The sequence below is a fragment of the Bifidobacterium asteroides genome, from assembly GCF_048001765.1.
GTDB classification, from domain to species: domain Bacteria; phylum Actinomycetota; class Actinomycetes; order Actinomycetales; family Bifidobacteriaceae; genus Bombiscardovia; species Bombiscardovia asteroides_K.
Map to the genome: position 1 here is coordinate 576,715 of NZ_CP181447.1, position 57,671 is coordinate 634,385.

The 57,671-nt window shown below is 57.5% G+C and carries 40 protein-coding genes, 1 tRNA gene and 5 pseudogenes (2 of these 46 only partly in view); 24 read left to right on the forward strand and 22 right to left on the reverse strand.

Annotation, left to right across the window (positions count from 1 at the left end):
• The 11 genes and pseudogenes from ACNAOV_RS02115 to ACNAOV_RS02165 all read right to left on the reverse strand — a co-directional run.
• Positions 1 to 1,597, reverse strand: partial view of an InlB B-repeat-containing protein gene (locus tag ACNAOV_RS02115; RefSeq protein ID WP_416517771.1) — the 5' end (the start) only. The gene continues 2,231 nt to the left of window position 1, outside the view; 1,597 of the gene's 3,828 nt are visible here — the first part of the coding sequence; its start codon is at positions 1,595 to 1,597; the stop codon falls past the left edge of the window.
• 291 nt (positions 1,598 to 1,888) lie between these two features.
• Complete coding sequence (locus tag ACNAOV_RS02120; protein WP_232342915.1) at positions 1,889 to 3,727, reverse strand: InlB B-repeat-containing protein; 1,839 nt, start codon at positions 3,725 to 3,727, stop codon at positions 1,889 to 1,891.
• A gap of 108 nt (positions 3,728 to 3,835) precedes the next feature.
• Positions 3,836 to 4,159, reverse strand: a pseudogene (locus ACNAOV_RS02125) (hypothetical protein); the annotation flags it as partial.
• Between the two features lie 66 nt (positions 4,160 to 4,225).
• Complete coding sequence (locus tag ACNAOV_RS02130) at positions 4,226 to 5,092, reverse strand: RCC1 domain-containing protein (protein WP_416518121.1); 867 nt, start codon at positions 5,090 to 5,092, stop codon at positions 4,226 to 4,228.
• 21 nt (positions 5,093 to 5,113) lie between these two features.
• Positions 5,114 to 5,557, reverse strand: a pseudogene (locus ACNAOV_RS02135) (InlB B-repeat-containing protein); the annotation flags it as partial.
• Positions 5,484 to 5,696 carry a hypothetical protein gene (locus tag ACNAOV_RS02140; protein ID WP_198183892.1) on the reverse strand — a complete coding sequence of 71 codons (213 nt, stop codon included), beginning with the start codon at positions 5,694 to 5,696 and terminating at the stop codon, positions 5,484 to 5,486. The pseudogene ACNAOV_RS02135 and the gene ACNAOV_RS02140, both read right to left, overlap by 74 nt.
• A gap of 1,138 nt (positions 5,697 to 6,834) precedes the next feature.
• Complete coding sequence (locus tag ACNAOV_RS02145) at positions 6,835 to 7,908, reverse strand: hypothetical protein (RefSeq protein WP_416517772.1); 1,074 nt, start codon at positions 7,906 to 7,908, stop codon at positions 6,835 to 6,837.
• Positions 7,909 to 8,278: 370 nt separating this feature from the next.
• Positions 8,279 to 8,602: a hypothetical protein gene (locus tag ACNAOV_RS02150; protein ID WP_416517773.1), complete on the reverse strand. Its 324-nt coding sequence runs from the start codon at positions 8,600 to 8,602 to the stop codon at positions 8,279 to 8,281.
• Complete coding sequence (locus ACNAOV_RS02155) at positions 8,599 to 9,336, reverse strand: hypothetical protein (RefSeq protein ID WP_416517774.1); 738 nt, start codon at positions 9,334 to 9,336, stop codon at positions 8,599 to 8,601. The genes ACNAOV_RS02150 and ACNAOV_RS02155 overlap by 4 nt, the downstream gene beginning before the upstream one ends.
• A 399-nt stretch (positions 9,337 to 9,735) precedes the next feature.
• A complete protein-coding gene (locus ACNAOV_RS02160; protein ID WP_416517775.1) occupies positions 9,736 to 10,629 on the reverse strand; it encodes a hypothetical protein in 894 nt (297 codons plus the stop codon).
• Positions 10,630 to 11,307: 678 nt separating this feature from the next.
• Complete coding sequence (locus ACNAOV_RS02165) at positions 11,308 to 12,351, reverse strand: hypothetical protein (RefSeq protein WP_416517776.1); 1,044 nt, start codon at positions 12,349 to 12,351, stop codon at positions 11,308 to 11,310.
• A gap of 875 nt (positions 12,352 to 13,226) precedes the next feature.
• Here ACNAOV_RS02165 and ACNAOV_RS02170 point away from each other — a divergent pair.
• The 4 genes from ACNAOV_RS02170 to ACNAOV_RS02185 all read left to right on the forward strand — a co-directional run bounded on the left by ACNAOV_RS02170 (position 13,227) and on the right by ACNAOV_RS02185 (position 18,464).
• The gene (locus ACNAOV_RS02170; protein ID WP_416517777.1) at positions 13,227 to 14,282 is read left to right on the forward strand and encodes a hypothetical protein; all 1,056 of its coding nucleotides are present in this window, start codon (positions 13,227 to 13,229) and stop codon (positions 14,280 to 14,282) included.
• A gap of 538 nt (positions 14,283 to 14,820) precedes the next feature.
• Positions 14,821 to 15,891, forward strand: coding sequence for a hypothetical protein (locus ACNAOV_RS02175; RefSeq protein ID WP_416517778.1), 1,071 nt, complete (start codon positions 14,821 to 14,823; stop codon positions 15,889 to 15,891).
• Between the two features lie 457 nt (positions 15,892 to 16,348).
• Positions 16,349 to 17,389 (forward strand): hypothetical protein, encoded by a 1,041-nt coding sequence (locus ACNAOV_RS02180; RefSeq protein ID WP_416517779.1) that lies wholly within the window; start codon positions 16,349 to 16,351, stop codon positions 17,387 to 17,389.
• Between the two features lie 7 nt (positions 17,390 to 17,396).
• On the forward strand, positions 17,397 to 18,464 hold the full coding sequence (locus ACNAOV_RS02185) for a hypothetical protein (protein WP_416517780.1): 1,068 nt from the start codon (positions 17,397 to 17,399) through the stop codon (positions 18,462 to 18,464).
• A gap of 452 nt (positions 18,465 to 18,916) precedes the next feature.
• Here the strand turns inward: ACNAOV_RS02185 and ACNAOV_RS02190 are convergent, their stop codons facing one another.
• The 3 genes from ACNAOV_RS02190 to ACNAOV_RS02200 all read right to left on the reverse strand — a co-directional run bounded on the left by ACNAOV_RS02190 (position 18,917) and on the right by ACNAOV_RS02200 (position 20,757).
• Positions 18,917 to 19,495: a hypothetical protein gene (locus tag ACNAOV_RS02190; protein ID WP_416517781.1), complete on the reverse strand. Its 579-nt coding sequence runs from the start codon at positions 19,493 to 19,495 to the stop codon at positions 18,917 to 18,919.
• 528 nt (positions 19,496 to 20,023) lie between these two features.
• On the reverse strand, positions 20,024 to 20,560 hold the full coding sequence (locus tag ACNAOV_RS02195; protein ID WP_416517782.1) for a Panacea domain-containing protein: 537 nt from the start codon (positions 20,558 to 20,560) through the stop codon (positions 20,024 to 20,026).
• A 35-nt stretch (positions 20,561 to 20,595) separates the two neighbouring features.
• Positions 20,596 to 20,757, reverse strand: coding sequence for a hypothetical protein (locus ACNAOV_RS02200; RefSeq protein WP_416517783.1), 162 nt, complete (start codon positions 20,755 to 20,757; stop codon positions 20,596 to 20,598).
• Between the two features lie 70 nt (positions 20,758 to 20,827).
• Here ACNAOV_RS02200 and ACNAOV_RS02205 point away from each other — a divergent pair.
• Positions 20,828 to 20,890: pseudogene (locus ACNAOV_RS02205) on the forward strand (hypothetical protein); the annotation flags it as partial.
• A 13-nt stretch (positions 20,891 to 20,903) separates the two neighbouring features.
• Here ACNAOV_RS02205 and ACNAOV_RS02210 read toward each other — a convergent pair.
• Together ACNAOV_RS02210 and ACNAOV_RS02215 are read right to left on the reverse strand one after the other, a co-directional pair.
• Positions 20,904 to 22,331: an MFS transporter gene (locus ACNAOV_RS02210; RefSeq protein WP_416517784.1), complete on the reverse strand. Its 1,428-nt coding sequence runs from the start codon at positions 22,329 to 22,331 to the stop codon at positions 20,904 to 20,906.
• Positions 22,328 to 22,777, reverse strand: coding sequence for a MarR family winged helix-turn-helix transcriptional regulator (locus tag ACNAOV_RS02215; protein WP_416517785.1), 450 nt, complete (start codon positions 22,775 to 22,777; stop codon positions 22,328 to 22,330). The genes ACNAOV_RS02210 and ACNAOV_RS02215 overlap by 4 nt, the downstream gene beginning before the upstream one ends.
• 241 nt (positions 22,778 to 23,018) lie before the next feature.
• Here ACNAOV_RS02215 and ACNAOV_RS02220 point away from each other — a divergent pair, with 241 nt between their 5' ends.
• The 3 genes from ACNAOV_RS02220 to ACNAOV_RS02230 all read left to right on the forward strand — a co-directional run bounded on the left by ACNAOV_RS02220 (position 23,019) and on the right by ACNAOV_RS02230 (position 26,464).
• Positions 23,019 to 24,617 (forward strand): terminase large subunit, encoded by a 1,599-nt coding sequence (locus tag ACNAOV_RS02220; protein WP_416517786.1) that lies wholly within the window; start codon positions 23,019 to 23,021, stop codon positions 24,615 to 24,617.
• A gap of 712 nt (positions 24,618 to 25,329) precedes the next feature.
• A complete protein-coding gene (locus ACNAOV_RS02225; RefSeq protein WP_416517787.1) occupies positions 25,330 to 25,953 on the forward strand; it encodes a hypothetical protein in 624 nt (207 codons plus the stop codon).
• Positions 25,954 to 26,068: 115 nt separating this feature from the next.
• Positions 26,069 to 26,464: a hypothetical protein gene (locus ACNAOV_RS02230; RefSeq protein ID WP_416517788.1), complete on the forward strand. Its 396-nt coding sequence runs from the start codon at positions 26,069 to 26,071 to the stop codon at positions 26,462 to 26,464.
• Between the two features lie 62 nt (positions 26,465 to 26,526).
• Here the strand turns inward: ACNAOV_RS02230 and ACNAOV_RS02235 are convergent, their stop codons facing one another.
• Positions 26,527 to 26,979 carry a hypothetical protein gene (locus ACNAOV_RS02235; protein WP_416517789.1) on the reverse strand — a complete coding sequence of 151 codons (453 nt, stop codon included), beginning with the start codon at positions 26,977 to 26,979 and terminating at the stop codon, positions 26,527 to 26,529.
• Between the two features lie 89 nt (positions 26,980 to 27,068).
• Here ACNAOV_RS02235 and ACNAOV_RS02240 point away from each other — a divergent pair, with 89 nt between their 5' ends.
• The 5 genes and pseudogenes from ACNAOV_RS02240 to ACNAOV_RS02260 all read left to right on the forward strand — a co-directional run bounded on the left by ACNAOV_RS02240 (position 27,069) and on the right by ACNAOV_RS02260 (position 32,239).
• On the forward strand, positions 27,069 to 28,292 hold the full coding sequence (locus ACNAOV_RS02240; protein ID WP_416517790.1) for a phage portal protein: 1,224 nt from the start codon (positions 27,069 to 27,071) through the stop codon (positions 28,290 to 28,292).
• A pseudogene (locus ACNAOV_RS02245) lies at positions 28,286 to 28,729 on the forward strand (head maturation protease, ClpP-related); the annotation flags it as partial. The gene ACNAOV_RS02240 and the pseudogene ACNAOV_RS02245, both read left to right, overlap by 7 nt.
• Positions 28,730 to 29,171: 442 nt before the next feature.
• A pseudogene (locus ACNAOV_RS02250) lies at positions 29,172 to 29,720 on the forward strand (carbohydrate ABC transporter permease); the annotation flags it as partial.
• Positions 29,721 to 29,855: 135 nt separating this feature from the next.
• Positions 29,856 to 31,193 (forward strand): ABC transporter substrate-binding protein, encoded by a 1,338-nt coding sequence (locus tag ACNAOV_RS02255; RefSeq protein ID WP_416517791.1) that lies wholly within the window; start codon positions 29,856 to 29,858, stop codon positions 31,191 to 31,193.
• Between the two features lie 191 nt (positions 31,194 to 31,384).
• The gene (locus ACNAOV_RS02260) at positions 31,385 to 32,239 is read left to right on the forward strand and encodes a helix-turn-helix domain-containing protein (RefSeq protein WP_154313319.1); all 855 of its coding nucleotides are present in this window, start codon (positions 31,385 to 31,387) and stop codon (positions 32,237 to 32,239) included.
• A 293-nt stretch (positions 32,240 to 32,532) separates the two neighbouring features.
• On the opposite strand, the gene ACNAOV_RS02265 is transcribed toward ACNAOV_RS02260, so the two are convergent.
• Positions 32,533 to 33,414 (reverse strand): class I SAM-dependent methyltransferase, encoded by an 882-nt coding sequence (locus ACNAOV_RS02265; RefSeq protein ID WP_416517792.1) that lies wholly within the window; start codon positions 33,412 to 33,414, stop codon positions 32,533 to 32,535.
• A gap of 855 nt (positions 33,415 to 34,269) precedes the next feature.
• Here ACNAOV_RS02265 and ACNAOV_RS02270 point away from each other — a divergent pair.
• A complete protein-coding gene (locus ACNAOV_RS02270; protein ID WP_416517793.1) occupies positions 34,270 to 35,541 on the forward strand; it encodes an AbiH family protein in 1,272 nt (423 codons plus the stop codon).
• Between the two features lie 1,047 nt (positions 35,542 to 36,588).
• Positions 36,589 to 37,341: a Fic family protein gene (locus ACNAOV_RS02275; RefSeq protein ID WP_253269642.1), complete on the forward strand. Its 753-nt coding sequence runs from the start codon at positions 36,589 to 36,591 to the stop codon at positions 37,339 to 37,341.
• 317 nt (positions 37,342 to 37,658) lie between these two features.
• Here ACNAOV_RS02275 and ACNAOV_RS02280 read toward each other — a convergent pair.
• Positions 37,659 to 37,731, reverse strand: a tRNA-Arg gene (locus ACNAOV_RS02280).
• A 209-nt stretch (positions 37,732 to 37,940) separates the two neighbouring features.
• Between ACNAOV_RS02280 and ACNAOV_RS02285 the strand changes: the two genes are divergently transcribed.
• Complete coding sequence (locus ACNAOV_RS02285) at positions 37,941 to 38,966, forward strand: endonuclease/exonuclease/phosphatase family protein (protein ID WP_416517794.1); 1,026 nt, start codon at positions 37,941 to 37,943, stop codon at positions 38,964 to 38,966.
• Positions 38,967 to 38,973: 7 nt separating this feature from the next.
• Here the strand turns inward: ACNAOV_RS02285 and ACNAOV_RS02290 are convergent, their stop codons facing one another.
• Both ACNAOV_RS02290 and xseA read right to left on the reverse strand, forming a co-directional pair.
• Positions 38,974 to 39,297: an exodeoxyribonuclease VII small subunit gene (locus ACNAOV_RS02290; protein WP_416517795.1), complete on the reverse strand. Its 324-nt coding sequence runs from the start codon at positions 39,295 to 39,297 to the stop codon at positions 38,974 to 38,976.
• Positions 39,298 to 39,402: 105 nt separating this feature from the next.
• Positions 39,403 to 40,692 carry an exodeoxyribonuclease VII large subunit gene (gene xseA, locus ACNAOV_RS02295; protein WP_416518122.1) on the reverse strand — a complete coding sequence of 430 codons (1,290 nt, stop codon included), beginning with the start codon at positions 40,690 to 40,692 and terminating at the stop codon, positions 39,403 to 39,405.
• A 507-nt stretch (positions 40,693 to 41,199) separates the two neighbouring features.
• Between xseA and ACNAOV_RS02300 the strand changes: the two genes are divergently transcribed.
• Positions 41,200 to 46,641, forward strand: coding sequence for an acyl-CoA dehydratase activase-related protein (locus ACNAOV_RS02300; protein ID WP_416517796.1), 5,442 nt, complete (start codon positions 41,200 to 41,202; stop codon positions 46,639 to 46,641).
• A gap of 85 nt (positions 46,642 to 46,726) precedes the next feature.
• Positions 46,727 to 47,371 carry a sugar O-acetyltransferase gene (locus ACNAOV_RS02305; RefSeq protein WP_416517797.1) on the forward strand — a complete coding sequence of 215 codons (645 nt, stop codon included), beginning with the start codon at positions 46,727 to 46,729 and terminating at the stop codon, positions 47,369 to 47,371.
• A gap of 121 nt (positions 47,372 to 47,492) precedes the next feature.
• Here the strand turns inward: ACNAOV_RS02305 and ACNAOV_RS02310 are convergent, their stop codons facing one another.
• Positions 47,493 to 48,110, reverse strand: coding sequence for a TetR/AcrR family transcriptional regulator (locus tag ACNAOV_RS02310; RefSeq protein WP_416517798.1), 618 nt, complete (start codon positions 48,108 to 48,110; stop codon positions 47,493 to 47,495).
• Positions 48,111 to 48,409: 299 nt separating this feature from the next.
• Between ACNAOV_RS02310 and ACNAOV_RS02315 the strand changes: the two genes are divergently transcribed.
• The 6 genes from ACNAOV_RS02315 to ileS all read left to right on the forward strand — a co-directional run.
• Complete coding sequence (locus ACNAOV_RS02315) at positions 48,410 to 49,744, forward strand: MFS transporter (protein WP_416517799.1); 1,335 nt, start codon at positions 48,410 to 48,412, stop codon at positions 49,742 to 49,744.
• Positions 49,745 to 49,795: 51 nt separating this feature from the next.
• The gene (locus ACNAOV_RS02320) at positions 49,796 to 51,151 is read left to right on the forward strand and encodes a glycoside hydrolase family 30 protein (protein WP_416517800.1); all 1,356 of its coding nucleotides are present in this window, start codon (positions 49,796 to 49,798) and stop codon (positions 51,149 to 51,151) included.
• Positions 51,152 to 51,184: 33 nt separating this feature from the next.
• Positions 51,185 to 53,269, forward strand: coding sequence for a beta-galactosidase (locus ACNAOV_RS02325; protein WP_416517801.1), 2,085 nt, complete (start codon positions 51,185 to 51,187; stop codon positions 53,267 to 53,269).
• Positions 53,270 to 53,352: 83 nt separating this feature from the next.
• On the forward strand, positions 53,353 to 55,653 hold the full coding sequence (locus ACNAOV_RS02330) for a glycoside hydrolase family 3 N-terminal domain-containing protein (RefSeq protein WP_416517802.1): 2,301 nt from the start codon (positions 53,353 to 53,355) through the stop codon (positions 55,651 to 55,653).
• A gap of 70 nt (positions 55,654 to 55,723) precedes the next feature.
• Positions 55,724 to 56,998, forward strand: a complete 1,275-nt coding sequence (locus ACNAOV_RS02335) for a glutamate-cysteine ligase family protein (RefSeq protein ID WP_416517803.1) — start codon at positions 55,724 to 55,726, stop codon at positions 56,996 to 56,998.
• 275 nt (positions 56,999 to 57,273) lie between these two features.
• A protein-coding gene (gene ileS, locus ACNAOV_RS02340; RefSeq protein WP_416517804.1) for a mupirocin-resistant isoleucine--tRNA ligase crosses the window boundary here: on the forward strand, positions 57,274 to 57,671 show its 5' end (the start). 2,947 nt of this gene lie beyond the right edge of the window; 398 of the gene's 3,345 nt are visible here — the first part of the coding sequence; its start codon is at positions 57,274 to 57,276; its stop codon lies beyond the right edge, outside the window.

Consider the following 57,671-nt stretch of genomic DNA (forward strand, 5'->3'; position numbering starts at 1 on the left):
AGAGGTTCCCGTCTGAGCCAATGGCCAGTGATGCAACAGATAGGAGGCTTACTTGTTTCCAAGAGAAATTAGGTAGCACTCCATTCGGTTTATGCGCTTGAGTTGGGCCGTACACATCAACGGTGGACCCATTGCCAATATTGCCACTTCCGCCGTAACCCCATGCGTATGCGTTGCCGTCGGATCCGATAGCCTGCGAGTAGTAGTCACCCATTTGGAACTGTCCCCAGGTGAAATTGGAGGGAACCCCTTGCGGTGTGGCAACTCGAACAGCGGTGAGTATCTCTTCAGACGTTGATCCTGTACCCACTTCACCACGGCCATTTGTGCCCCAGCTGTAGAGCAAGTTATCCGACCCCAGCGCTAGGGAGTGCCAGCCCCATCCGTTCATTTGCTTCCAAGTGAATCCGGAAGGCACTCCTTCTGGCAATGTCACTTTGACGGGGGTATGCTTTTCGGTCATGGTGCCGTCTCCCAGTTGGCCATGATCGTTGCTGCCCCAGCTGTAGAGATTGCCGTCAGATCCTATGCCAAGAGCATGCAGGCTGCCCGATGCTTCCTGCTTCCATGTGAAGCCAGCTGGAGCATTTTGCGGCATATTAACAGGTTCGGGGGTTCTATGTGGGATTGTAGAGTTGTTCCCCAGCTGGCCGTAGGTGTTGTCGCCCCAGCTGTAGATCTTGCCGTCCGACCCCAGGCCCAAGGAGAACTTGTATCCGGCTGAGGCCTGGACCCAGGTGAAATCCTGGGATACGCCCTGGGGTTTCTTCACCCGGACCGGCTCGTGACGTTCAGTGATGGTCCCGTCGCCGAGCTGGCCCTGCTCATTGCTTCCCCAGGCGTAGAGGTTGCCGTCCGAGGCGACTGCAAGAACGTGCCCCCTCCCAGCGCTGACCTGGCTGAAGCGTATTCCTGGTGATCCGGGCGGGATCAGGGTGACTTTCGTGCCGCCGGCGACCGGCCCCTGCACAGGGCTCATGCTCCAATCCTTGGTCCAGTGGGCGGTGAGCTTCAGATCGTTGGTGACGGGCTGGTTGAAATCATAGGCGACGGGTGTCGAGCCGATGAACCAGCCGTCGAACAGGTAGCCGTCTCGGGTTGGATCCGTTGGACGTTTCACACGCTCTCCGTCAGCTATGGTTTGTGTCGTGTCGGTGCCTTGGGGATTGCTGAAGGTGACGGTGTGCGATGTGGAGGCGCGCGCCTCCAGTCCGGCGCCGTCCTCCTCGTCGAGAGTGCTGGTCTTGTCCGGCGTGGGGGAAATGGATGGGGTCGGGTGTGTGGGATTCGTTGGGGAGGATGTGGCCAGGGGAGAGGGGGAAATAGGAGAAATAGGAGTTGTTGCTGTTTCTGTCGGCTCGGTGGTGATGTCAGAAGCATTGCTGGACTGTTGCTCGGCTTCACGACCCACCTCTTCCCCACTATTTGCATGTGTGGTCGGCGTGACCGCGTCGGCGACGCTGTACTCGGTTGCAGCGTTATCCGCCGTGGCATAGGTGCAGACCAGGAGGCTTGCAGGGAGGATGATGGCCAGCAGGAGGCTGACCAACAAGGCCGGTCGAGCGGATATAGGTATATCAGAGTGCTGACGAGGCATAGTGTAATCCCCTTCCCCAGGAATCGCAGTCATATTGTCAAGAATCCCCAACCTCCGGCGAATCACGTGCCGAAGACAACTTTGGTCACTGATGACACATTAGCATAAGCGCTGGTGATCTCGAACAAACAAAATGAGGGAATGGCAGTTTCGTTCATGATGAAGCTTATTTTTGGACGAACAAAAATATGGGGTGGCTTCATTGTCTTGGGGGATTGTGGGGCCACCCCGATGACTCGGGCTGGTTTAGGCTAAGTCCCGGCCGCTTACTCGGGAAAAGTTTTACCTTGTTTACTGCCTGCGATTCTCACGTTGGTGGGAGGCTGCCGCTGTGGCGCCTGCGGTGGCGAGCAGTCCTGCGGCGAGCAGGACCAGGAGGCCGGTGCTGCCGGCCCTGGGCAGGATGCCCTCGTAGGTGTAGCCCAGGTGGGCGGTCGCCTGCGCGGCTTGGTCGATGGTCCAGTCGACGGCCACGTCGACGGGTCCTGCGTCATGGGGCGGGTTGGTGATGCTCCAGGTGCCGTCCGTGTTCCGGTACAGGCTGGTCCCGTCGATGCCGCCGAACTTGACCCCGGTGAGAACCGCAGGCGTCGGGTCGAAGGCGACCGCCACGGGGATGGTGCTTTTGGCTGCCGTTTGGTTGTTGCCCAACTGCCCGTACTGGTTGTCTCCCCAGGTCCAGAGGTTGCCATCCGATTCTACTGCCAAGGAATGAGAGTCTCCTGCACCGATAATGTTTGCCGGGAACTTTTGGCTGGCATCGCCAGGCTTGGAGGGGTTCCGGACCGGGGTAGGTGCTGAGGCGTTGCTCGTGCTATTGATTCCTAACTGGCCATAACCGTTTCGTCCCCATGCCCATGTGCGACCATCGTTATCAATGGCTATGGCGTGAAACACTCCTGCGCTAATACTTTTTGCTTTGAATCCTTGATCGCCTCCCGCCGGATTCTGCACGCGTACTGGTGTTGCTTGAGGACTGGTGCCGCTGGTGGTTCCGTTGCCGAGCTGGCCATACTGGTTGTATCCCCAGGCCCAGGTGTTGCTATCTGTATCGACGGCCAAGGCATGCCAGCCTCCAGCGCTGATCTGGGTCGCCTCGAAAGATTGGTTAGGCAAGGGAGTGGGATTCGGCGCATAATCAGCGCTGTTGCCGGATCGACTGAAGCTGTCGTAACCCCAGGTATAGATTGTTCCGTCATTATCGAGAGCCATGACAAAGGCCCATTTGACGCTGACTTGAGTTGCGATCAATGTTTGCTCGGAGCCGTTGATGCTGGCAGCCTGTGTTGGTACCAGTTTGGCTGGACTGTATGTGTTTTGGTCGTTGCTTTCGCTGCCCCAGGTGTAGACGTGCCCTTTGTCGTCGATGGCGGCCGAGTCTGCCACGCCGGCGCTGACCTGGACGGCTTTGAATGGCTGTCCGCTGGTGTCCTTGACGGGCTGGGGCTTGTACCGGTCCGTGGCGGTGCCGTCGCCCAGCTGCCCGTGGTCGTTGCGTCCCCAGCTATATACGATTCCATCGGATCCGATGGCCAGGACGTGCGAGTCGCCGGCTGCAACCTGCGTGTAGGTAAAGCCGGAATCCGCGCCGTCGGGCAGGGGGATTCTGACAGGGGTCTTCTGCATGCTGGCATCGGCCGGTTTCTGAGCGAGTTGTCCGTATTGGTTGTTTCCCCATGCGTAGGCGTTTCCGTCGCTGGCGACGCCGATGGAGAAGGAGCCTCCGGCGCTGGCCTGGCTGAAGCGGATGCCCCGGTTGATCGCGGGCGGGGTGATGGTCACGTGCTGGCCGCCGAGCACGTTGCCCTTGTCGGGGTTCAGGGCCCAGCGGGTGTCCATTCTGGTCCAGTGGGCGACCAGGGTGATGTTGCCGGTGACGGGCTGGCTGAAGTCGTAGGCGATCTTGGAGTCGTTGCCGGCGTCCTTGGTGAACCATCCGTCGAACAGGCAGCCGTCCGCTTTCGGATCGGGGGAGGGGCGTTTGGCCTGTCTGCCTTCGGTGACCGTCTGGCTTTTGGGCATGCCCGAGGGTGTCGGGCAGGAGCTATCCGCACTAGTGAAAACGACGGTAAGATTGGCGCCGATGTATGTATAGGCCAGGTACACGTCAGGTTGCTGCCCGTTCATCATCCAAGAGACAGTCACATTGACCCAGCCCGCTTTGTGCTGAGGGGTTATGACCTGCCAGGTGCCATCATTATTGCGGCTTAGACCGGTGCCGAGTCTCCTGCCAAAATGGACGGATGTAGTTGTGACTACATCAGACAGGCTCACTCGTCCAGGAGTGTGTCGCTCGTTGGTGGTGCCATCGCCCAGCTGGCCGTTGGAATTGTTTCCCCAAGAGTACAGGTTTCCATCCGAGGCCAGACCGAAGGAGGTGTTGTCCCAACCGGCGCTTACCTGTAGCCAGGTCAGTCCGGAGGGTGTGTTGGGCGGCGAGGCAACCCGGACAGGAGTGTTTCGCTGGGTGGTGGTGTTATCTCCAACTTGTCCTTGTCCGTTAGAGCCCCAGGAGTACAAGTTGTTGTCAGATCCTATGGCTAAGGCAGTGCTGCCTACGAGGCTGACTTGCTTCCAAAAGAACCCTGGGAGCGCTCCATTGGGTTTGTTCGTTACCGTTGGACTGTATTAGTCTTTCACAAGCCCGTTGCCGAGAATGCCGTTGTCGCCAGTTCCCCAGCCATATATGTTGCCATCGGAGCCTATTGCCAAAGAAGACCAGTCACCCATTTTGGACTGTTTCCACGCAAACCCTGATGGTGCCCCTTGCGGTGTATTCACCCGGACAGGGGTGGGTTTGTAACCGGTGATTGCTCCGATACCCAGTTCGCCACGATTGTTCCAGCCCCAAGAATAAAGTTGGTTATCCGAACCTAGAGCTAGGGAGTGCCAGCCCCAGCAGCTTGCTTGTTTCCAGGTAAATCCACTTGGTGCATTCAAAGGGGTGACTACTGGGGTGGGAGTATGTCTGTCATTGGTGGTTCCGTCACCTAGAAATCCGTACAGGTTGTTGCCCCAACTGTATAGTTTGCCATCGGATCCTATGCCCAGAGAGTGTAGACTGCCTGCCGCTTCCTGCTGCCAGGTGAATCCGGTGGGGACATTTTCAGGCATGACTACTTGTGCGGGAGTGTAATGGTCATTCGTTGTGCCGTCGCCCAGCTGACCGTAAGTGTTGCTGCCCCAGCTGTATATCTTGCCATCAGATCCTAGGCCCATAGAAAACATGTGTCCTGCAGAGGCATGGATCCAGGCAAAATTTTGGGGTGTGCCTTGGGGCTTTTCTACTCTTACTGGTTCGTGACGGTCGGTTTTGGTGCCGTCTCCTAGCTGGCCATGATCATTGCTTCCCCAGGCATAAAGGTTGCCGTCCGATGCGACCGCGACGGTGTGACCTTTTCCAGCACTTACTTGGCTGAAGCGTATTCCTCGGGGTCCGGGTGGAGTGAGGCTGACTTTCGTATTGCCGGCAGAGGGGCCTTGCACTGGGCTCATGCTCCAACCTTTAGTCCAACGCGCGGTGAGATTCAGATCATTGGTGACTGGTTTGCTGAAATCGTAGGCTACGGACGTATTGTCGATAAACCAGCCATCGAACAGGTAGCCTTCACTAGTCGGATTCTCTGGTCGTTTTACGCGGTTCCCATCAGGTATCGTTTTTGTCGTGGTGGTGCCTCTGGGATTGCTGAAGGTGACGGTGTGCGGTGTGGAGGCGCGTGCTTGGACCTGATCGCTGGCAACCCCAGTGGTCGTGTTGGACGTGTCCGGCGTGGGAGAGAGGGAGGGGGTCGGCTGTGCGGGATTCGTTGGGGAGGATGTAGCCAGGGGAGAGGAGGGAATAGGAGAAATAGGAGTTGTTACTGTTTCTGTCGGCTCGGTGGTGATGTCAGGAGTATTGACGGACTGTTGCTCGGCTACGTGAGGAGTCTGACGACCCCCCCCCCCCCCCGCTATTTCCATGTGTGGTCGGCGTGACCGCGTCGGCCACGCTGGACTCGGTTGCAGCGTTGTCTGCCGTGGCATAGGTGCAGACCAGAAGGCTTGCAGGGAGGATAATGGCCAGCAGGAGGCTGGCCAACAAGGCCGGTCGAACCGTCATATTCGAGTGCTGACGAGGCATACGCAAATCCCCTTCCCCAGGAATCGCAGCCACATTGTCACAGATATATCCCCAATATCCGACGAGTCACGCGCCGAAGACAACTTTGGCCACTAATGAAACAGTAGCATAAACTCTGATGGTCTAGAACAAACAAAATTGAGAAACTACTATTTACTTTCTGACGATTAAATAGGGTCCGTCGGTTTTCATTCGTGGCCGACCTTTCGTTCCCTGGGGGCTCATTACGGATTTGGTAAGCGAAACAGAAGGAATACCAGGAAAATAGATATGGTCATCAATGCAACGGCGAAGAGAGCAAACTCAAAACAGTGTTATGCATGCCAGGAGTTCAGCAGGGGAAACCGATAGCTATGGGACCATATAGCACTATGTAGGACGGCCACTGAGAGATTCGTGGCGGATGATATGGGTTCGCCAATGTGTTAAGTATGCGGCGTTGGCAGTAATACAGGACATGGTTGATGTATCACTCAAGTTTTCTATTCGTGTGCTAGTACATACGTTCTGATCGCAGTTGATCTTTCGCTAGATGGCCATAGTTGATTACTTGATCAAACCTGGTTTCCGCGTCAGCAATTTATCGAGGTAGTGGCAAATACCGATACAAAGTGCAGCGACTCGGTATGCTTTCGTGCCAAAGCTTACTGGGCAAATGCCGACTCTTTCTGCCGTTATACGCCAGGCAGCCTAACAGTATGGCAGCATCGCCCGAGCGACGTTCAGGGTACCGATTTGGGTGTGAGGCCTCATGAGCAGACTTTCGGTCTGGGCTATCTCGATACGTCCAGATGGGACTGCACCGAGATCTTCTTGAGACGAGACTCCAACGGCGGTAGTTCGTCTCAAGCCTGAAGGTCTGCGGCAAGATGTCATAGAGACAGGCAAAGGGGCAGCGAGATGGCACTGAATACGTCGACTCACTTGCCTTCTATTTCCATGGTCGTCCCATGTGGTCGCTGATATTTGGCCGAGTGCAGCAAAAGGGCGAGGCTGGCGTTGGGCGTCAACGAGATGGAGCACCAACAGATGGATGGGATGGTCTTGTAGTGCAGGCCGAGCGGGAAGGTGGTCTTTAGCATTAGCCACTCCAGCAAGCCACCTGGCTCCGTAAAGCCTAATTGGAACCTGTCCATCCATAACAATCGGCGATACAGTTCCCCTGGTTGTCGATGGCCGGCCCTTCATGGCCTTGCTGCAATTGGTTCCACAGATTGGGGTAATCCTGAAGATTGAATCCACCGCTGTGTTGAGTAGATGGGGCGGATCCGCCTCCTCCGCCGCCATGTTGACCGGTGGTTGGACGGGATTGTGTGTAGCCTCTCCATCCATTGCCGGAGGAGGCCTGCCGGCGTCGGGTGGCGCCCTGTTGTCGCGTCTGCTGCTGCGCCGCCTGCGCCTGGGCTACGGCCTGCTGGTCGGCCTGGCTTTTGGCCTGCATGGAGGCGTTCACCCGGTCGATGGCCGCCTGCAAAGCGGCCGTCGCATCCTGGCAGGCCTTCGCCGTATCCGCCTTTGACTGGCCGGCCTGGTTGATGGCCTGCTGCAGACCGTCACGAACCGCAGCATCGGTCACCTTCCCGTCCGAATCGGCCAGCAGCTTCGACGCCTCCTCCTTCTTCGCGTCCAATGCCGCCTTCGCATCATCCAGGGCCTTCGCATCACGGGAGGCAAGCACGGCATCCACCGCTTTGTCCACGGCCGCATATTCACCGTCCAGCTTTTTGGCCCTGCCGGCCGCTGCGTTCAGCTTGTCGGTGGACATGGAGGGCTTGCACCGGACCGTCTGTTGCCTGATCCCTTCAGCGTCCTTCACGCTGCGCGCCATGGCCACCACGGTCTTCGCATCCTTGACCTGGTCGGCCTTTATGCCCGCCGTCTCACGGTAGCGGGCCATCCTGGCCGGACCGGTCTTCCCCTGCAGGGGCTTCACCGCCCGGCTGCAGGAGTCCAGCGCCGCACCATGCCGGCGGTTCTCAACCACGCGCCAGCCCACAAGACCAGCCACAGCAACAACCACCACCACCGCGACCACGGCGACAACCACCGGGACCAGCCACTTCGGCCGTGGCTTGCCCGGCAGGTCTCCCCCGTCCTCCGGCATGATCGCCGGAGGAGCATAAGCCTCGCCCCCGACCGGTCCGGACACGCTCCCCAGACCCGCAGCCCCCTCATCATCCTGGTCCGCCATGACCATCCTCTCTAACCATCCGCGCGGATTGCTGTTGCCCTCCTCCAGGGCAACCGCCCGCGCAGTTCTGAATTAGGCTCCCGTACTTAAGCCAGCCATCCTTATCCCAGAATCCTGTCGATGTTAGACAGGGATACGTCTTGGCTGGGAAATCTCCGACTCACGGCAGGGGCTGGATATGCGCCTGCCGGCCGAGCCGGAGCCCAGGCGCAGTAGCCGGCGCGCCCAGCATCCGATCTTTCCAGGAGTCATCATTTATGTTTCCCTTCCATTATCATGAAGGGGACGGCCAATATGGTCGCCCGCAAACAACGCCAGCGGGATAGGAGACCTTGCAAGCAACCGGTCCCGCTGGCAAATTCTCAATCAATCAGCCAAGAACACACACGCCAGCCGAATTACAACCATTACCGCCTGTAGTATTCCCTTTGGACCATTCCTCAAACGCTTGTTCCGACCAATTGTCCTGAGCTGGAGCCGGAGCTGATCCGACGCCTCTGCCGCCCCGGTTGCCGGACGGCCGAGAGGCAGGCCGGCGGGTTTGCGTGGAGCCTCTCCGCCTATTGTTGGGGGAGGCCTGACGGCGTCGGGTGGTGCCCTGCCGTTGCGCCTGCTGCTTCTGCGCCTGCTGCTGTGCAGCCTGGGCTGCGGCCTGCTGGTCGGCCTGGCTCTTGGCCTGCATGGAGGCGTTCACCCGGTCGATGGCCGCCTGCAGCGCATCCGCCGCATCCTGGTAGGCCTTCTCGCCGTATCCCCCCTGGTCTGGCCCGCCTGGTTGATGGCCTGTTGCAGGCCGTCACGGGTAGCATTGTCGGCCACCTTCCCGTCCGAATCGGCCAGCAGCCTCGACGCCTCCTCCTTCTTCCCGTCCAGGGCCGCCCTGGCATCCTCCAGGGCCTTCGCATCACGGGACGCGATCACCCCCTTGGCAGCCTTAGACAAAGCCGCATATTTGCCGTCGATTCTTCCGGCCTGGTCAGCCGTCGCATTCAACTCACCGGTGGACATGGAGGGCTTGCACCGGACCGTCGGCTGCCTGATCCCTTCGGCGTCCTTCACGCTGCGGCGCATAGCCGCCACCGTCTTCGCGTCCTTGACCTGGTCGGACTTTACGCCCGCCGCCTCACGGTACTGCGCCAACCGGTCCGAACCGGTCTTCCCCTTTAGGGTCTTCACCGCCCGGCTGCAGGAGTCCAACGCCGCACCATGCCGGCGTGATTCCACCACGCGCCAGCCCACAAGACCAGCCACGACGACCACCACCACGACCACGGCGACAACCACCGGCACCAGCCACTTCGGGCGCCGCCCGTTCGAGGGGGCTCCTCCGCCCTCGGGCGCAATCGCCGCAGGAGCAGAAACCTCACCCCCAACCGGGTCGGACACGCTCTCCAGGCCCGCAGCCCCCTCATCATCCTGGTCCGCCATGACCATCCTCTCTAACCATCCGCGCGGATTATGACTCCCCCCCCCCCCCCTTTAGGATAACCGCCTGCACAGTACTAAAGTCAACTTTTGTACATAAGCCAGCCACCCTTACCACAGAACCCTGTGCGTAGACAGGAGATAAATCTTGGCTAATGAGTCTCTAGCTCACACAGGAGCTGGATATGCACCTGCCGGTCAAGCAGGAGCCCAGGCGCAACAGTCAGCCCCCCCCCCCCCCCCCCAGCATTCAAACTTTCCGAGAGGCATTAATCGCCGGTCATGGTTCCCATACCTCACCGTAAATGCAACAACCTCATAGCCACCCACAAGCAGCCCCAGCGGGACAGAGGACCTTCCAAACAGCCGGCCCCGCAGGCAAATCCTCAATCTTCCAATCAATCAGCCAATGCCACAAGCCTGACCTTTTTGACAGACTGGTTTTCCTCCATTTGTAGGAGGATCATTATTAAGCCTGTCTCTCCAGTTTGAATGATCTTCCTGCGGTGTCGCAGGTGCTGGAGCTAAACCGCCGCCTCCGCCGCCACGTTGACTGGTGGTTGGGCGAGAGGGCGTGTAGCCTCTCCTCACTCTGCTGTGTGAGGACGATGATCCTTGTTGCGAAGATTTTGAGCGCTTGGCAGTCTGCTGCGAGGCTTGTGTCTGCGCCGCCTGAGCTGCGGCTTGCTGATCGGCCTGGCTCTTGGCCTGCACGGAGGCGTTCACCCGGTCAATGGCCGCCTGCAACGAATTTGCCGCTTCTTGATAGGCCTTCGCCTCATTCCCTTTGACCTGTCCGGCCTGATTAATAGCTGTCTGCAGATTGTCACGGGTCGCGTCGTCCGCCACCTTCCCGTCGGAATCACCCAGCAGCTTCGACGCTTCGTCCTTCTTCGCGTTCAGGGCCGTCTTAGCATCCTCCAGAGTCTTCGCATCCTTGGATTCGAGCACTGCCCTAGCCGACTTGGATACGGCCGCATATTGACCGTCCAGCTTTTTGGCCCTGCCGGCCTCGGCATTCAGATCACCGGTGGACATGGAGGCCTTGCACGCTGCAGTCGGCTGCTTGAGCCCGCCGACGGTCTTCACGCTGCGGCTCATATCCGCCACCGTCTTCGCATCCTTGACCTGGTCCCCCTTCACGCCGAATGCTTCACGGTAGCGGGCCATCCTGGCCGATCCGGTCTTCTCCTGCAGGGGCTTCACCGCCCGGCTGCAGGATTCAAGCGCCGAATCATGCCGACGGTTTTCAACCACGCGCCAGCCTACAAGACCTGCTATTGCCACCACCGTCACAATCACTATCACGATTACCGGAACCAGCCACCTGGGGTGCGGTCTGCCAGACGGGGCACCCTCATCCTCCGATACAATTCTCGGCGGAGTCGAAGACTCACCCTCAATCGTGTCTGACACACCCCGCAAATTTGTACTCCCCTCATCCCCGTGATCCACCATGACAAATCCCTTTTTCTTACTGAAGCGAGCTACTGTCTTCTTCCAGCGTAACGGCCCGCACAAATCTCAAGTGGGCTCAAGCCCAAAAGCCAGCCATTCCCACCTACAAGACCCCGTTGGCGGAAATCAAAGATGAAGCTTGGCCGATAAGTGTTCAATTCACACAAGGGTCGAAAATGTAGACCCCACCGCAGGCAAAACTATGGTTTCCCTTTTCAATCGTTCTCTTCCTGTATGCGAAGCTAGGCACATGTCATGCTCACAGCCCACACTGTCGATACAGCTCCGCATGCGATCTATTCCTCAAAGACGGCTATGGAAGTAGCCTTAAGCCCATCTATGCCGGGCCCAGATGCAGAATTCGGCCGACCTAACGTCCAATCATCCCAAAGTCATCGTTTGAGATTCCCCTACATCTGAATACGAGAAGTGACAGCCCAACGGCCTTTTACAAATAAGGCCAGCGAGATAGGAGACCTTGCAAGCAACTAGTCCCGCTGGCAAATTCTCAATCAATCAGCCAATGCCACAGGAACCATCCGGATTACAACCATGCATCGTATTATCTGGACGATGTATGAAGTCATTCCATTTATCTTCCCAAGACCTATCATTCCCTTGGTTTTGTGGAGCAGATCCGCCGCCTCCACCGCCCTGATTGCCGGACGGCCGGGAGGCGGTCCGACGGGACTGCGTGGAACCTCTCCGCCCATTGCTGGAGGAGGCCTGACGGCGTTGGGTGGTGCCCTGCCGTTGCGCCTGCTGCTGCGAGGCCTGAGCCTGCGCCGCCTGGGCTGCAGCCTGCTGGTCGGCCTGGCTCTTGGCCTGCATGGAGGCGTTCACCCGGTCGATGGCCGTCTGCAAGGAGTTCACCGCATCCCGGTAGGCCTTCGCCCCATTCCCCTTGGCCTGGCCGGCCTGGTTGATGGCCTGCTGCAGGCCGTCACGGGTCGCGTTGTCGGCCACCTTCCCGTCAGAATCGCCCAACAGCTTTGACGCTTCGTCCTTCTTCGTGTTCAGCGCCGCCTTCGCATCATTGAGGGTTTTCGCATCTCTGGAGGCGAGCACTGCCTTAGCCGACTTAGCCAGGGCCGCATAATCGCTGTCCAGCTTCTTAGCCTTGCTGACTGCAGTGTTCAGCTCGCCTGTGGACATGGATGCATTGCATTGAATCAAAGAAGGCCTAAGACCGCCAGCAGCCTTCACGCTTCTGCTCATGTTTGTCACGGTCTTTGCATCCTTGACCTGGTCAGCTTTCACACCTGACGCTTCACGGTAGCGGGCCATCTTTGCAGAGCTAGTCCTTTCCTGCAGGCTCTTGGCAGCTCGGTTGCAGGATTCCAGCGCCGAACCATGCCGGCGGTTCTCTACCACGCGCCAGCCCGCAAGACCAGCCACGACCACCACCACAACGGCGACAATCACCGCAACCAGCCACTTCCGATGTCGCCCGCCTGACGTGGTATCCTCATCTCCCGGCACGACCGTCGGCGGAGCCTTATCGACCTTGGCCTCTTCGTCTGCTTCCTCAACTTCTGATTCCTGATCCTTATCGCCCATAACCCTTTCTCCGATTCTCTTCGCCGAGCATCACACACAACATACCAGGCTGGAAGATAACTACGAATTTATTATCACTCATGCAAAATCAAAAGAGGCCCCGAGCTATCACCAATAAAGATATGTATGCAACTATTGCGAGCCCATCCCCCGACAAGGTTTAAGTCTCGTGCCTGCATCGCAGATCCCCGTAATCGGTGATGTCGAAATGCAATTGTTTAAATTCGAAATTAATAGTCGGATCCAATCACAGTTCGCACCTAGACGTACAGATGGCGGTACCGAGAGAAGCCATGGCCGGCAATTGACCATGTTTTCCTATGTGAACATGAAAGCGTTGAAAAGCGTTGACCGACTCTCTGCCCCAAACCTCTATGGTCGATAATGCCCTCACTTCGTCAGCCGAACCAAGCTATATCAACAAAGACAGAAAGTCTGAACAAGAGGACATAGATTGTATGAGAAAGGTTAACTGTTCTATTTTAGCATTTCCCCTTTCAAAGGCTCTTGCTTATGTATGAGAGACGGCCGTAAAGCTGTTCTGAATTTGGTACATTCATATATCTTCTGACTAAAATTTTCATATTCATTTCATCATTCACCTATCGAATTACATCAAATTTTGTATCGTCAGAGGATTCATAATCAGCTTCCTGATAAAGTATTGAATATCAATGCATCAATGATTCACTGCACAGCAGCGCACGGAAGTTGTTTGCAGCCTTGACGAGACCACAAAGACTGTGCAGCAGAGGCAGACTCTGATGGGTGACAGAGTGGCATCGCCACAAATATGCGAGGTGGCAATGCGCGCCTGCCCAATCAATCACTGATCCTGAAAAGAGACAGAGGCTGAAGGAAAGAAGGAGTGTTTCATGGCGGGCCATGATGGCGAGGGGGCTGCGGGTCTGGGGAGCGTGTCCGACCCGGTTGGGGGTGAGGTTTCTGCTCCTGCGGCGATTGCGCCCGAGGGTGGAGGAGCCCCCTCGAACGGGCGGCGCCCGAAGTGGCTGGTGCCGGTGGTTGTCGCCGTGGTCGTGGTGGTGGTCGTCGTGGCTGGTCTTGTGGGCTGGCGCGTGGTGGAATCACGCCGGCATGGTGCGGCGTTGGACTCCTGCAGCCGGGCGGTGAAGACCCTAAAGGGGAAGACCGGTTCGGACCGGTTGGCGCAGTACCGTGAGGCGGCGGGCGTAAAGTCCGACCAGGTCAAGGACGCGAAGACGGTGGCGGCTATGCGCCGCAGCGTGAAGGACGCCGAAGGGATCAGGCAGCCGACGGTCCGGTGCAAGCCCTCCATGTCCACCGGTGAGTTGAATGCGACGGCTGACCAGGCCGGAAGAATCGACGGCAAATATGCGGCTTTGTCTAAGGCTGCCAAGGGGGTGATCGCGTCCCGTGATGCGAAGGCCCTGGAGGATGCCAGGGCGGCCCTGGACGGGAAGAAGGAGGAGGCGTCGAGGCTGCTGGCCGATTCGGACGGGAAGGTGGCCGACAATGCTACCCGTGACGGCCTGCAACAGGCCATCAACCAGGCCGGCCAGTCAAAGGCGGATACGGCGAAGGCCTACCAGGATGCGGCGGATGCGCTGCAGGCGGCCATCGACCGGGTGAACGCCTCCATGCAGGCCAAGAGCCAGGCCGACCAGCAGGCCGCAGCCCAGGCTGCACAGCAGCAGGCGCAGAAGCAGCAGGCGCAACGGCAGGGCACCACCCGACGCCGTCAGGCCTCCCCCAACAATAGGCGGAGAGGCTCCACGCAAACCCGCCGGCCTGCCTCTCGGCCGTCCGGCAACCGGGGCGGCAGAGGCGTCGGATCAGCTCCGGCTCCAGCTCAGGACAATTGGTCGGAACAAGCGTTTGAGGAATGGTCCAAAGGGAATACTACAGGCGGTAATGGTTGTAATTCGGCTGGCGTGTGTGTTCTTGGCTGATTGATTGAGAATTTGCCAGCGGGACCGGTTGCTTGGTAGGTCTCCCTTCCCGCCGATGTTGCTTTCGGACGAATATATGCGCGTCTTCTTCCTGGAAGCGGAAGGGAAACATCTATAAATACTCTTGGAAAGATCGGAAATTGAGTCGGCTGGTCTCTGCACTTTGGTTCCGGAGTGTGCTAAGGCGGCGGCCAGGGCCGCCGCTGTTAGCTGTTGTAGCCGTCATTGCGAAGTAAATAACATCTGGAAATGCATCTGCAGTTTGTGTTGCATGTACGGCACATGGTTCAAGGACGTGCTCCGATTCTCGATTTGGGGGAGAACGGTCGTGAAAACCCCAGCTTAGCCGGGGGTGCATATCCAGCTCCTGTGTGAGCTAGAGACTCATTAGCCAAGATTTATCTCCTGTCTACGCACAGGGTTCTGTGGTAAGGGTGGCTGGCTTATGTACAAAAGTTGACTTTAGTACTGTGCAGGCGGTTATCTTAATAGGGGAGGGGGCAGCCATAATCCGCGCGGATGGTTAGAGAGGATGGTCATGGCGGACCAGGATGATGAGGGGGCTGCGGGCCTGGAGAGCGTGTCCGACCCGGTTGGGGGTGAGGTTTCTGCTCCTGCGGCGATTGCGCCCGAGGGCGGAGGAGCCCCCTCGAACGGGCGGCGCCCGAAGTGGCTGGTCCCGGTGGTTGTTGCCCTGCTGGCGGTCGTGTTTGTTGCCGGTCTTGTGGGCTGGCGCGTAGTGGAATCACGCCGGCATGGTGCGGCGCTGGGCTCCTGCAGCCGGGCGGTGAAGACCCTAAAGGGGAAGACCGGTTCGGACCGGTTGGCGCAGTACCGTGAGGCGGCGGGCATAAAGGCCGACCAGGTCAAGGACGCGAAGACGGTGGCGGCTATGCGCCGCAGCGTGAAGGACGCCGAAGGGATCAGGCAGCCGACGGTCCGGTGCAAGCCCTCCATGTCCACCGACGGGCTGAACGAGGCGGCCGGAAGGGCCAAAAAGCTGGACGGTGAATATGCGGCCGTGTCCAAAGCGGCGGATGCCGTGCTTGCCTCCCGAGATGCGAAGGCCCTGGAGGATGCGAAGGCGGCATTGGACGCGAAGAAGGGCGAGGCGTCGAAGCTGCTGGCCGATTCCGACGGGAAAGTGGCCGACAATGCGACCCGCGACGCCCTGCAGCAGGCCATCAACCAGGCCGGCCAGTCAAAGGCGGATACGGCGAAGGCCTGCCGGGATGCGGCGGACGCCCTGCAGGCGGCCATCGACCGGGTGAACGCCTCCATGCAGGCCAAAAGCCAGGCCGACCAGCAGGCCGCAGCCCAGGCGCAGGCGCAGGCGCAGGCGCAGGCGCAAGCCGCGCAGCAGGCAGCCCAAAGGTCAGGATCTCCGCAACGAAAGTCGGCGACCTCCACCAACAGGCGGAAAGGCTACACACAATCCCGTCGGCCCTCCTCCCGGCCGTCCGGCAACCAGGGCGGCGGAGACAGCGGATCAGCTCCAGCACCGTCTAGGGCACAAAATAGTGGTGGCTCAGATTCAAGTCTTGATGATTGGATTAACCATGTGGATCCCAGTCCTTGTAAAAAGGGTGAGGCCTGTGGCATTGGCTGATTGATTGAGAATTTGCCAGCGGGACCGGTTTCTTACCAGGTCTCCTATCCCGCTGACGCTACATGAGGGCATCTCTTCACGGTACTGGAATGGAAAAGGAAACATCAGCGATGACACTAGGAAGATAGGACGCTGATCCAGTTGTCTTCTGGGTCTGAGCTCAAAATACGGTCACTTATTGAATTGCAAGTGTGGCATTTTGGCTGAGAAAAGTACTCCCAATTTTTATACGGTGGCGTGATGACTGGGAAAAAGAAATTCCCTCGACTTTGGTAGAGGCTCATGCCCAGCTCCTAAGTTGGTCGAATACTGATCAGCTACGAACCATCACTGTTTACAACGAAAGTGGCTGAGTTGAGGATGACTGGCTTATATATGTGAGGACACTCTAGTTTTACGTGGTCGGTTACTCTGGGATAAGGCGATGGTGCTCGCAAGTGAGAAGAAGGATTGTTTCATGGCGAATCAGAAAGATGAAAAGATTGAGAGGCTGGGGAGTGTGTCCGGACCGGTCGGGGGTGAGGTTTCTGCTCCTGCGGCGATTGTGCCCGAGGGCGGAGGAGCCCCCTCGAACGGGCGGCGCCCGAAGTGGCTGGTGCTGGTGGTTGTCGCCCTGCTGACGGTCGTGGTTGTTGCCGGTCTTGTGGGCTGGCGCGTGGTGGAGAACCGCCGGCATGGTGCGGCGCTGGACTCCTGCAGCCGGGCGGTGAAGGCCCTAAAGGGGAAGACCGGCTCGGACCGGTTGGCGCAGTACCGTGAGGCGGCGGGCATAACGTCCGACCAGGTCAAGGATGCGAAGACCGTGGTGGCCATGGCGCGCAGCGTGAAGGACGCCGAAGGAATCAAGGAGCCTACGGTCCGGTGCAATGCCACCATGTCCATCGGGGATCTGAATGCGACGGCCGACCAGGCCGGAAAGATCGACGGCAAATATGCGGCTGTTGCCAGGACTGCCAAGGCGGTGACCGCGTCCCGGGATGCGAAGGCCCTGGATGATGCGAAGGCGGCCCTGGATGGGAAGAAGGGCGAGGCATCGAAGCTGCTGGCCGATTCGGACGGGAAGGTGGCCGACAATGCTACCCGTGACGGCCTACAACAGGCCATCAATCAGGCCGACCAGGTCAAGGGTGATGGGGCGAAGGCCTACCGGGATGCGGCGGCCGCCCTGCAGGCGGCCATCGACCACGTGAACGCGTCCGTGCAGGCCAAGAGCCAGGCCGACCAACAAACCGCAGCCCAGGCGGCGCAGGCAGCACAGCAGCAGGCGCAACGGCAGGGCGCCACCCAACGCCGTCAGGCCTCCTCCAACAGTGGGCGGAAAGGCTCCACGCAATCCCGCCAGCCCGCCTACCGGCCTTCCGGCAACCGGGGCGGCGGATTTGCTCCAGCACCATCAACGCCGCAAAATGGAGATGTCTCAGATTCGGCGGTCAATGATTGGCTTCACCATTTCAATCCTAGTCCTTGCAAAAAGGGCGAGGCTTGTGGCATTGGCTAATTGATATATGCAGGTACCTTCCACCCAGCCTGCGGTAATTGTTAAATTTGGTAACAGTGAATTGACAGAATTGATTGTGAACGATATGAATCGGGGAATCGAGCGGCTCGCAGAAATGGATAATCAGGACAAGTCTAAACCTAATTCTGACGAAGCGAAGGAGCCTCGTCCGAAATGGATGATTCCCTTAATTGCAGTCGTAGTAGTGTCGGTGCTGGCCTTGGCTGGTGTTTTCGCCTGGCGTGCCTATGAGCATCGCCAACATGATTCGGCGCTTTCCTCGTGTTCGCAAGCTGTTAGCAATTTACATGGGCTCACAAGACCGTCTCAGCTGGCCAGATATCATGAAGCCGTAGCTGTGCGGGCCGACCAAGTGAAGGACGCGAAGACTATAAAAACTATGAACCGGAGCGTCAAGGCTGTCGGCAGTCTTCGCCCGCAGACTCTTCAGTGCAAGACATCCATGTCAACAGAGAGTTTGGAAGCAACTGCCAACAAGTCTAAGAAGTTAGATGCCGGGTACCACGCTGTATACAAGGCTGCCAATGCGGTTCTGGCTTCCCGCGACGCCAAGACCCTCGATGATGCGAAGGCTGCTCTGAGTGGCAAAATAAACGAAGCAAAGAAACTGTTGCAGGACAGCGATGGGAAGGTGGTTGACAATACCGTTCGTGACAATTTGCAGAAGGTCATAGATCAGGCTGGCCAGATTACGGGAGGCGAGATAAAGGCTTATCAGGACGCAGTGAGCGCGTTACAAGTGGCCATTGATCGGGTGAACGCTTCTACGCAGGCCAAGAGCCAGGCAGACCAGCAGACCGCTGGCCATGCGCAACGGCAAAGCCGGCCAACATCCTCCAACAATGGTCGAAGAGGCTCCGTGCAATCCCGTCGGCCTGCCTCCCGGCCTTCCGGGAACCGAGGCGGCGGAGGCGGTGGATCTTCGCACGCGCCGACAGCCCCATCATCCCCACAAAGAGGTGATGGTAATGGAACCGGCGGGCATGCCGTATTGCCCCCGTTAGATACAACGCATCATGGTTGTAATCCGGATGGTTTCTGTGGCATTGGCTGATTGATTGGAAATTGAACATCTGCCATAGGTGCTGATTGCCTGGAGGATTTTCTACCCTGCTAGCATTGCTAGTGGGGTCATGAGGCTGTCTCTTTCACAGTACTTTGCTATATTCGCTGGGGAATGCGATATGGCTCGGCCTACGTCTGAACGTGTAGGTGTATATAAGGATATCAATGGCTTTTTTGAATCGGCCCTAGGCCACACACAAGTGAGAGAATTTATTCTCAGATTTTGGTATCGCTTTTGATTGATGCCACCTCACTGACGGGGGTTTAGGTAGCAGCTTGTCACCGGGGGTGATCCGCACTGAATGCGGGCCGCTACTGCTGGAGCGAGTGCTGATACGGCCGTTGCGAAGGTGATGAATACCCGCAGGGCTTTGCGTCGCACTTTCTCCATCGCATCAATAGGACGATGTGCCGAATCAGTGCAGGAGGCTGTACCCGGTATTATGCGGTCTGCTTCGGCAAACTCCGAACATGTGGATCGAGCAATGCAATCAATTTGACACCATTCGGCTGGTCACATGAGAGTTTGTGCGGATTACCCTGTTTAATGTCAATCTTTGCGAAGGGGAAGAAATTCTGCCCGTCGCCTGCCGGGTAATTCAAGTTTGAAGAAGAACGCTGCATGGCTTGTCCGTTCACCTTGCATTGCGCGGCTTCTGTCTGCTTAAGATCGGCCCGCTGTGCGAGTACATACAGGGTTCCCGACTTGTTCGCGGAGATGGTTGTGACGTTGCCGTCACCAGAAACGTCGTACTTTGTCAAAGATGAAAGGTAATTGGAGACCTGTTCCACGGACGGCTCTGACCGATTGGATCCCTGACAGCCCGAGAACAGGGCCACACTCATCAAAACTGCTACGAGGGCGATTATTTGTTTTTTCCAGATGGCGCCAGCCGTCCTTGCTTCCCTATGGAACCGGGCTGGCAATGCAGTGAGCCGCCCTAAGCTTTCTTGGGAGTCGCGCCGATGCACCTCTGCCGGGTTAGAGTCCGTCTGTTCAAAAGCCTTTGTCTTCTTCATTAGTTCTCCTTAGGCAGGTGGAAGAGGGTGCACAACACTGTTAACTGATTTAAGTTTCATAACTCAGAAGAGCGGTTATTAGTTATAGCCATGTTAGCTCGTTATTCAGGATATACGAATATTCACCAGTTTGTATCTTTCGCGGTCGAAATCTGGCTATATTTACCTGATTAGCACCATGCATGCGATTCCTACCTGCTTTAAGCTTGAGATCACAACAGGAATTGTGATTGACCTTGAGGAAGTCTCTGAAGACGTGTGCTTGTCACATTGTTTTCTTACCGGCTATTTACCAATACAGAAACAATTGCTAGAAAATTCATATGAGTCTGGCTGCATTTCTGAGTTGTGCCGCCAGTTCAGTGAATGTTTTCTGCCCGCTGACCATTTCTCGTATCCAGCGATACATGCCATTGCACTTAGGTTCGTCTGAATCGTCAATATCCAATTCGTCGTCCATTTTGAAAACCCAAGAAGACGAATCTTGCAAGGTGACTCTTTTGCCGGCTTGTTCCTTGCAGTGTTACCCTATGAATCTTCCAACAGTTTCAGCGCATTTGGGAATCGCTCATCGACTGCACGAACACCTCCGGCTAGGGTTCTCCGCAAATCAGGATGATCAATGCCATTGTGAGAGCGGAGCATGGCCTCTTCAGTAATTTCTTTGTTCTTGCCGGATTCATATACAGCTTTCCAGGCTGAACCGTCACGATGTAAATAGTCCACAAGTTCGAAGGCTGCCAATGGCCCGTATAAAGCGGCAACTCTTTGAACTACATTTCTCGCTGCTTGGAGTCCGGTTGGAGAATCAGTTTGTTCGTGCTCATCTATTGTAGCTGGGGCAGTTATCCGATTTGTGCCATACTCTTTGAATGCTGCATAAGCGCTCGGTTCCACGGGGCCGCATTCCCAGGCTTGTATAGGTTCGTCGAAAACCCCATGCCTGTGTATCCGAAGGCACTCAACCTGTGCGAAATACACCAGCTTGTTGATTTTCATATTTGTCAAATACAGGTGTGTATGAGGATAGGCGATCAACATGTTGGCGATAGTCAATGCAAGCATGTGATTCTTGCCTCCTTTCATGCTGATTTGCGCCCTCAGGGTAGCCAGTCCATATGCCCGCTGTAGTCGTGGTTGACCGGATTGGTGTTCCAGGGGTAGGGCAGTGTGGTCTGCGGATAGATGTCCGCCAGTAGATGGATGGCGTGGCCGAATTCATGGGCCGGTATGGACTCGTTTGGGTAGCGGGTCTGGTGCACGCCCTCAGCGATGCGTTCGATGTTGGTGGGGGAGATGGAAGTGATCGGGTCTTCGATAACGCCCCTATAACCTTATTTTGCCTGGTCCAACCGCGGCGAAAACGAGATGAGGGTTTTCCTGGACCTGGACTGAAGTTTGCTATTCCTCAAGCGCGCTGTGGCTTATGAGAGCGTCGCAGGGCGGCCAGGATCAGCAGAACCTCCAGGGTGCCAACGACCAGCAGGAGAATCAGTGCATGCTGGGAGCCGTTGATGGTGCCCAGTCGTCTGTCTGCGACTGCGGCCTGGCCTGCCGCGACGATAGTCGCCGCCAGGCTGCTGCCGATGGCTGCGGCAAACTGTTGGACGGTGTTGAAGATGGCGTTGCCGTCGGCCTGCTGTTCCTGGCTCAGCCTGTGCAGGCCGTTGGTCATGATGTTGCCGTAGCTCAGCCCGATGCCCAGCATGAAGAAAATATAGAGTATCAGGATGGCCACGGCTGTCAGTCGACGGGCCGTCAGGGCAAATCCCAGGAGGCCGATCAAGGAAACGAGGCTGCCGCTGATGATGGGAATACGCGGGCCCAGCTGATCGTAGAGCCTGCCAGAGAGTGGGGCCAGAACGGCTCCGATCGCTGCGCCCGGTAGCACCACCAGTCCGGCCTGCAGAGAGGTGCAGCCATCAACCAGCTGCAGGTGGTTAGGCAGGATGAAGGAGAGGGCCAGGGCGCTGATCTGAAAGAGGATATAGGCGCCGACATGCAGGGAGAAGCGGCTGTCGGTGAACAGCCGCACATCGATGATCGGTTGGGCCTGGTGCCGGGCGCGGAGGGTGAACACCGCCAGGGCGATAAGCCCCAGGGCCAGCGCACCGCTGAATCTCCAAGAGAGCAATCCTGTCGAGGCGTTGCTGATGCCGAAGATCAAACCTGCGAAGCCCAGGACCATAAGGAACACGTCAAGCGAACCCAATTCGGCCTGGTCGTCGTCTGCCTTTACTGGGACCGAAGGTATGCAGGCCAGTCCGGTCACCAGGGAAATAATGAGTATGGGGATCAGGATGATGAAGACGAAGCGCCATCCGATAGTGGTTGCTACCAGACCTCCGAAGGTGGGGCCGACAGCTGGTCCGATGGCCGTAATCAGGGTGCCTACGCCCATCATGGTGCCGATACGCTTTGTCGGAACCTCTTCAAGGATGATGTTGAACATGAGAGGCAGAGCGATGCTGGTGCCCAATCCCTGTATGGCCCTTCCAAGCAGCAGGAGAGGGAAAACCGGAGCCAGCGCGTCGATGACCAGTCCGGTCAGGAAGAGCAGGTTGGCACAAAGAAAGAGGGTTCGACTGCGAAATCGGCGCTTGAGAGCCGCCGAGAGCGGGGTGATGGAGGCGACGACCAGCAGGTAGAGGGTGGTCATCCATTGAACGCTGGAGGTCCCGATGCCGAAATGGCTCATGAGAGCAGGGAAGGTGATGTTCATGGCCGTTTCCACAATCACGCCGCAGAAGGACATGATGCCAGTGGCTACCACCGCGCCAATGACCCTGCGGGGGATTGCTGTGCTTTGTGCTTGCGTTGCTTGGATTGCGCTCATGAGCGAGATTCCTTTCCGGCCTGGGAGAAATCATCGGAATTCAAGGCGATGAAATAGGCCAGCACGCGGTCGAAGGCAGCCAGATCCCGATGGTCGAACCGGCGCTCCATGGCCTTTTGCTGGTTGTCGATATATGCCCGCACGGCTTTCTGCAGGCCACGGGCCTTGGCGGTGGGCGCAATGATGCGTTGGCGGCCGTCCCTGGGGTCCCGTTTGGCGGCGACCAGTCCGCTGGCCTCCATTCGCTGCAGGATTTTTGTCGTTGTGGATGGGCGGATGTCGAACTCCATCTCGATGTCCCGCTGGGTGTGGTCCTGGGACTCTCCCAGGAAGTCGATGATGGACATCTGGGTGCCGGTTAGCCCGTACTTGGCCGCATAGGCATCCATGGATCGTGACATGAGGTTGGCCGCCCTTTTTATCCGCTTACCGTAGTCTTCGCGCAAAGGCTCTCCTCGAACTTAATTGTTAGCTACCTAATGAATAATCTCCAAGGTATGGACAAGCTCTTCGGCATTGGCGCTACGGCGGTTTCGACACCGGCCAGGTGGTCGCTGACTTCCGCGCCACCTACTGCTAACCCCCGTGCCGTCCCGACCCTCCAACGGATCAGGACTGGCCCCACACCGATCGTTTCGCCCCACACGGTTGGGGCTTTTCTTATGCCCAGGAAGGGGCTGCCGCCCGATGACGAGCACGTATCAGCCGACCAGGTTCATGGCCGACAGCTCCACCTACGACCAGCGCAAAGCCGACTTCGCTGTCGCGTTCATTCAGGCGCTGCGCCACACGAAAGGCCGATGGGCAGGCACACCCTTCACGCTGCTCGGTTGGCAAGAACAGATCGTGCGCGACCTGTTCGGCACCATCAAGCCCGATGGGTACCGCCAGTTCACCACCGCCTATGTGGAGATCCCCAAGAAGCAGGGTAAGTCCGAGTTGGCTGCCGCGATCGCGCTGCTTTTGACGTGCGGTGACGGGGAGCAAGCCGCCGAGGTCTACGGGTGCGCAGCCGACCGGCAGCAAGCCAGCATCGTCTTCGAGGTCGCAGCCGACATGATCCGCCAATCACCAGCCCTGTCGAAGCGGGTGAAAATCCTCAGCAGTCAGAAGCGGATCATCTACAAGCCAACCAACAGCTTCTACCAGGTGCTCTCGGCGGAGGCGTACTCCAAGCACGGGTTCAACATCTCCGGGGTCGTCTTTGACGAGCTGCACACTCAGCCCAACCGCGCGCTGTTTGACGTAATGACCAAGGGCTCGGGTGATGCGCGCACCCAGCCGCTGTACTTCCTCATCACCACCGCAGGCACCGACACTCACAGCATCTGCTACGAGCAGCACCAAAAAGCCCAGGACATCCTGGCGGGCAAGAAACACGACCCCACCTTCTACCCGGTGATCTACGGCGCGGAGCTGGACGATGACTGGACGGATGAGGCGGTCTGGCACAAGGCCAACCCCTCCCTTGGGGTCACGGTGCCGGTGGACAAGGTGCGGGCGGCGTGCAACTCGGCTCGCCAAAACCCCGCCGAGGAGAACTCGTTTCGCCAGCTTCGCCTCAACCAGTGGGTCAAGCAGTCCGTACGGTGGATGCCCATGCACGTCTGGAAGCAGAACAACGCCCCCGTTGATCTGCCTGATCTGGAGGGCCGCGTCTGCTACGGCGGGCTCGACCTCGCCAGTACGACGGACATCACGGCGTTCGTCCTCGTCTTCCCGCCAGAGACCGGGGATGAGAAGTACGTGATCGTGCCGTGGTTCTGGATCCCCGAAGACAACCTCGAGCTCCGGGTGGCTCGTGACCACGTGCCCTACGACCTGTGGCAGCAGCAAGGCTTCCTGCAGACGACCGAGGGCAACGTCGTCCACTACGGGGAGATCGAAACTTTCATCGAAGAGTTAGGCACCCGGTTCGATATCCGGGAGATCGCGTTCGACCGGTGGGGCGCCGTCCAAATGAGCCAAAACCTCGAAGACGCCGGATTCACCGTCGTGCCGTTCGGACAAGGCTTCAAAGACATGTCCCCGCCCTCCAAGGAGTTGATGAAGCTGGCGTTGGAGGGTCGCCTGGCTCATGGCGGGCATCCGGTGCTCGCCTGGATGGTCGACAACATTCATGTGCGTACCGACCCAGCAGGCAACATCAAACCCGACAAGCAGAAGTCCACGGAGAAGATCGACGGGGTCGTTGCCACGATCATGGCGCTCGACCGCGCCATCCGACGCGGCAACACCAACACGGGCACATCAGTATACGACTCGCGGGGACTGCTGGTGCTGTGAATGCATACAAAACCGTAGACAGTTAGGTTAGCCTCATGTAGAGTCAGGTCAGTGCATCATCCGAGCACATAACACTCAACAGTCAATGTCGATGGTGACGGAGATAGAAAATGAAGATTTCCAAATTGGTTCAGGTTACTGCCATCGGAATAGCTTTGATGTTGCCAACTTCAACTATGGCTTCTGCCTCTGAGCTAACTCCCCAAAGTGAACAATCGGTAGCCTACTTAGGTTTAAGTGACAGCTACGAGTTTCCATCCCAGACTGAGGGTTCTGATCGCTATGTTGGTGGCAACGATGCTGCAGACAACACAATCCAGCCTATGGCTGCAACACGCGCTGCAAGGTTCATTGGGCGTATTGATGCGCATAACGCTCACAAATCAGGATCAGAGGTCTCTGGACATGTGTCGTGGACTCTTATTAGTGGTGCGAGTCGTAAAATGGAGGTGAAGTCAACGCTAAAAGCGAAAACGGGGTGGTTCGGATATTCCACCAAGGCTTCGTCCGGCAGGGTCTCGGTGTGGCCAGGCGGTGGCAGGGGAAAGGCTGCGGTTGCTCGGTATCGATGCAATGGAACCAAGAGTACAAAGTGGTATACCTACGGGGAAGGGTTTGCACCTGGAACTCAAAAACCCTGGGGGTATCACAACGGTAATGTAGTTACTCTTTCTTGCGGGGCTTAAGTTGAATTGAGCGATGAGGACAGGTCATGCGATTTCATTCACTGCAAGTGCAAATCAAAGGCAATGTGGTTAGTTCGAATGAAGGCTGCGATTCTTCGCGCGACATTGCTGATGAATTCTATCTCTTATCTCGTTCCTTGGGGTTTGAAGGTGAGAGGGATACCTATGCGGGCCTGTGGAGCACCCGGTTCGTATATAACGACCACTCGCTTCTTACAGGAGATTTTCTAGCCAGGGGTTTGCATCTCGATCTTTTGTGCGACGGTGATCATACAGTTCCGTTCGGTTCAATTTTCTTGTGCTTAGGGGAAACGATTAGGCGAATTGCTCAATGTGAAGTAACGGAACTGGCTGTGGTGTGCGAGCCCTATTCAGTTGGCATGCCGGGTAAAATCCGAAAGAGCGAGGCGCATCTTCAGGATTTCTTTAGTTTAAAGACCGACGAGAACCCTCTCCCCAAGGTGCAATGTTCAAGGATTGATTTTGCGTGCTATGGCCAGCGGCATGTGGTCGGGCAATCCGGATCAGTGGCGTTGCCGAGGTCGCGATGCTACTTACCTGAGTTGGCGCTACCATTTTCTGGGATCTGGTCACAGTGGGAAGATGATTGTTTGCTTAATGCTCAAACGATTCAAATTGTGGCTAGTTAGCTTGGCGATTTTTAGCGCTACCCTGGGTCTTTCGGGTTGCTCGCAAAATGTCAATCGCACTTCTGCACATAGCCAGCCAGCCATTCTACTACGCCTTTCTCAAGGAACGCGTGAGGTGAGCGTGTTCGAGGATCCGGCCTTTAGCGTGCTCCTTAATAAACCGGAGGCTCTCGATGAGGAAAATGCTCCAGCTCCCAAGGTTTGGAATACCATACATTACGAGCGCGAAAGATCAATGTCGATACGCGTTGATAACTGTGCGGAACTAGACTTATTAGAACTCATTGTTTACGATCAGCTTGACTCTCAAGGTCGCCCGAAAGGATATCAATATTTCACAATATGTGGGGCTGGGTCGGGAGAGAAGTGTAGCGCAATATCGCTACTTCCTATGGAAGCACAACGTCTTATAGACTCCCCTAAATTTAACCATTTCGCCCTTGCTGGGATATGCATCAGTGATGACAGGATGGATGCCGCAAGCTTTATCGCGTTTCTTAAAAAAGCTTAGATTCTGCAGATTATTGCGCTTGCAATTTAGCGAGTGCAGTGACCCAGGTCTTTAGCTCTGGGTTACTTGAGTGTTGTCCATAGATGCCCTGGCAGGTAGCCAGGGAGAATGGATGAATGGTGGAGAAGTTTAGTAAGCACACACCGGATCAGATTGTGCATAGGCTGAAAAAGACCCGCCAAAAGCGGGGCGTCGATGTACGACTGGGGCGGACTTTTAGTGCTGTGACTCGTTAGTCGCCATTCATCTTGGAAATTTGAGTCGTCGCTTCTTCCTGGGTGATGGTTTCGATCTGTTCCATGATGCTTTCGTTGAACATCTTGTATTGGAGAGTCGGCAGGTTCGGTTTCATCGTAGCCCATCAGCCGATCAGAAATCTCGTGCCTATATCCGTGCACCCATCCCTGCTCCAGGGCATAGAGAAAGTCCCCGTGCTGCTCTCGTTTACCGACTGTACGACCCAAGCCAAGGAAATATCGCGCCTTTGCAGTGTCGCTGTCTTTTTGTTTGTTCATACCGATGTTTCTTCCTTCGCGTAATCCATTCTTCCACCGAAAGGAGTACGAATGGGACTTTCGACTGGTTCAGACCCACCGCCCGGCAGGTGTCGAACCACCAGCTGTCCTCGAGTTACAGCTTCCTGTTCGGGCCCACCAGCTCCGGACGGACGGTCACCGAACGAAGCGCGATGCAGATGACTGCGGTGTATTCGTGCGTGCGGATTTTGGCGGAGGCGATCGCGGGCCTGCCCCTGCAGGTCTATCGCACCGAGAAGGACGGGTCGAAGGTCAAGGCCACCGACCACACGCTCTACCGGCTGTTGCACGATGAGCCGAACCCAGAGATGACCAGTTTCGTCTTCCGCGAGACGCTGATGACGCATCTGCTGTTGTGGGGTAACGCCTACGCGCAGATCATCCGCAACGGCCGCGATGAGGTCATCGGGCTGTATCCGCTCATGCCCAGTCGCATGAGCGTGGGGCGTGACGATGCAGGCAGGCTCTACTACGAGTATCAGACCACCAGCGATGAACCTGCTGGCCAGTGGTCTCGTATCCGGCTGTCGCCTGCTGACGTGCTGCACATCCCGGGGCTCGGGTTTGATGGGCTGGTGGGCTATAGCCCGATTGCGATGGCGAAAAACGCGATCGGCATGGCTCAGGCCTGCGAGGACTACGGGGCGAGTTTTTTCGCCAACGGGGCCGCGCCTGGCGGGGTGTTGGAGCATCCGGGCACGATCAAAGACCCGTCTCGGGTGCGTGAGTCCTGGCAGCAAACCTTTGGTGGTGCGAGGAATGCCAACAAGATCGCCGTGTTGGAGGAGGGCATGAAGTACACGCCGATCTCCGTCTCCCCGGAGCAGGCGCAGTTCTTGGAGACCCGTAAGTTTCAGATCAACGAGATCGCCCGCATCTTCCGCATCCCGCCCCACATGATCGGCGACCTCGAAAAATCGAGCTTCTCGAATATTGAGCAGCAGTCGTTGGAGTTCGTGAAGTTCAACGTCGAGGGGCTGCTGCGCGGCGACTACGTCTCCCGCATGAACGGATATGCGGTCGCCTGGCAGAACGGGTGGATGTCCGCCAACGACATCCGCGAGCTGGAAAACCTCGACCGTATCGACCCGGAGGCTGGCGGTGACCTGTACCTGGTCAACGGCAACATGCTGCCTCTCGGGCTGGCTGGTGCCTACGCCGCCACCCAAACCATTGACGACGGCGAGCCCCAGCCCGATGAGACCGAGCCGACTTCTGAGCCTGACGGGCAGCCGCCGCCTGATTCTGAGTCCATGTCTGATGAGCGAATTTTGAGGAGGACACGATTGTGAGACGTTTCTGGAACTGGCTCGACCCCGAGCCGAACGCCGGTTCGGGGCCGGTGACGATCTGGCTCAATTCGCCTGGCGGGGACGTAGTGGCGGCTGCCCAGATCTACAACATGCTGCTCGACTATCCCGGCCCGGTCACGGTCAACGTCGACGGCATCGCCGCCTCCGCGGCGAGCGTGATTGCGATGGCCGCTGGGACGGTGGCGATGACCCCGGTGAGCATGTTGATGATCCACAACCCCGTCACCCTTGCCGTGGGCGACAAGGACGAACTCGCGAAAGCCATGTCGATGTTGGAGTCGGTCAAAGACGCGATCCTCAACGCCTACCAACTCAAGACCGGGCTGAGCCGGGCAAAGCTGAGCAAGTTGATAGATGCCGAAACATGGATGGACGCCCGTGCCGCCATCGATCTGGGCTTTGCCGACGAGCTGCTCACCGGCAGCCGCGCCCCGATCTTTGATGCGGAGCCAGCCAAGAAGAAGCCCGACAAGGACGAGCCCGAGTCTGATGGGCCAGACGAGGACGACACCGAGACCGAGCCTGCCGAGCCGGATGAGGACGACGACGGCGAGCCGTCCGAGAAGGGGTCGCCGTTCCCGCCCAAGAAGAACCACGCGGACGGCGTGGTGTTTGCCCGGCGCACCTGGGAGCAGCAGCTCGTCGCAGCCTGCACCCACCACCAACCGGACGCCCGAACCGGTTCCCCCGGTTCTGTTCTGCCCGCTGGCTCTCGTGGTCGGCGGGTTGTTGATTTGTACGCCCAACTGACCAACCGAGCCCACTGAATGAAGGAGAACTTCTTATGTCCACGATGACTGTTTCCGACCTGCGCGCCAAGCGCGCCCACATTTGGGATCAGGCCAAGGCGTTCCTTGACGAGCGCCGCGACGCAAGGCAGTCTTCGCTGTTGTGCTGGGTTCCATCAGTGTGCCTGGCATTGCCCCGGCTGTTCCGCAGTTTCTGCTGTTTGCCAAGATGGGTTTGACCAATACGCCCTGGGCCATGATTCTGCCCAGCCTTATCAGTCCCTTCGGCTTGTACCTTATGTGGATATTCTCCGAGCAGGCTGTTCCCACGGAGCTCCTGGAGCCGGCCAGGGTTGACGGTGCGGGGGAGTTTAGAACCTTCCTGACCATCAGCCTGCCCCTGCTGGCTCCCGGAATCGTCACCACGGCCTTGTTCGCCATAGTGGCCACCTGGAATAACTACTTCCTGCCCCTGATCATGCTGAAGGATGCCAATTGGTACCCCCTGACCATCGGACTGAACCAATGGAAGAATCAGGCTAACACTGCCGGCGGTCACGCCATACAGAACCTCGTCATCACCGGATCGCTGATCACGGTCATTCCTCTGATGATCGCTTTCCTGATTCTCCAGCGGTACTGGCAGTCCGGACTGGCTGCAGGAGCGGTCAAGGAATGAATGAATTTTTGAAAATTGCGGTCACTTAAACCATCGCGAGGTGAGTGGCCGGGAAGGGAGTCTCTCGTCTGTCATATGGCAAGGATTCATCCCAATAAAAGCTGATGGAAAGCACTAAGAGAAAAGAGTGATGTAATGAAACATGCAAAAGGGCTGAAGCGCCTAGTGGCTTGTGCCGGCGTGCTGGCCATGTTTCTCGGTGTCACCGCCTGCGGAGGTAGCAAGCAGAGTAGCGGTGACGAAAATGTGGAGCTGAGCGTCTGGGCATGGGAGCCCACCTTGAAAGCGGCAACCAAGGAGTTCGAGAAGAAGTACCCGAACATCAAGATCAAGTTGCAGAATGCCGGGACAGCTAAGGAGCAGTACACTGCACTTGACAACGCCTTCCAGGCAGGCAAGGGAGCACCTGATGTGGCGCAAATCGAACTCTACGCCCTGAGCCAGTATGCCATCAATGATCGGCTGACCGATCTCAGTGACAGGACCAAGGGCTACTCGAAGTTCTACAATCCGGGCACTTGGAATTCGGTTCTGGTCAACAAAAAGCCCTACGGGCTGCCCTTTGGCTCGGGAGCCATGGCCTTCTTCTACAACAAGGATGTGTTCGACAAGGCAGGCGTTGATGCTACCCAGATCAAGACCTGGGATCAGTATTACGAGGCTGCTAAGAAGATTCGGGCGGTGGGTTCCTACATCGCTGCCGATTCCGGTGACGCGGGCTTCTTCGACGCCATGATCTGGCAGGCTAACGGGCATCCTTACAAGCTGTCCGCAGATGGCAAGGATTTGTCCATCAACCTTGATACCGACAAGGGAACTCAGAGCTTCATCAAGTGGTGGCAGAAGATGATCGACGAGGATTTGGTCGACACCAAGACCGTCATCTGGACCGAGGACTGGAACAAGAGCCTGAACAACGGCAAGCTCGCCTCTGCGCTGATCGGCTGCTGGATCCCAACTACTCTGGTCAACGTGGCACCCGACCAAGCAGGCAAATGGAGGGTCACAACCATGCCCACCCAGGATGGGTCTGCTGTCAACTCCAACCATGGCGGTTCGTCGCTGGCGATTATGGCTTCAAGCAAGAAGACCGATACAGCCTATAAGTACATTGATTTCATCTCGCGGAACCAGGCCAGCATTGACGCTCGTGTGGCAGGCGGTTCATTCCCTGACGACGTGAAGACCACTGAATCGAAGAAGTTCAAGGAGGCCACCACCGTCAAGAACACCAAGGGCGATGACATCGAATACTTCGGCGGTCAGAAGTACAACGAGGTTCTGGCCAAGGCGGCAAGCGATGTGATCCCTGGTCACGCCACGCTGCCCTTCGAGGTCTATGCGCGGACGGTATTCGCTGACGACGTCGGTTCTGCCTATACCGACAAGAAGATCACTCTGAAGCAGGGTGTGGATGCCTGGCAGAAGCACCTGAAGGAATACGGTAAGCAGCAGGGCTTCAACGTGCACTGATCTTCATAAAGTAATGGGAACTCTGCCGTTGCCTTGTATTGTTTGAGTATGAGGCAACGGCTTCGCCGTATGGGCAAGGACGAAGCCCTATGGCTGATGTATGTGTCGTTTCGTGGCTTCGTTTAAAGGCCGTCAGGAGCGGCTGTTGTGATTCGTTGGGAAATTGGTTTGTGCGGAAAGGAGGGTACGTCATGGCGAAGCCTGCTGAACACGGCATCGATGTCAATGCCTCTGACTTTTTGATTCACACTCCTTCGGCTATTGCGCGAACAACTTTCTTCTATCCGTTGCGGGTGGGCAAATTCTCCTATGAACCCGGCTACAGGCTGGAGCGACGATCCTTTGACAGCTATCTGATCATTCATATCGATAGCGGCAGGCTGACGCTGAATCTGCCCGAAGGCTCTTTTGTGGCTGAGGAGGGCCGGTTTGCGCTGGTCAACTGCTACGCACACCATGCCTACGGCACCGATGTCCCAACGACCGCCCAATGGCTCCACTTCGACGGCATCATGGCTCGGCCCTACTACGACTACATCATCAGGAAGCTAAGCAACGTTTTCATGCTTTCCTCCGAGACCTACGCCTTGGAGCGGATGCGGACCATTACCTCCTTGATGACGGCGGAAAACGGCTATTCGGAAGCGAGGATGTCCAAATACATCACCGACCTGCTCACCGAGTTTGCCGATGAGCAGCCGCGATCCTTCAAACGAAAGCAGGAGGAGGTGGTTGAGGACACGATTGCTTATGTGTCCTCCCACTTGTATGAGCCGCTCACCGTCTCCGAGCTGGCCAAGCGGGTCTTTCTGAGCGAGTACCACTTCATCCGATTGTTCAAGCAGGAGACCGGCATCACGCCCCATGCCTACCTGGTGGATTCCCGGATTCATGCGGTGCAGTATTTGCTGGTAAACACAGGGATGTCCATACGACAGATTTGTCAGCAGTGCGGTTTCACATCCGAATCCTCACTGTGTGCATCCTTCAAGAAGAGCACTGGCATGACGCCTATGAAGTATCGCAGACTCAAGCAGGGCGGGTGACTGACAGGTATTGATTCGGCTGTCAGCTCCTGAGGCGTATCTGAATAAATTCATCTCTACGATGCGCGCTTTACGCATTCACAAAGCCTGGTCTTCCATCGATCCGTCCCCTGACATTGGCGGAATCGAAGGTGAACGATAATTCGTTATCGTAATTGGGTCTGAGATCCTGCTATTAGTTTCGTTGTGTAACCATATGCTGCGGCGGAATAAGAACAGCAGCAAATCCGCTGGACGGGCTGCCGGGCTAAGTCAGACCATGTCTAAGCCAGACCACGCTCGAACTTACCCGGTCAGGCTTTCTTCCTGGCTACCATCGAGAAGGTCAGGGGAATCTGAGGCTGATTTCGGGGCATAATCCAGCCCTTGAGATCTGGGCTGTACTCAAGCATCGGCAGTGACTGCCAGTCATCCACATTATGCTCGCCGATGGCCTCTACAGTCAGTCCCGCACCCAACAGGGCACTGCTTATTTCCTGGAAGTCGTGAGCCCAATTGTGATTGGTGGTGTGCGTAATTCTGGGTGTTGTACCATCTTCGAGCGAGTCGGTTGCTGACGTGTAGCTTTGATCAGTCTCATAAGTCGTTTCTGTCCCGCTAAAATAATCTTGAACTATCGACAAGCCTTCGTTGTTCAAGGCGAAAAGCAGGGGATGGTTGTCGCGGATCATGAATATTCCGCCGTCTGCTAGCAGGGAGGCGATTGAACGAGCCCAGTCCTTCAGATCGGGAAGCCAGGTGATGGTTCCGCAGCTGGTGACGATGACATCGAACGAGCCTTTCTGCTCGGGCATGGCATCGGCAGCGCAACGAGCGTCGCTTTGAACATAGGTTATCGTTGCTCCGGCCCGTTCGGATAACTTCCTGGCATAATCCAGCGAGGTAGGAGAGAAATCCAGGCCATATACGTCTCGTGCTCCCAAGCGCCACCACGAGATGGTATCAGAGCCTATATGGCATTGCAGATGCAAAAGACGCAAACCCTTGATGCTGTGTTCGGGCAGATGGGGCTTCAAAACCTCCAGATCGCGCAAAGTCACGGGCGACAGAGCCGATGGGTCATCCGCAAAAGCGTCCAGGTCTCCATAGCCACCATTGGCATGCACAACTGCCCTGTCATTCCAGTTGAGGAGATTATCCTCTACATCCTCGTTCTGGTGCAAACCTTGAGGCAAGGTGCTCCTTTCTGATGAGGCTTATCAACAGTGATCGAGTTGGACAGTGTCTGAAACAGGTTTTTCAAGTGCAGATTTGTGCAGACTCGTAAGTCATACGCGAATATGCAATTTTTTATTATCTCGAATATCCAATACATTAGCAAATACAGGATTCCCGGGATGCGATTCGAATACTGCAATAGTAATTTTGACTTTGAGTTAAGTATTTTCCCGACCATCGATTGTGTATTAGATCAAATATCAGGGAATTCATAGTGGGCAATTGTCCACTTGTCGCTCTAGTTCGACGACTGGGAGATAAATGGTTCCCTGAGTTTTCGATGATTTCCTGTAGGAGCGTTTGTGTTTTATTTTCGAAAGTTCGTTTCCTCGGTTTTCATTTGTATCTTTCACTGATCTGTCTTTACTTAGTAATAATGAGCATAAAAAATAATCGTTGCAGTGTCGTATGCATGGTGCGTGGCAGGGGGTCTTTACAAAGAAGGGTAAATGACCTTGCTGTCGTCTCGTGGGGGGGGGGGGGGTCAGCTTTGCGCACTGCTGACTAAGCTTCATAACTTTACGCACGCCTTCAACGGTCGAAAAAGACCATCGAAGACGTCTGCTTAAAAAGACGTGCTAAGACCAGCCATGTGCACTATAGAGCTTGCCGGGGCATTAAATGATGAGAAAGTTAGTTTATATAAATACGGAAAACTAAACCAATATCTACCAGAAATTATATCGACCGCAATACGAATAATAGATACGCTGGTTGGCATAAGAAAATCTGTTACTGATTGGTCCGCCTCATTTCTGGAATATATAGTTACCTTGTCAAGATGACCATGATGCCGAAGCAAAAGGGGAATTATGTCGTCAAATAGCAAGCTATTGATCCTTGGTAACGGTTTCGATCTCCAGTGCTCACTGAAGTCTAGTTTCGACGATTTCATGAAAACGAGACTAGCCAAAGTTGATGAGGTAGACAATTTATTTAAAAGGTTACACAACCTACCTGATATTACCGTTACTAGGCCTGATCAATCGACGATTGGTGGTAACGCACTTTCTTACTGGCTTTGGGAGAAAGGCCTGACGGTTTGGGATTTTATTTTTTATGAGGATAAGCAAAAACGAACATGGTATGACATTGAAGACTGCATCAGAACTTGGGTGGACTATCGTCTGGTACCTGAGAACGCTTTCAATAAGCCACCGATACAACAAATCTGCCTGGACTATGAACACTCTGACCATCAAAAAGGTTTATACATTAATCCCCCAATAGAAGCAAAACAATGCGTATTGGTTTATGCTTGTGATTTCTACTACTGGAATGGGAAGCCAGAGATGCTTTTAAGCATCCTTCTTGATCAGTTGCATCACTATGAGAAAGCGTTTGCTGTCTATTTGCAGGAACAAGTAGACAAGAACCATGAATATTCGAGCCTTGCTACGAGCCTGCTGCTGAACTTAGTTAATGACCAATCTTCCACACCCGCGCTCAAAGCTAATAGTTACGATAAGCAATACCTGGGGAACCCAGAGTCGATTAACATATTGGATTTTAATTACACATACCCGATAATGGAAGACTGGGCAAACAAGCCGGACTGCCTCAACGTCCATGGCTTAGCTAACAAGGGAAACATCATTTTTGGCATTGATGGGACGAGATTAAAAACAACTCATGAGTGTTATGCGAACATTGTAAAATTCACGAAAACATATCGTCTTATGGCATTAAGTCGCAATCCACACCGTTCCCTTGTCCGTCCATATCTTTCTTATTCTTCAATCGGGGCGACGGACATGATTAAGTTCTTCGGCCACTCTCTTGGAGATGCGGACTACTCGTACTTCCAAGCTATTTTCGATGGGGTAGACCTCTATGAGAGTAATACACGCCTAATTTTTTATTACAACGAATATCGCCGGAATACGAAAAAGAAAAATGATAAAGCTAAGAGTGCACAAGAGGAGATGTTCGAGAAAGTCTACAACCTTATCAGTACATACGGTCAGACCTTGAACAGCAAAGATCATGGCAGGAACCTGCTGCACAAGCTCCTCTTGGAGGGTAGGCTGACTATCAAGCAATCTCCCATATACCCTAATCATGACTACTATCAAGAATACTGAACTCTGAAACTGTTCTTTTGCAGGTGAGAGCATGCCTTGGCTTGGATTAATCGTCTATTTCGTTGATTTTTCAGAACCAATCAGGCGAAAAACAAAGGTCTTTTGTTCGTTACAGGTGTGCGTGCCGGCCTTGGATGCATATAAGGTTCCAGATTTGTATGTAGTTGTGTTGTATTTCCGATTAGTGCCGGTCCGGGTCGTTTCACCGCCATGCGGCTTACATGGTAACTTATAAGTTCTTGACTACAGATTTCCGGGGTTCAATTGTCATTTCGGGCTTACAGCTCTACATCCAGATTGGACATTAGTGCTGGCCGTCAGTTGATTCTCCTACTAGCACTAGCAAACTGACGATTGGTCGTGTCTGCTCAGGGCTGACATCTCATTCAGCTGTGTTGTTGGAATTGCTTGCTACATGAACTGCGGTTTTCTCTGATTCGGTATACCGATAGGCATCCGTCAGTTCCCGGAGAAGTTGAGTACACGCTAATCTTTTTGATCGGCCCGAATCGTTGGCCGCCATGCAGTACTGCAGCATTTTTTCGTCAGGTGCGTCGCGCGTCATCTACCTTTGCCAAGGTGCCAATATAGTCTGTCAATGCTGTGTCATGAGCTATGCGATCCAACGCCTTATCGGCCGCTGTGCCAAGCATAATATTTCTTCCCTATCCTTTGGAACTTTCGAAAAAATTGTGCAAAATACAGAGTGTTACGAGTATAGGCGCGAGTAGGAGGGATGTAAACGCTCTCGATAATGAAGTTTTCGGCTCCCCTGTTTTGTATGCGCGGCACCTGAAAATGGAATGTCCGATAAGCAGCACAACATAACAGGAAAAGGAAACGCATGAATGCTATGAGCAATAATCCGACAAACATGTTCGGACGACTGTGTCTCGGACATGGTAAGTGCTACCAGCCACATTGAGGATTTGCTCACTAGAGTTGACCTCGTTGCGGCTGGTCTGTCGGAAGCCAGGCGAGAACAGTTGATGCAGAACACGGCTGACATGGGAGAATCTACGCAAAACAGGAATGGAAGGAAATCATATGAGTGAGCGCGTATTGCTGAGTACCAAACAGCTTGCCGGGCTCCTGTACTCCATGGGCCGCACCTTTGATGGTCTGCAGTCGACCTTCTTAGCCACTGAGGAGTTCCTGCGCACGGGAAACCCCCATGTCGTCAATTCCAAGGCTGACTACAACCTTCTTCTTGACCTGCGGCAGGCCGCGGAGTACACCCTGCACTACGACTATGCGCACAAGCCGATTGACCTTGCATACGTGAAGTCCATCAATGCGCAGTTGACAAGGACTGCTGCCATGGAACCAGGCAAGCTGCGCGACGAACGCATTCCTGTCATGGTCAACACCCCTTTGGGAAGGTACGAGCCACCAGTACCTGATTCCGCGGCAGTCGCATCACTGATAAAAAGCACCGTTAGGAGAGCAACTGGAAAAAACAACCTGGAAGAGGCGGTGCGTCTTTTCGCTGGCTTAGCCAAGATGCAGCCATTCGGCGACGGGAATAAGAGGACTGCGTTGCTCGCTGGTAATGGGCTGCTGATCGCGCATGGCGGACGGTATCCGCTCACCGTGCCCACAAGTGATAAGGACAGAACCTGGTTCAACCAGGAGCTGGCTGCTTATTATCTCAACAATGATCAGACGATTATTCGCCACTTGGCCAAGTGGAACAGGCAGCATGCACTTCAGGTAGAGGATAAGGATAACAGGGACGACAAGCCGTCCTTCGTCCCCGAACAGACTCTCGTGACCCAGGCTGACGGTCCTGACCTGTAGCGTCTTCTTCTTTCGGCTGGTGACGGTCAAACGAGCACAGCGATCGGCACATGGTGTGAGTCGGCCGGTGCCAGATCGACTGTTCTGACTTCGATGGCCTGTCCGACGCCTGCGTCAGCCGGACTGTGTATTAGTCCGACTGACAGTACCGGCATCTTGTCCAGGATGGGCAATTGTGCCAATGTACATGTGCGGATGCAAGCAGCGGGGGGGGGGGGGGTGCTCGTTGGCGATGCGTCAGAATACAAAAGTCATAGGGCTAGGAAATGGTTGCAGAGAACAAAGCCAAGTATTTCCTTATGCCTGGGTCGCCAGAGTGCCCCGGATGCGATTCGAACGCACGACACCTTCTTTAGGAGAGAAGTGCTCTATCCCCTGAGCTACCGGGGCAACGCAAACTACTGTACCACGAAGTGGGACTTGGGCAGGTCGCTGGTGTGCAGGCCCAGGGGGAGGCCCTGTAGCCGTGCTCTTCCTGGAGAAGTTGGCTCCCTATTCCAGCCCACCATACGTCCATGGTTTACAATTGCTCAACGGCCGAACTGACTATACATCCCTAAGAGGGGGACCGGGTTGGCGATGATTTGCTGGAGGAGACCATGGCGAGATTCAGACAGTCCTTCCTGGTGAAGCATATCTTTGGGTGGGTGGCCAGGCTGTTGGCGTTGGCCAGCTTGGTGGCCCTAGCGGCGCGTGCCTGCCCGGCATGGCTGTCATCGATTCCATACCTGCCGGATCTGGCCGCTCTGACACCCTGGTTCATCCTCTTGGGCCTGCTGGCCCTGGTCCTGGCTCTTATGGCTTCAAGATGGTTTACGGCTTTGGTTCTTATCGCCGCCTTGGCTCTGAATGTCTACTGGCAGTACCCCTTCTACCAGGAAGGATCCGAGCTCAATGGCCAAGCTGATCAGCTCATGGCCCTTGAGCATCCCGACCGCTATGACGACGTGGCCCGGGTTATGACGCTTAACGTCTATAAGGGTCAGGCCGATGCTGATCAGGTAGTCAAGACTGTCAGCGACAACCGAGTGGAGGTGCTGGCTCTGCAGGAGGTCAGCAAGGATTTTGTGGACCGTCTTCACAAGGCCGGCATCGACCGCTATCTGCCTCACGAGCAGCTCTCCACATCTTCGAAAGAATATGCCAACGGTCTTTGGACGGCCGCGCCGATGCAGTCGCCCTCAAAGGACGATGTGGGTTCTAGCTCTTCCATGATGCCGGCGGCCAGCATTGACTTCGGCAAGGGGAAGACCAGCGTCAGATTCGTCTCGGTCCACACCACCTCGCCGCAACCGGGCAGTTGGAATGCCTGGCGACGCAGCGTGTCCGACCTGGGGAAACTGCGGAAGCACGAGCACACTCGATACGTGCTGATGGGGGACTTCAACGCCACCTATGATCATGCGGTCTTCCGAGACATGCTGGGGGAGCGGTTCAGTGATGGGGCGCGTCAGGCCGGGCATGGCATGAGCATGACCTGGCCGGCCAACCGAGCCCCATTGCCCAGGTTGGTGGCCATCGATCATGTTGTGGTGGACCGTGACATCAGGGCCAACCGGCTGCAGACCATACCTATCGCTGGTTCGGATCATGTGGCTCTACTGGCCACGGTGATGGTGGAGTAGAGGGCTCTCAGGCATCCAGGTTGGATTGAGTGCCGGCCTGGGCTCCGGCGCTGGCCTGCTCCTGCTGGGCGGCGTCGAGCTTGGCCCGTACCTGGCCCAGCAACTCCTGGGCACGCTTGGCCAAGGCTTCGCCGATCTCCCACTGACGCATGGAGGCATCCAGATCCAGACCGCCGGCCTCCAGCGCTTGAACCGCCTGGATCAGCTGGTCCCGGGCCTGCTCATAGGGCAGTTTGGCGATGGTCTCGCGTTCCTTCTGGCTCAGGGCCGAAGCCAGTACCGGCTGTTCCCTGCCCTGCTCCTTGGTCTGCTCCTCGTCGGTGTCGCTCATGCCTGCTCCTCTTCTTATCTGATTTCTATCTGGTGCGTTATCAAATTTCTGGTGATGTGGATGGTTATCGCGGATGATCATACGCGGCAGATCCCGTCGGACCGGTCACTGCCCGCTGACGACCCTGGTCTCTATCCGGCCTTCTTTGACAGTCAGGGTCAGATCCTGATCCGTCTGAACCTGCTGGGGGCTGACGACTACCTTCCCGTCCAGGGTCTGCACGACCGCGTATCCACGGTCCAACGTGGACTGGGGAGAGAGGGCTGTCAGCGAGGACTGGAGCTTCTCCACGGTCAGGGAGGCGTCGTCCACGATCCGTCGAAGGGCGATGTCCAGGCGAACCAGGGACTCATCGACCAGCCGCTGGGGCTTGTCCAGCATGGTCTGTGGCTTGGTCAGGCTGGGACGGTTGGCATAACCCTCAATCAGCCGTGTCTCGCCTTCGACCATATTCTCGATTCGCGCGTTTATGCGCATCCGGGCCTCCTGGATGATGCCCTCCTGCTCGACCAGGTCGGGCACCACCCGCTTGGCTGCGTCAGTGGGGGTGGAGGCGCGCAGATCCGCCGCCAGATCGATCAGGGTCCAGTCGTCTTCGTGGCCGATGGCCGAGACGATGGGGGTGACGCAGGCTGCCGTGGCCCGGACCACGGACTCGTCCGAGAAGCCCAGCAGATCCTCAAAGCTGCCGCCGCCCCTGGCCACGATGATCACATCCACAGCCGGATCCGCATCCAGCTTCTGGATGGCCTCGACCACCTCGGGCGGGCATTGGGGCCCCTGAACGTGGGCGTGCACTACCGAGAATTCGATGGTGGGCCAGCGCAGACGGGCGTTGGTGATCACATCCCCCTCGGCTCTGGCCTTGGGTGCGCAGATCAGCCCGATGCGCCGGGGGAATTCGGGAAGGGGAACCTTGTTTTCTGCGTCGAAAAGGCCCTCGCCCTTGAGCTTGCGCCTGAGCTGGTCAATCTGCTCCTTTAGGTCACCGGTGCCCACACGCTTGATCCGGTCGGCCATGAAGCTCAGACGAGTCTGTTTGATCCACAGGTCGGGCCGCCCGTGCACCACCACCCGGTCGCCCTGGCGAAATTCCCTGGCCTGCGTGGCGAAGGCCCGGAAGCCCATGACGTTGATGGAAATGTCCTCGAAGTTGTCGCGCAGGGTCAGATATGCCGAACCGGTCCGGCGGGTGTTGATCTCCACGATCTGACCCTCCACCCAGGCTCCGGGCCAGCGGGCCACTGCGTCGTGGTACTTCTGGCTGAGCACACTGACCGGCCAGGGGTCCTCCTCAGTGGTATCGCGTGCCAGACGAGGCAGCTGATCCAAGGGCTTGGGGGCCAGTCCTGACGGGGCCAGTCCAGACGGGGCCGAGCCAGACGGCGCACCCATCGACCCGCGCATGTTCGAACCCATGTATGCTCGCACCTGATGCCTCCTGACCATCGGTTCCGCCAGCCTGACCAACTCATCCGGCATAGCCTGTACAGGATGGTATTCGGGTTGGTCGGCGAAGGAAACGTCCTCTCAGGGTCTCTCAATACGGGGACAATTCCATGTCCTCTGCAGGTCCCCCACAGGTTCTCTGCGGGCTGCTCCAGAGCCGATTTCGCCGAGGGCACAGTTCCATTTCTTCCGATTGCGGACAGGTTGGGATTGAGGTGAAAGTGTGGAGGAGAAGGGTTGGAACAACGCCCTGATGCACCTTCCCTCGTCTGGGGCTTGCCTGTAGCAGAGGCGGTTTTGCTGTTGGCTGTGTCAAAGCAGACAGTCTTGATTCCTCCATACCGCAGAAGTTATTCACGCTCTGGCGGTAGCATAAATAAAGCAAGCCGGATATGATGTGGTGTCTGCTTTTCGAACCCATCATGCGGCGGTCTCACGGATTGAGGTTGTTTCATGTCTGATGGCATCGACATAGCGGGTCGATATAAGGGCACAGGACCGCGGGATCTCCTGCGTGTGGGTTTGGACATCGGTTCCACCACAGTCAAGGCAGTGGTTCTCGGCACAGGGGACAGGCTGGATCAGGCGCTTTTCAGTGACTATCGCCGCCACCATGCCAATGTGCGTCAGTGCGTGGCGGAACTGGTCACCGACATCAAGCTTTCCCTGTCGCGGGTTGGTCTGGCCGGCAATCCCATCAGCCTGGTGATCACAGGCTCGGGCGGGTTGGAACTGGCCAGTCAGCTTCAGGCTGAGTTCGCCCAGGAGGTCATCGCCGAAACCGAGGCCATCAACGCCACCTATCCCGAAGGGGATGTGATCATCGAGCTGGGCGGCGAGGATGCCAAGATCACCTATCTGAAGCCCACCCCGGAGCAGCGGATGAACGGATCCTGCGCAGGCGGGACCGGAGCATTCATCGATCAGATGGCCACCCTGCTCAATACCGATGCTTCCGGCCTGAACGATATGGCTTCCAAGTACAAGACCATTTATCCCATCGCATCGCGTTGCGGGGTCTTCGCCAAGTCCGATCTCCAGCCTCTGATCAACGACGGAGCCGCCAAGGAGGATCTGGCCGCATCAATCTTCAATGCCGTTGCCACACAGACCATTTCCGGTCTGGCCTGTGGACGTCCCATCCGTGGCAACGTGATCTTTTTGGGCGGGCCCCTCTTCTTCATGAGCGAGCTGAGGGAAGCCTTCAAGCGGATCCTCCAGGACAGGGTCAGCCGCTATATCATTCCCGAGAATGCGCACCTCTACGTGGCCTATGGCGCCGCCATCATGGCTGGTCGTCACGACCAGGATGGCCAGGACAGCGCTGCGCATGTCAAGACCGACTACTCGCCAGAAACCGATGTGAACGACCCCTTCGGTCCTGCTTGGGGACTGGACCAGGCGGAGGTTGACAAGGCACGGTCCGAGAAGGCTTCGAACCTGGACAAGATGGCTCTGCAGGATGCCATGCAGGATGGCCGTACCACCACGCTGGTCGGCGGCGACGATAAAGTCCAGCCGGCCGAGACCGGCAAGGATGCTCGCCAGGATCAGGACATGCACTTTGATCTGACTTCGTTGGATGGTGTCCTCTCCGCCTTGAAGGGCCTGGAGAACATGCCTTCCACAGCCAGAACGATCCGCCCGCTCTTCCTGAATGAGCAGGAGCGCAAGGAATTCAATGACCGGCATGGTGCCCAGGTCATCCCCACCGGGAACCTATCCGGAGCCCAGGGGCCGCACTTCCTGGGCATTGATGCGGGCAGCACCACCATCAAGGCCGTCCTGATCAACGATGACAAGACCATCGTCTGGTCCACCTATGGGGTGCATAAGGACAGCCCCCTGATTGCCGCTGCCAACATCGTCAAGGAAGTCAGGAAGTCCCTGCCCGAGGGTGCCTACATCGCCCGTGCCTGTGCTACCGGATATGGTGAGGGCCTGGTCAAGGCTGGTCTGCATGTTGACGAGGGCGTGGTCGAGACCATGGCCCACTACCGGGCCGCCGAGGAGATCAGCCCCGGCGTTACCTCGGTCATCGACATCGGTGGGCAGGATATGAAGTACATCGCGGTCAACGACGGGGTCATCGATTCGATCTGCGTCAACGAGGCCTGCTCGGCCGGCTGCGGGTCCTTCCTGCAGACCTTCGCGCAGTCCATGGGCATCAGCATCCAGGAGTTCACCAAGCAGGCGCTGGCCTCCGAGGCCCCGACCGATCTGGGCTCCCGTTGCACGGTCTTCATGAACTCCTCGGTCAAGCAGGCTCAGAAGGAGGGTGCTTCCCCGGAGGACATCGCCGCAGGGCTCTGTTACTCGGTGGTCAGGAACGCCCTCTACAAGGTCATCAAGCTGCGTGACGCCAACGCCCTGGGGCCGGTGGTCGTTGTCCAGGGAGGCACCTTCCTCAACGATGCCGTCCTGCGGGCCTTCGAACTCCTGACCGGTCGCAAGGTGACCAGGCCCAACATCGCCGGGCTCATGGGAGCCTACGGTGCCGCACTGACGGCCCGCATGCACTGCCCGCAGAATGACGAGATCGAGGATTTCGCTGCAGCCAGCTCCCACATGGCCGCCGGGACGAAGTCCGTGGGCAGGACCCCCACTACGCCTAATATGGCTCCGGTTTCCACCAAGTCAAGGTTGTCACCGGCCGCCGTCAACAAGATTGCCTCCAAGAATGACCAGGGGGTCAAGACGACTCTGCCCGATCTGAGGGTGGAAGACGGCCATGTAGTCAGCTCCATCCTGGCGGGGGATGATCTGGACAACCTGTCCATGACCACCACCCACGATGTCTGCAAGCTCTGCCAGAACCACTGCAAGCTGACCATCACCGAATTCGAGGACGGCGGCCGCTATGTGACCGGAAACCGCTGCGAACGTGGCGGAGACAAGAACCGTAAGCGCTCCGACAGGCCCAACCTCTACGACTTCAAGTATAAGCGGGCCTTCGCCTACCGCCGTCTGACCCCTGACAAGGCCACCAGGGGTGATATCGGCATTCCCCGTGTGCTCAACATGTATGAGGACTACCCCTTCTGGTTCACCCTGCTGACCTCGCTGGGCTTCCGGGTCATGATCTCCGGGCGGTCCAACCACGAGCTCTTCGAGAGCGGGATGGAGTCCATCGCCTCCGAGAACATCTGTTACCCGGCCAAGCTGGTCCATGGACACATTCACTCCCTGGTGGAAAAGGGCATCAAGACCATCTTCTACCCCTGCGTCACCTACGAGCAGGAGCTGGTTCCTGATACAGACAACCACTACAACTGCCCCATTGTGGCCAACTACCCGGTGGTGATCGAGGCCAACATGGGCGAGCTCAAGGAGAACGGCGTCCGCTTCATGCGGCCCTACTTCAACCTGTCCAACAAGGAGAAGATGGTCGAGCGGATCGTCAAGGTCTTCGACTGGGCCAAGGTGAGCGAGGAGGAGGCCCGGACGGCCGTCCAGGAGGCCTACCGTGAGGATGCCCGGTTCAAGGAGGATGTCCGCCAGGAGGGGCTTCGTGCCCTGGCCTACATGCAGGAGTACGGAGTCAAGGGCGTGGTCCTGTCGGGACGACCCTACCATGTGGACCCCGAGGTCAACCACGGCATTCCCGAGACCATCTGCTCCCTGGGCATGGCTGTGCTCTCCGAGGATTCGATCTGCGAGCTGGACGTGCATAAACTGCCCAAGCTGAGCGACTACATCATTCCGGCGGCGGGGGAGCGGGCTCTGGCCTCCAACAACCCCACAGCCGCCAAGTTCCGCAAGACCGTGCCAGGCTTTGGTGACGACCATCAGAAGATGCCTCTGAGGGTGACCGACCAGTGGGCCTACCACTCCAGGCTCTATTCCGCCGCCAGGTTCGTCTCCGAGTATCCCGACCTGCAGCTGGTCCAACTGGTCAGCTTCGGATGCGGCGTGGATGCCATCACCACCGACCAGGTCCAGGAGATTCTGGCCGACAAGGGCGATGTATACACGCAGCTGAAGATCGACGAGGTCTCCAACCTGGGCGCAGCCAAGATTCGTCTGCGCTCGCTGAAGGCCGCCATGGACGAACGCCATCAGCGGGATCTGACCCAAAAGGACAGCGAAGACCAGAATGAAGCGTCCGTTATGGAGCAGGCGCCTGTGAAGGTCGCGGCTAAGGTTGCTGACGACCCATCGCCTGACCGGGTCCAAGCGGAGGATTCATCCGATTCTCAAGATTCGCAAGACCTTGCCAGCCATATGGAAGCAGTGGATGCGAATGCGTCTGACAAGCCGACACCCGATGGGTTCCGGTCCACTAATGCGCAGAAGATCAACCTATCCCAGCGCAAGGCCGACATTGTGGCTTTGGCACGGTTCGTGGCCCTGCACGATAAGAGCGACCAGGGTCTGATAGGCCTTCATCCCATGGGTATCAGGCCCATCCGGGAGACCATGGCATCGCGGCAGAAGGAAGCTGAAAGCAAGTCGGCAGAGCGCCCGGCTGAACGGGACAAAGCTGTTCAGCCCAGCGGGGCCGCTGCCAAGCCGACCCTGTCCAAGTACGCCACCGAGCATCGCTTCACCAAGGAGATGGGGCACAAATTCACAGTGGTGGCGCCGCAGATGTCCCCGGTGCATTTCTCCCTCTTGGAGGCGGTCTTCTCCAGCGCCGACTATCACTTCGAACTCCTGAAGCATGCCACGGCCGAAGACATCAACACCGGGGTCAAGTACGTCAACAATGATGCCTGCTTCCCGGCCATCATCGTGGTGGGGCAGCTGGTCAATGCCTTCCTGTCCGGCAGGTTCGACCCGCACAAGTGCGCGGTCATCGTCACTCAGACCGGCGGCATGTGCAGGGCCACCAACTACTATGGTCTACTGCGCAAGGCTATGGCTGATGCGGGCTATGGCTACGTCCCGATCATTACGCTGAGCGTTCAGGGATTCCGGGCCAACCCTGGTCTTCAGGTAACCCCAGCCCTGCTGCACCGAGCCGTCAAGGCCTTCTACCTGGGCGATGCCATGATCGAGTGCCTGCTCAGGGTCCGCCCCTACGAGCAGGAGCCCGGCTCAGCCAATAGGCTCTACAAGCTCTGGGACACGATCTGCAAGGAGACCATCGAGCATCACGGGTACTCCAAGACCGCCAAGAAGGTGTATGGCCACGGCTATCTTCCATACGGTACGCTGATGAAGCGGATGATCCGGGCCTTCGACCAACTGCCCCTGCGCGATATCCCCCGCAAGCCCCGGGTGGGTGTAGTCGGGGAGATTCTGGTCAAGTACCATCCCGATGCCAACAACCACGTGGTCGACCTGATTGAGAGCCAGGGCTGTGAGGCCGTGCTCCCCGGTGTATGCGACTTCATGGTCAACGGCATCTCCAACGCCGAATGGAACGAGGAGATGCTGGGCACTGGCGGCCAGGTGGGCGTCAAGAAGATCGTCCTCAAGGCTGCGGATGTCTATCGTGCCCCCATGATCGCCGGCTTCAAAGCCTCCCATGGGAAGTTCGACATTCCCGCCCACATCAGCGATCTGAGGGAGAAGGCCGCCTCGGTCACCTCCCTGGGTGTTCAGGCCGGAGAGGGCTGGCTCCTGACCGGCGAGATCATCGAGCTTATCCAGTCCGGTGCCCCCAACATCGTCTGCGCGCAGCCCTTCGCCTGCCTGCCCAACCATGTGACGGGACGCGGCATGTTCGGCAAGATCCGCAGGACCTACCCTGAGGCCAACATTGTCTCCATCGACTATGATCCCGGCGCCTCGGAGGCCAACCAGCTCAACAGGATCAAGCTTATGATCGCCGCTGCCAAGAAGCCGGGCGACCAGCAAAAGCTCGGCCAGGACCGTAAGGCTGCCGTCGAATCCCAGTCCGCGGAATCGACCGTTCAGAACGAGGAGAAGGTTCTGGAGAGCCTGTAGTCTTCAGGCCGAGGACGGCGTTTGTGGATAACGCGCCGGCCCCGGAACTGCTGAACCACGAAGATCGAGGAAAGAGGGGGTTCCCATGACCAGTCGCGAAGAGATCAAGGCTCTGCTGGACACCGACCAGATTTACGTTGCCGATACACCCGAAATGAAGCAGGTCCAGGACGCCCAGCAGGATCTGGTCTTCGAATTCAACGCCTGCCGCCCTACCCAGGTGGAAAAGAAGCAGGACCTCTGCAAAAAGATGTTCGGTTCATTCGGCCAAGGCAGCTGGATTGAGGGACCAGTTCGGGCCAACTGGGCCTGTAACACCTACTGGGGGAGCAAATGCTATGCCAACTTCAACCTGGTTCTGGTCGATGATGGACGCATTGACATAGGCGACCACACCATGTTTGGACCGAACGTCACCATCGTCACCACTGGGCACACAATTCGGCCCGATATACGCATCTATGGAACGCCACAGTTCACTATCCCGGTCAGCATCGGCAGGAATGTGTGGATCGGTGCAGGTGTCATCATTATGCCGGGAGTGACCATCGGAGATAACACGGTCATCGGGGCTGGTTCCCTGGTCACCAAGGACATTCCCTCTGACGTGGTCGCCTATGGCCACCCCTGCAAGGTCGTCCGTCCCATCAATGAGCATGATTATGAATACTTCTGGAGGGATCGCCGGTATCAGGCGCCTTATGATGCCCGGCCCTTCAAGATGGAGTAAGCGGGTTGATTGAGGGCTGACTCCTTGGATTCCTCTGCAGGCGGGTGTCAGGTATCCGATTGCTGATTTAACTCCGGTGGGTGCGGTTTCGAATGTTGAACTGTTGATATGCCTGGTTTGATCAGCAATATCCATCCCAGAGCGGGGAGGGGAAGATCAGAGCCTTGAACCGGCCCCATTCTTGGATATAATCGATTTTCGGCTCACGCAGCAGACGTATCTGTATGCCGTCCATGACTTCCAGACTCATCCTCACCTTGCCCTGCATGTCTGTCGCCCACTCTATGCCGTCAGGAAGCAGCCAGGGGAATTTGGAATAGTGCTCCCAGACATCTGCCGGTCTGCGGATGAAGTAATCGTGCAGGGGGTGGCTGGTGGAGATGGCCTCGGTTTCCAGGACCGTATATAGCTGGGTGAGTTCAGGCTGTCCCGCGTTGTGGGCGACCAGATAGTCAAAATAGGCCGGAAGATGAGGATGATCGGGGTCGGACCCGGGCAGGTCTGTCTGCACGAATTCCTCTGGGGTGCCATTGACGTCATAGATATCGGTGACCAAAAGGGAGAGCAGGCCTTCCTTGCTGCCTACGTAATGGAGGACGCCCGGCTGGGACATTCCCACCATGTCAGCGACGTCTTTGAGTGATATGCCGTTGTACCCATGCTGGCTGATGAGGTGGGCGGCGGCTTCTGTGATTTCCGCCCGTCTCACTTCTGGTGATTTTCTGGTTCGGCTCGCCATTGTATGGTCCTGCGGCTCCTTTTCACTATTTTTGAGCGCCTGGGTGCTGCTGATCTTTTGATACTCATGATACATGGGGACACATTCATAAAAGCGTCGGCTGTATGATCCAATAAGGTTTCAGCTCTGTCTGGTAAAGGGAAAAGAAGCACTGGTTACTCGCTGATTTGCGCCGAGTCAATGATTTGACAAAGCTATCGAACAACTGTTAGATGTATGATTATCTAATGATTGGTAGATATGGTTGGCTGCCAAACATTGGACGTGTCAGAGAAGACTAGTTGAAAGAGGTCGACACTATGAGCGACTCAACAACCCCGGTATCGGGAGATTCTGAACTTCTGCAGGCGCATAAGGCCGCCCTTGCTGCAGCCCAGCGGAATCCCCTCCTATCGCCCGAAACAGGCAAGCCGGTTCCCAAAAAGACCCTATTTCGGTTTGGTGCGAGCTTCCTGGCCTTCGGCATTCTATGGATGTCGGGCCTGGGCATCGTCAGCATCGTGCTGCTTCCCGAGCATCTCAAGCAGGTTCCCGGCATCGCTCCCGAGGCGCTGATGGGCATAGTCAATGCCTGTACAGCTGTGGCTTCGTTGGTTTCCAACCTGCTCTTCGGAAACTTTTCTGATCGCAGCCGCTCCCGGTACGGGCGTCGGACCCCATGGGTCCTGGGGGGTGCAGTCCTGGGCGGCGTAACCCTGTTCCTGACCGGCATGACCACCAACCCGGTCCTGTTGACCATCGTCTATTGCCTCTGCATGTTCGGTCTGAACTGCATGATCGCCCCCATGGTGGCCATCCTGTCCGACCGAGTGCCTTCCGGTGTGCGCGGAACACTGTCCGCCTTCTATGGAGCAGGCTCTACCATCGGTTCGCCCATCGGCTCCCTGATTGGCGCGGCCCTGGTGACTCATATGTTCACGGGCTTCGTCCTCGCCGGTGTACTCATGTTCCTGGGTGGTGTCGTGGCCATTCTGATCATGCCCAAGGAAGGATCGGCTACTTACCTGCCCAAGGATGAAGGCACCCTCATGGATGTGCTCAAGTCTTTCCAGCCTCCACGCTTCCATGGGGCCCATGACTTCTATAAGGCCTTCGCCGGAAGGCTCTGCATGTTGCTGAGCTATCAGATGATCTCCGCTTATCAGCTCTACATCATCGAAAAGTATGTGGGTCAAACCGTAACCCAGGCTGCCGCCACCATTTCGGTCATGTCCGTCATCACCATGGTGGTATCTCTTTTGGGCTCTTTGGTCTCCGGGCCTGTCTCCGACCTGATCGGACGGCGCAAGGTGCCGGTGGTCGTCGCCTCGGTCCTCTTCGCCATCGGCATCGCCATGCCCTGGATCAGCCCCACGGTCATGGGCATGTATCTATACGCCGGCATTGCCGGGTTCGGTTACGGGGTCTATTCATCCGTCGATCAGGCGCTCAACGTCGATGTCCTGCCCAGCAAGGAGGAGGCCGGCAAGGATCTGGGCATCCTGAACCTGGCAACCACGCTGGGGCAGATGGCCGGCCCTCTGGTCATGTCCTTCATCACGCTGAATTGGGGATATGCGGCGGCCTTCCCCACTGCCATCGTCTTCGCCCTGTTGGGATGCGTCTTTATCCTGATGATCAGAAACGTCAAGTGACCCCGGCCTATGCGGGCATACAGGAAAACCATGCAAGGGAGCAGAAGATTCATGAATAGAAATGCAGAACCGATTTGGGTTGCAACCACTCGGCAGCAGGCCATGCAGGAGCAGCACTTGGCTGTCTCCGCCTTGGAGAAGTCAACCGATCTGGAATGCACCGGTGTCAAATTACAGGCTTTGCGGGGGTTTGGCGGCTGCTTCAATGAGTTGGGGTGGCTGCCCTTGCAGGAGTTGGGGGAGGAGAAACGTGATGGGGTCATCCGTGAGCTCTTTAGCCCGGACGAGCTGAATCTGACCTTCAACAGGACCCCGGTGGGCGCCAATGACTTCGCTGCGAGTTGGTACAGTTACGACGAGACCGACGGCGACTATGACCTGGAGCATTTCAGCGTCGACCACGACGAGCAGACCCTGATTCCGTATATCCGCCAGGCCCAGAAGTATCAGCCGGACATGGGACTGTTCGCCAGCCCCTGGAGCCCGCCCACCTGGATGAAACGCCCCAAGGTCTACAATTTCGGGCGAATCGACATGAGCGAGCGCAATCTCACTGCCTATGCCCGCTACCTTCTGCGGTATGTGCGCGAGTATGACCGCCGCGGCATCCATATCGACCAGCTGCACGTGCAGAACGAGGTCTTTGCGGACCAGAAATTCCCCTCCTGCCTATGGTCCAGCGAGGATATGCGCATCTTCATCCGCGACTACCTGGGTCCTCTCTTTGCCAAGGAGGCTCCGGATACGGCCATCTTCCTGGGAACACTCAATGGTCCCGAGGATATGAAATTCGCTCCCGAAGGCATGATCCTGGAAAACTACAACCGGTACGTGGACAACATCCTCTTCGACGAGGATTGCCGTAGGTACATTGCCGGCATCGGCTACCAGTGGGCCGGCCAGCATGTCATCGAGCGCACCCACCAGTCCTGGCCGGAGATTGAGCTGGAGCAGACCGAGTCCGAATGCGGTATGGGCGGCAACACCTGGGAGTACGCCGAATACGTTTTCTCGCTGGTCAACCGGTATCTTCGGGCTGGAGCTACCTGCTACACCTACTGGAACATGGTCCTGGGCCAGGGCATATCGACCTGGGGATGGCGGCAGAACTCCCTCTTCTCCATCGACACCACCACGGGCCAGGTCAGGCGGAATCCCGAGTATTACGTCATGCGCCACTACTCGCACTATGTGCGCCCGGGCGCTCGCCTGCTGGAGACGCGTGGCCATTTCAGCTCCATGGCCACAGCCTTCGAAAATCCGGATGGATCGATTGTTGTCGTGGCACAGAACGCCCTGGATCGCGCCATGCCCTTCTCCTTCTCCGGGCCGGAAGAAGACGGCGAAGAGAGACAAGGCTTTAAGGCGACCCTGGAGCCACGATCCTTCAACACTTTCGTCCTATGAATTTAACCCTGTAGATTGAGATTGGAGTTCATCATGACAGACAACGCAGTCCGCACACGCCTTCCGGACAGGCTCATCTTCGGATGCGCCTACTACGACGAATACATGCCCTATGAGCGGGTGGACAAAGACATGTCCATGATGAAGTCCGCTGGCATCACCACCATTCGTATCGCCGAATCCACCTGGAGCACCCTGGAGCCCCAGCCCGGCGTATTCGACTTCAGCCATGTGGACCGGGTGCTGGATGCTGCCGGGCGCTTCGGCATTCAGGTCATCGTGGGCACGCCCACCTATGCCGTCCCCGCCTGGCTGGTCGCCATGCATCCGGATGTTTTGGCGGACACCCCCAAGGGCCACAACCGGTATGGCGCTCGTCAGATCATGGACATTGTCAATCCTTCCTACCGGTACTATAGCGAGCGCGTCATCCGCAGGCTTATAAGCCATGTGGCGGACACTCCCCAGGTGATTGGCTACCAGGTCGACAATGAGACCAAGTACTACGACTGCGTATCGCCCGACATGCAGCGCCTCTTCGTCAAGGATCTGCGACGGCGCTTTGATGACGATCTGGACCATCTCAATGCGGCCTTTGGCCTGGATTACTGGTCAAACAGGATTGACTCCTGGGAGGATTTTCCCGATCTGACCGGGACCATCAACGCATCCCTGGGTTCGGCCTTCGACCGCTTCCGTCGAAGCCAGGTCAGCCGCTACCTGGCCTGGCAGGCTGGCATTGTGCGCGAATATGCCCGCGACGACCAGTTCGTCACCCACAACTTCGATTTTGACTGGGGTCCGGGCTGGTCATACGGCGTACAGCCAGCCGTCGATCATTTCGAAGCGGCCGGATGCCTGGACGTGGCCGGTGTGGACATCTACCATCCCACCGAGGATGACCTGACCGGCAAGGAGATCGCCTTCGGCGGGGATATGACCCGCAGTCTGAAAGGTGGTGCCAACTATCTGGTTCTGGAAACCGAGGCCCAGGGGCAGAACGGCTGGTTGCCCTACCCGGGCCAGCTGCGGCTGCAGGCATACAGCCATCTGGCCTCGGGTGCTGACGGAGTCATGTACTGGCACTGGCATTCCATCCACAACTCCTTCGAGACTTACTGGAAGGGGCTGCTTTCACAGGATATGGAACCCAACCCCACCTATGAGGAGGCCGGCCAGTTCGGCATGCAGATAGCGCAGAAGGGTGTGGGGGAGCGCCTGATCAACCTTCAAAAGCGCAACAAGGTCGCCATCATGGTGGGCAACGACTCCCTGACCGCCCTGGACTGGTTCTCCCTGGAGACCGGCTTCCCCCGTCAGCAGGGGCAGATCTCCTACAATGATGTGGTCAGACGGGTCTACGATGCCCTCTTCGAACTCAACATCGAGTGCGATTTCATCAGCGACAAGGCTGACCGGTCCCAGCTGGGCCGCTATGCCATGGTCCTGGCTCCTGCCCTCTACAGCACCAATGAGGATACGCTGAAGGCCCTGGCCGACTATGTCCATCAGGGAGGTCACCTGGTGGCCACGCTGCGCTCCTTTGTGGCGGACGAGAACCTCAAGTTCTGGCATGACAAGGCTCCGCACCTGCTGACCGACGTGTTCGGCATTGACTACAACCAATTCACCCGTCCCGGCAAGGGCCTGACCCTGGATCTGCATGTGTCCGACCAGGCCGGACTGGCCTGCCAGGGACTGATTGAGCTGCTGAATCCGCGACCCGGCACTCAGATTCTGGCCTCCTATGACCACCCGGTCTGGAAGCGGTACGCAGCCGTGACCCGTCATGATTACGGCCAAGGCAGCGCGGAGTGGATCGGCACCCTGCCCTCTGCCCAGGGCATGCGGATACTACTTTCGGATGCGGCGGACACAGCTGGCCTGAACGGTCCCGCCCGGGATCTGGCTGGTCTGGTCACCGTGCGGGAGGGCATCAACGCCCGGGGGGAGCAGGTCTCTTACCTGCTCAATTATTCATCCAAGGAGGTCAAGCTGGAAGCGCCTTACAGAGGGCATCTGCTGGTGGCCGACGGGCAGGCTAATTCTCAGGCGCAAGTGGACCAGGGCCAGCCCATGACCATTGGACCCTGGGACCTGGCGATCATCGTTCGATAGACCGGCTTCAGTCTGATCGGCTTGAGACTGACCGGACGCAAATATGAGTGGATGAGTGCTCAGTAAGAAAGGAAGGTGCCCAGATGGCATCAAGAAAGTTGACGGAGGACCTGCCCTACCGCAATCCCGACCTAAGCGTGGATGAGCGAGTGGCCGACCTGGTGGGCCGGATGACCCGTGAGGAGAAGGTGGGCCAGATGATGCAGCTTGATGCCCGCTCGGGAGTGGACAAGGAGGTGGTGGACCAGCACGCCGGGTCCCTGCTGCATGTCTCTCCGCAGAACATGATCAAGGCTGACAAGGCCGTTCATCGCACCCGTCTGGGCATTCCTCTGCTGATCGGCGATGACTGCATCCACGGCCATTCCTTCTTCCGCGGGGCCACCATTTTTCCCGAGCAACTGGGCATGGCGGCTTCCTTCGACCCTGAACTGGTTCAGCGGATGGGGCGGGCCACAGCCCAGGAGGTCGCCACAACAGGCGTCCACTGGACCTTCTCCCCGGTGCTCTGCATCGCCAGGGACACCCGCTGGGGCCGGGTGGATGAGACCTTCGGCGAGGACCCCTTCCTGATCGGCGAGATGGCCTCGGCCATGGTGCGCGGTTACCAGGGCGGATCAGCCATGACCGGAACCCTGCCCAAGGACGCTGTGCTGGCCACGGCCAAGCACTTCGCCGGCTACTCCGAGACCCAAGGCGGGCGCGACGCCTCCGAGGCGGACCTTTCGCACCGTAAGCTGCTCTCCTGGTTCCTGCCGCCTTTCGAGCGGCTGGCCAAGGAGGGTGTGGCCACCTTCATGCTGGGCTACGAGTCCATCGACGGGGTGCCGGTTACAATCAACAACTGGCTGCTCAACGACGTGCTTCGCGGACAGTGGGGCTACCAGGGCACCCTGATCACCGACTGGGACAACGTGGGCCGGATGGTCTGGGAGCAGAAGGTACAGCCCGACTACACCAGGGCCGCTGCGGCCGCCGTCAAGGCAGGCAACGACCTGATCATGACCACGCCCGGTTTCTACCAGGGAGCCTTGGATGCACTTGATGCCGGGCTTCTGCACGAAAAGGACCTTGACCGGGCGGTCAAGCACATCCTGGCTCTGAAATTCCGCATGGGGCTCTTCGAGGATCCACGTCTGCCCGACCCAGAGGCCCAGAAGGTGATCATCAACTCAACGGAGCACCAGGAGCTCAATCTCCAGGTGGCCCAGGAGTCGGTAGTTCTTTTGAAGAACGACGGCATCCTGCCCCTATTCGGCGGGGTGGACGCCTATGACCGCCCCGGTGATGACTCGGCGCACAGCATAGCCCTGGTGGGTCCGCTGATTGACGATGCCCAGAACCAGCTGGGGGACTGGGCCGGCGGCTCGGGTCAGTGCGACTGGATCAAGGATCAGCCGCGGGAGATGATCTCGACCGTGGCCGACGGTCTGCGCCAGGAGCTGCCTGAAAACTGGCAGATCAACTGCGAGCAGGGCGTCGACGTGCTTCGTCTGGTCGACGACCCGGCGGGCAAGCTCTTCCCCGATGGCCAGCCCAGGCCCAAGGTGGCGGCCCCGGCCAAGATCGATCAGGGCCGCTTCGACAGGGCCTTGGACCTGGCCAGACGGAGCGACCTGGTGGTGGCCGTGGTCGGCGACGTGGTCCAGCTGGTGGGCGAGGGCCGTTCGACTGCCACCCTGGAACTTTATGGTCCTCAGCGCAATCTGCTGGATGCTCTGGCGCAGACGGGCAAGCCCGTGGTCATCGTGCTCATGTCCTCCAAGCCGCTGATTCTGCCACCGTCCGCACAGTCGGCCAGGGCTCTGATCTGGCAGCCCGACCCGGGCATGCAGGGCGGTCGTGCCCTGGCCAGGATTCTCACCGGCAAGGTTGAGCCCACAGGCAGACTGCCCATCACCTTCCCCAGGCATGCCGGGCAGCTGCCGGTATACTACAACCAGATCCGGGGCCAGCATGGAGACCGCTATGCCGATCTGACCCAGGATCCGGCCTTCGCCTTCGGTCAGGGCATGGGCTACACCACCTTTGCATACGGAAAGCCACAGGTCGATGGACCGGGTACCGTTGGACCCGAGGATACGGTCAGGGTGACTGTGGACCTGACCAACACCGGCCAGTGGCCAGGCACCGAGGTGGTCCAGGCCTATATCAGCGACTTGGTGACCTCAGTCAGCTGGGCTGACCACGAGCTCAAGGCCTTCCAAAGGATTCAGCTGGATCCAGGGCAGACCCGGAAGGTGGTCTTCGATCTGCCGGTGTCCGAGTGGACCTTGGTCGATGCCGACTGCAACCGCAGGGTCGAGTCCGGTCAGTTCCAGGTGCTGGTGGGGTCATCCTCGCGCAGGGAGGACCTGCAGGCTGTGACGGTGACCGTGGGTTGACCACCATCCGGTAGCGGAACTTCTCGCGTGTTGGTTGCCCAGGGCCCTCGCCCGCTCCTACCATGACAGCATGAGGAAAAGTGTAGGCGCTGGGTATGCGCACCTGTTGACGGTCCCTAATCCGCGGCATGTGGCCAGCCTGGTCGACTACTTCACACGTGGATCCAAGCCACGGTCCCAGTGGCGTTTCGGCATTGAGATCGAGCATCTGCCGGTCCGTAACGATGGGTCCGATGCCCCGGTTCCCTATGAGGGGGAGCGAGGCATCGAGGCCCTGCTGTCGGCCTTGGAACCCTGCTACGACGGCGATAAGGAATACCGGGAGGACGGTCACCTGGTAGGTCTGAGCAGGTCGGGCTGCGTGGTCTCCCTGGAGCCTGGAAGCCAGGTGGAGTGCTCCCTGGGCGTGGTGCGGGACAGCCGAGAATTCGAAGACCTCTACCGTCGCTTCCGGGCCGAGGTCGACCCCATTGCCGAGCGTCTGGGATTCCGGCTGGTCGAGTACGGGTACCGTCCGGCCGGGTCCTACGCGGATGTGGGCGTCAATCCCAAGGAACGCTATGCGGTCATGAACACTTACCTGGGTCGCATCGGCCAGTGCGGTCCCATGATGATGCGCAGCACGGCCTCAACCCAGATCAGCATCGACTACCAGGACGAGGACGATGCCATCGCCAAGATCCGACTGGGCACGGCCATCGGGCCCATTTTGGCCTACTTCTTCCGCAACACTCCAATCTTTGAGGGGAAGCCCAACCGCATGCCCCTGCGGCGCCAGCGCATCTGGGACTGGCTCGACACCCAGCGCACAGGCCTGATTCCGGGGCTGTTCGAGGACGGCTTCGGCTGGGAGGACTATGCCGTGGACATGCTCTCCACCCCGCTCATGGTGGCCGATGTCTCCCACACACCGGAGGTGGAGGGGCCGCAGGGGCAACAGGTCTTCATAGCCTGGCATGAGAACGCCGGGGAGATCTATCCTGACCGCCGGCTCAACGATGCCGAGATAGCGCACATCCTGACCACGCACTTCAACGACGTCCGTCTGAAGAATTACATCGAGCTCAGGCACTGGGATTCCCTGCCCATGGAACGTGCCAGCCGACTTCTTGAGGTCGTCGGTGGCATCTTCTACGACTCGGATCGATTCGTCGGACTTGTCGGGCTTTTGGACGGGGTGAGCGAGGAGGATGTGCTTGCAGCCAAGGCCGACCTGCAGGTTCGCGGCGGCCAGGCCAGCCCCTATGGTCGCTCCCTGGACTTCTGGCGGCAGGCGCTGGGTGCCGAGGACACCCTGGATGATCTGCCGGGCGATCCGCACCATCCCGATTTCTTCCAGTCCTGACGACTGTTTCGTTATGCGAACGGGTGGGTCCGGTTTCCTGAGGATGGTATAATCTGGTCACCAATGGGCCTTGATCCGTCATCAGCGGGGAGCCCTCGGAAGAACGGGATCGCTTGCGGTGGTCCTCAGTAGAACCGACGGGTGGGCCCGCATAGCCCAGATCAAGCGGTCCGGCACGGGTCATTGGCCGGGCAAGCGAGGTGGTACCGCGGTGGGCCCCATGGGTCCCTCGTCCTCGACATGGCGACATGAACGACCAGCGAGGAGCGTGAACGGTGAATCAGACCACTGATACCTCAGATGCGACAAGTCGGGATGGCGAAGTCTATCCCAAGGCGGTGGTGGACCCGGCTCTGGCCAAGGTGAAGCCCAATCCCTCCTTCCCCAATATGGAGGAGTCCGTTCTGGACTATTGGGACCATGACGACACCTTCAACAAGTCGGTGGAGCGCCGCCCATCGGGCGACCATGCCGACAACGAGTTCGTCTTCTTCGACGGCCCGCCCTTCGCCAACGGCCTGCCCCACTACGGGCACCTGCTGACCGGCTACGTCAAGGATGTCATTCCGCGCTACCAGACCATGAAGGGCCACAAGGTCAACCGTGTCTTCGGCTGGGACACCCACGGTCTGCCCGCCGAGCTGGAGGCCCAGCGCGAGCTCGGCATCGACAG

Excerpts from the sequence above, each read along its gene's own strand:
- ACNAOV_RS02175 (WP_416517778.1), top strand. The coding sequence starts at position 14,821 with ATGGCGGACCAGGATGATGAGGGGGCTGCGGGCCTGGAGAGCGTGTCC.
- xseA (WP_416518122.1), bottom strand. The coding sequence starts at position 40,692 with ATGGGTGCGCCGTCTGGCTCGGCCCCGTCTGGACTGGCCCCGTCAGGA.
- ACNAOV_RS02305 (WP_416517797.1), top strand. The coding sequence starts at position 46,727 with ATGACCAGTCGCGAAGAGATCAAGGCTCTGCTGGACACCGACCAGATT.
- ACNAOV_RS02310 (WP_416517798.1), bottom strand. The coding sequence starts at position 48,110 with ATGGCGAGCCGAACCAGAAAATCACCAGAAGTGAGACGGGCGGAAATC.
- ACNAOV_RS02195 (WP_416517782.1), bottom strand. The coding sequence starts at position 20,560 with ATGCTTGCATTGACTATCGCCAACATGTTGATCGCCTATCCTCATACA.
- ACNAOV_RS02170 (WP_416517777.1), top strand. The coding sequence starts at position 13,227 with ATGGCGGGCCATGATGGCGAGGGGGCTGCGGGTCTGGGGAGCGTGTCC.
- ACNAOV_RS02260 (WP_154313319.1), top strand. The coding sequence starts at position 31,385 with ATGGCGAAGCCTGCTGAACACGGCATCGATGTCAATGCCTCTGACTTT.
- ACNAOV_RS02155 (WP_416517774.1), bottom strand. The coding sequence starts at position 9,336 with ATGGCGGACCAGGATGATGAGGGGGCTGCGGGCCTGGAGAGCGTGTCC.
- ACNAOV_RS02145 (WP_416517772.1), bottom strand. The coding sequence starts at position 7,908 with ATGGCGGACCAGGATGATGAGGGGGCTGCGGGTCTGGGGAGCGTGTCC.
- ACNAOV_RS02210 (WP_416517784.1), bottom strand. The coding sequence starts at position 22,331 with ATGAGCGCAATCCAAGCAACGCAAGCACAAAGCACAGCAATCCCCCGC.
- ACNAOV_RS02190 (WP_416517781.1), bottom strand. The coding sequence starts at position 19,495 with ATGAAGAAGACAAAGGCTTTTGAACAGACGGACTCTAACCCGGCAGAG.
- ACNAOV_RS02235 (WP_416517789.1), bottom strand. The coding sequence starts at position 26,979 with ATGAACAAACAAAAAGACAGCGACACTGCAAAGGCGCGATATTTCCTT.
- ACNAOV_RS02120 (WP_232342915.1), bottom strand. The coding sequence starts at position 3,727 with ATGATGAACGGGCAGCAACCTGACGTGTACCTGGCCTATACATACATC.
- ACNAOV_RS02300 (WP_416517796.1), top strand. The coding sequence starts at position 41,200 with ATGTCTGATGGCATCGACATAGCGGGTCGATATAAGGGCACAGGACCG.
- ACNAOV_RS02315 (WP_416517799.1), top strand. The coding sequence starts at position 48,410 with ATGAGCGACTCAACAACCCCGGTATCGGGAGATTCTGAACTTCTGCAG.
- ACNAOV_RS02165 (WP_416517776.1), bottom strand. The coding sequence starts at position 12,351 with ATGGGCGATAAGGATCAGGAATCAGAAGTTGAGGAAGCAGACGAAGAG.
- ACNAOV_RS02180 (WP_416517779.1), top strand. The coding sequence starts at position 16,349 with ATGGCGAATCAGAAAGATGAAAAGATTGAGAGGCTGGGGAGTGTGTCC.
- ACNAOV_RS02290 (WP_416517795.1), bottom strand. The coding sequence starts at position 39,297 with ATGAGCGACACCGACGAGGAGCAGACCAAGGAGCAGGGCAGGGAACAG.
- ACNAOV_RS02275 (WP_253269642.1), top strand. The coding sequence starts at position 36,589 with ATGAGTGAGCGCGTATTGCTGAGTACCAAACAGCTTGCCGGGCTCCTG.
- ACNAOV_RS02255 (WP_416517791.1), top strand. The coding sequence starts at position 29,856 with ATGAAACATGCAAAAGGGCTGAAGCGCCTAGTGGCTTGTGCCGGCGTG.
- ACNAOV_RS02140 (WP_198183892.1), bottom strand. The coding sequence starts at position 5,696 with ATGACGGTTCGACCGGCCTTGTTGGCCAGCCTCCTGCTGGCCATTATC.
- ACNAOV_RS02320 (WP_416517800.1), top strand. The coding sequence starts at position 49,796 with ATGAATAGAAATGCAGAACCGATTTGGGTTGCAACCACTCGGCAGCAG.
- ACNAOV_RS02225 (WP_416517787.1), top strand. The coding sequence starts at position 25,330 with ATGCGATTTCATTCACTGCAAGTGCAAATCAAAGGCAATGTGGTTAGT.
- ACNAOV_RS02130 (WP_416518121.1), bottom strand. The coding sequence starts at position 5,092 with ATGAGCCCAGTGCAAGGCCCCTCTGCCGGCAATACGAAAGTCAGCCTC.
- ACNAOV_RS02220 (WP_416517786.1), top strand. The coding sequence starts at position 23,019 with ATGACGAGCACGTATCAGCCGACCAGGTTCATGGCCGACAGCTCCACC.
- ACNAOV_RS02330 (WP_416517802.1), top strand. The coding sequence starts at position 53,353 with ATGGCATCAAGAAAGTTGACGGAGGACCTGCCCTACCGCAATCCCGAC.
- ACNAOV_RS02185 (WP_416517780.1), top strand. The coding sequence starts at position 17,397 with ATGCAGGTACCTTCCACCCAGCCTGCGGTAATTGTTAAATTTGGTAAC.
- ACNAOV_RS02325 (WP_416517801.1), top strand. The coding sequence starts at position 51,185 with ATGACAGACAACGCAGTCCGCACACGCCTTCCGGACAGGCTCATCTTC.
- ACNAOV_RS02335 (WP_416517803.1), top strand. The coding sequence starts at position 55,724 with ATGAGGAAAAGTGTAGGCGCTGGGTATGCGCACCTGTTGACGGTCCCT.
- ACNAOV_RS02285 (WP_416517794.1), top strand. The coding sequence starts at position 37,941 with ATGGCGAGATTCAGACAGTCCTTCCTGGTGAAGCATATCTTTGGGTGG.
- ACNAOV_RS02270 (WP_416517793.1), top strand. The coding sequence starts at position 34,270 with ATGTCGTCAAATAGCAAGCTATTGATCCTTGGTAACGGTTTCGATCTC.